Source organism: Micromonospora sp. NPDC007220, assembly GCF_040634035.1.
Taxonomy (GTDB): Bacteria; Actinomycetota; Actinomycetes; order Mycobacteriales; family Micromonosporaceae; genus Micromonospora; species Micromonospora reichwaldensis.
In genome coordinates this window covers 1-56,263 of sequence record NZ_JBEYEU010000017.1, presented here as the reverse complement: position 1 = coordinate 56,263, position 56,263 = coordinate 1, and the positions used below count along the sequence as shown (strand labels likewise).

The following is a 56,263-nucleotide window of genomic DNA, read 5'->3' as shown; positions in this document are numbered from 1 at the left end:
CCGGCTACGTGGACTGCCCGGCCGACGGTGCCGCGCCGGCCGCGACCCGTGCGGTCGTGGAACTCCTGCTCGGGGCCACGGGCTGAGCGAGCACAGGCCCGTCGGTCGGGGTCAGAACCGGTAGTCCTCCGGCAGGCCGGTGGCGCGCAGCTCCGGCGGCAGATGGGCGGTGTCGTTGACCGCGAGCAGCGTCGGCGGACCGCCCGGGCCGTAGCGGATCACCGTCAGCCCGCAGTGGTGCGCGTTGAACCCCAACCAGCGCCGCTCCGGCGCGTCGAGCGCGTGCCGGACGAACCAGGCGATCAGGAACGTGTGCGTGACGACCAGATCCCGCCGCTCGCCGTCGTCCGGGGCGGTGGCGAACCGCCGCACGGCCGCCGCCGTCAGTCGCGGCCCGTCGGCCCGCTCCGCCGGGGAGAAACCCGCCAGCAGCCGGGCGTACGCGGGCGGCAGGCCGGTCGGATCGGTGTCGTGCGGCAGGTGGTCGCCGACCTCCTCGGCGGCGTACACGCCGATCCCGGGCAGCGACGCCGCGACCAGCTCGGCGGTCTCGACGGCGCGCCGCAGCGGGCCGTGGTGGACGGCGTCGACGGGCACGCCGCGCAGCCGCTCGCCGAGCAGGGTCGCCTGCCGGCGGCCCCGGTCGGACAGGCCGGTCTCCGGCGGGTCGAGGCCCGGCGGGGTGCCCGGCGGACGGCCCTGCTCGCCGTGCCGGGCCAGGTAGAGCAGGCGGGTCCCCACGTCGTCCCCCTGGTACGCGATCGGAGGCGTGCCACCGGCGGCACGCCTCCCGATCATGGCTCCCTGCCGCCAGGTCAGCCCCTGGGGAACATCTGGCCGATGCGGATCTTGTTGCCGAACGGGTCGCGGATGCCGAAGTCGATCCCGTACGGGCGCTCCATCGGCTCGTCGGTGATCTCGACGCCCTTGGCGACGAGGTCCTCGTACGTCTTCTGCGCGTCGTCGGTGGTCATGAAGAGGTACCCGCCCAGCGCCCCCTTGGTGAGCAGCTCACGGACCTGCTCGGCGGTGGCCGGGTCCAGCGCCGGCGGGCCCGGCTTCTCCAGCAGGATCTCGCGCTCCGGGTCGCCGGGCAGGTTCACCGTCAACCAGCGCATGAAGCCGAGGTCCTGGTCGGTGTTGACCTCCAGGCCGAGCTTGCCCACATAGAAGTCGAGGGCCTCGTCCTGGTCGAGCACGTAGATCTGGGAGCGGCTGATCGCGTTCATCGTCATGCCCGGAACGCTACGGGGCTCCCCTGACCTGCTGCTTATCCAAAACTGACCTCTGCTGTCCGAAGCTGCTGGGCCGGGTCCAGGCCTTCGTGAAGCACACCGGCACGGCGGCGGTCGGTGCCTTGCGCCGGCGGTACTCCGACGGCGACTCCCCGACGATCTGTCGGAACGTGCGGCTGAACGTGCCCAGGCTGGCGAAGCCGACCGCGTAGCAGACGTCGGTGACGTCCCGGCCGGTGTGCAGCAGCAGGTACATCGCCCGCTCCACCCGGCGCCGCTGGAGGTAGCGGTGCGGGGTCTCGCCGAAGGTCGCCCGGAAGGTGCGGATGAAGTGCGCCTCGGAGACGTACGCGATCCGGGCCAGGGCGGGGATGTCGAGCGGCTGGTCGTACGCGCGGTCCATCGCGTCCCGGGCGCGCAGCATGGCCCGGTTCGACTCCTCCGTCGCCCTGCTCACACCGCCCAGCATAGGGTGCCGTCACGCCGGACCCCGCTACCTCGGTGCGGTCGCCAGGATCGCGTCGAGGCCCTGGTCGAACAGCTCGTCGTCGCTCCATCGGGCGTCGTCGAGGTGACCGGAGTCGATGAGGGTCGGATAGGCGGCGGGATTCGCCGTGATGTGCCGCCGGGCCTCGCCGCGCGCGTGCGGATCAGCGGTCCGCCGCCAGGTCGCCTCGGTGAGCGCGGCGCCGATGACGTAGTTGGCGAGCAGGCGGGTCGCCACCGCCAGTCGACGGCCCGAGAAGCCGCCGCGCACCAGTGCCGACTGGAGGAACTCGGTGCGCGCGAGCACGTTGGGGCCGAGCATGGGTCGCCCGATCAGGCTCGCCGCCCAGGGGTGCCGGAGGATGGCCGTCCGCCAGTCCCGGACCAGCGCGCGTACGTCGTCCCGCCAGTCGCCCACCTCGTGCGGGAGCCGGACGTCGCCGAAGATCTGGTCGACGGCCAGGTCGAGCACGTCGTCCTTCGTCTTCACGTGCCAGTACAGCGCGGTGGACGTGACGTCGAGTTGCTGGGCGAGGCGACGCATCGTCAGGCCGTCCATGCCGTGCCCGTCGAGCAGGGCCACTGCGGCGTCGACGATGCGTTGCCGGCTCAGCGGCGGCGTACGGCGCGGACGGGCGGACTCCGCACGGAGCCACACCGAGCTGACGGCATCGGGCCGGCCGGCCGGCTCCTCGCGCGGCGTCCGGCCGGATCGGTTGGTGGTCACCCGACCACTCTATTACGGTGCTCGGGCGACTTAACGGTGGTAAGTTGCTCGACACGCGTTAGGTGACGGCGCCACAGAGGAGGCCTGGGCATGCCCCTGATGCGGATCCATCTAGACACCGACCCGACGACCGCCCGCCGGGTCCTGGCCCTGCACCGGGCAGGGAAGAACCACCACGAGTCCCGGGACGCCGCCCGCAGCGAGGTCTGGCGGCACGGCCGCACGCCAGCCGCCGAGCCGGTCTTCGTCGGCGTCACCAACGGCAAGCCTCTCCGCCTGATCTACGACGTGGAGGTCCACTTCGACACGACGCCCTGATGCGAGATCCGCGCAGACCGACGGCACGCCGACGGCGACGGTCAACCGGCCGGCTCGCGACGGTGCCCGGCAAGAGATGCCTGATGAAATTTGGAGCCCCCGGCCGGGATCGAACCGGCGACATCTCGCTTACAAGGCGAGTGCTCTGGCCAGCTGAGCTACAGGGGCGTGTGGTGCCGACGCCAGCATAGCGACTGACGTCCGGATTTCCGCCGCGGCAGGCCCCCCGACCACCGGAAACGTCTCCGCCCTCCTGCGGCGGACCGACATTGACGGTCGATTGATGTCCGCCCGTGCCCGAGTGACCGGAATGTCTATGCGGTCCGTCCCATCCCGTGCGCCCCGCCTTGGCAGGTGGCGGAAAGCCGTTTACCGTGCAGTGACACGGACGACATCTCGATCACCGAGAGGCTGCCCGTGGGCCGGCGCGTCCCGTGCCGGCCGCTCCTTCACTCGGATCGTCCGGCACGTTCCTGCCGGTGAAAGGAAGCACCCCACCATGGCTACGGTCACCTACTCCAAGGCGTCCCGGATCTACCCGGGCACGGAGCGTCCCGCCGTCAACCAGCTCGACCTGGAGATCGGCGACGGCGAGTTCCTCGTCCTGGTCGGCCCCTCCGGTTGCGGTAAGTCCACCAGCCTGCGCATGCTCGCCGGCCTGGAGGACGTCGACCAGGGCTCGATCCACATCGACGACCGGGATGTCACCCACCTGCCGCCGAAGGCCCGCGACATCGCGATGGTCTTCCAGAACTACGCCCTCTACCCGCACATGACGGTGTACGAGAACATGGCGTTCGCGCTCAAGCTGCGCAAGACCTCGAAGGCCGAGATCGACCGGCGGGTCAAGGAGGCGGCGGCGCTGCTCCAGCTGGAGGAGTACCTGGGCCGCAAGCCGAAGGCCCTCTCCGGCGGTCAGCGCCAGCGGGTGGCCATGGGCCGGGCGATCGTCCGCGAGCCGCAGGTCTTCCTCATGGACGAGCCGCTGTCGAACCTCGACGCGAAGCTGCGTGTGCAGACCCGTACCCAGATCGCGTCGCTCCAGGCGAAGCTGGGCGTCACCACCGTCTACGTCACCCACGACCAGGTCGAGGCCATGACCATGGGCCACCGGGTAGCGGTCATGCTCGACGGCGAGCTCCAGCAGGTGGACACCCCGCGGGCGCTCTACGACACCCCGGCCAACGTCTTCGTCGCCGGCTTCATGGGCTCCCCCGCCATGAACATCAAGACCGTGCCGCTGAACGAGCGGGGCGCCGCCTTCGCCGACCTCCACATCCCGCTCACCCGTGAGCAGGTCGAGGCCGCCCGCGCCGACGGCGGCGACAACAAGGTGACCGTCGGCTTCCGCCCCGAGGACTGCGACCTGGTCAGCCCGACCGAGGGCGGCATGCCCGTCGTCGTCGAGCTGGTCGAGGACCTCGGCTCGGACGCCAACATCTACGGCCACGCCGCGCTCGAGGGCAGCAACGAGCGCTTCGTGGTCCGTACCGACCGGCGCACCATGCCGAACATGGGCGACACCGTGTTCGTCAAGCCGCGCGAGGGCCGCAGCCACGTCTTCAACGCGAGCACCGGCCACCGCATCTGACGTACGACGAGATGGGGGTGCCCGCCGATCGGCGGGCGCCCCCATCGTCGTCTCCGGCTGAAGGCCCCCGGACAGGCGAAGGGGCGGCCCGCCATCGGCGGACCGCCCCTTCTTCGTGTCTGTGGATCAGCCCTCGGCGGCCCGGCGGCGCGCCACCTCGGCGAGGGTGACGGCCGCGGCGACGCTGGCGTTGAGCGACTCGACGTCGGAGACCATCGGGATGCTGACCGTCAGGTCGCAGGTCTCGCCGACCAGCCGGGAGAGCCCCCGACCCTCGGAGCCGACCACCACGACCAGCGGGCCGACGGCGGCCTCCAGGTCGTAGAGGTCGGTCTCGCCGTCGGCGTCCAGGCCCACCACGAGGAAGCCGGCGTCCTGACAGGCCTTCAGCGACCGGGTCAGGTTGGTCACCTGGGCGACCGGTACCCGCGCCGCCGCACCGGCGCTGGTCCGCCAGGCGGTCGCGGTGATCCCGGCCGCCCGCCGCTCCGGTACGAAGACACCCTGCGCGCCGAAGGCGGCGGCGGACCGGATCACCGCGCCGAGGTTGCGCGGGTCGGTCACCCCGTCCAGCGCCACCAGCAGCGGGGCGGTCTGCTCCAGCGCCGCCGCGACGAGGTCCTCGAAGGGCTCGTACGCGAACGCCGGCACCTGGAGTCCGATGCCCTGGTGCAGCACGCCGCCGGTCATCCGGTCCAGCTCGGCCCGGCTGACCTCCAGGATCGCGATGCCCCGGTCGGCGGCCGTCCGGACGATCTCGTTGATCCGGTCGTCGGCGTCGATGCCCTGGGCGGTGTAGAGCGCGGTCGCCGGCACCTGGGCGCGCAGCGACTCCAGCACCGGGTTGCGCCCGACCAGCAGCTCCGGCGTGTCCTTGGACGGGTTGGACTTGCGGCCCGGCGCGACCCGGGGGCCACCGCGACCGGTGGGCCTGGCGCCCCGGCCGCCCGTACCGCGCCCGCCGCCGGTCGGCACGCCCCGGCCACCGCCCTTGCCCCAGGTGGTGTCCTTGCTGCCCGGCTGGCCGATCTTGGGGGCGCGCCCCTCCTCGGCCGCCGCCCGGCGCTCCTTGTCCTGCTTCCAGGCGGTGCGCTGGGGCAGCTTCTCGGTGCCCGAGTAGGCCTTGTGCCAGGGCCGCTCGTCGGCGGGCAGGGTCTTGCCCCGCCCGGCGAGGGAGTCCTTGTTCTTGCCACCGGAGCCCTTCGGGGCTCCCGCCTTCGGCGTCAGACGCCGGCCACGGCGCTGCGAGTTGCCGGCCATCAGTCCTGCTCTCCAATAGTCCAACGGGGGCCCTGGGGGGTGTCCTCGACCACCACGCCGGCTTGCTTGAGCTGGTCGCGTACGGCGTCGGCGGCGGCCCAGTCCTTGCGACCGCGGGCCTGTGCGCGCTGCTCCAGGGCCAGCGCGACCAGCGAGTCCACCACGCCGCGCAGGTCGTCCGTGCGGCCGCCACCGGTCCACGCCGGGTCGAGGGGGTCGACCCCGAGGATATCCAGCATGGCGCGCGCGGAGGCCAGCGTCGTGCGGACGGTCACATCGTCGCCGCCGGTCAGCGCGGTGTTGCCGTCGCGAACCACCTCATGCAGGACGGCGAACGCGGCGGAGGTGTTCAGGTCGTCGTCCATGGCCGCCGCGAACGCGCCCGGCAGCTCGCCGAGCTGGCCGGCGCCGACGCGCTCGACGGCCCGCTGCACGAAGCCCTCGATCCGGCGGTACGCGACGGCGGCCTCGCGCAGCGCGTCCTCCGAGTAGTCGATCCGGGACCGGTAGTGCGCGGCGGCGTAGTAGTAACGCAGCTCCACCGGGCGCACCCCGAGCGAGTCGACGTACGTCAGGTCGAGGGCGTTGCCGAGCGACTTGCCCATCTTGGCGCCGCCGATGCTGAGCAGCCCGTGGTGCACCCAGTAGCGGGCGAACGGCAGCCCGGCGGCCTGCGACTGGGCGATCTCGTTCTCGTGGTGGGGGAAGGTGAGGTCCAGTCCGCCACCGTGGATGTCGAACTCGGCGCCGAGGTACCGCCGGCACATCGCCGAGCACTCGATGTGCCAGCCCGGCCGGCCACGCCCCCACGGCGACGGCCAGTAGGCGTCCGCCGGCTCGTCGGGCTTGGCGCCCTTCCAGAGCGCGAAGTCGCGCGGGTCGCGCTTGCCCCGGTCGGGCGCGTCCCCGGCCGACTGCATCGCGTCCGGCGACTGCCCCGACAGGGATCCGTAGGCCGGCCAGGAGCAGACGTCGAAGTAGACGTCGCCGGAGTCGTCGGTGGCCGGGTAGGCGTGCCCGTCGGCGATGAGCTTGGCGATCAGCTCGTGCATCTCCGGGATGTGCCCGGTGGCCCGCGGCTCGTACGTCGGGGGCAGCACGTTGAGCGCCCGGTAGGACTCGGCCAGGATCAGCTCGTTGGCGTACGCGATCGACCAGAAGGGCTGGCCCCGCTCCATCGCCTTGACCAGGATCTTGTCGTCGATGTCGGTCACGTTGCGGATGAAGGTGACCTCGTAGCCGGCGGCGAGCAGCCAGCGGCGCAGCACGTCGTAGTTGACGCCGGAGCGAAGGTGACCGATGTGCGGCGGGGCCTGGAGGGTGAGACCACACAGGTAGACCCCCACCTTGCCGGCTTCCCGCGGGACGAAGTCCCGCACCGATCGGGTGGCGGTGTCATACAGGCGTAGCGTCACCGTACAAGGGTAGCCGTCCCCGCATTCCTGAGTTGTCCGGAGCCGGGTCGTACGCTGCTGGGCGTGGAGACGACGGCGCGGGGCGGGGAGACGGCGCAGACCCTGGACCGGGGGCTGCGACTGCTGCACCTGGTCGCCGACGCGCCGGGCGGGCTGACCGTCACCGAGGCGGCGAACCGGTTGGGCGTCGGCCGGGCGGCGGTGTACCGGCTGGTCGGCGCGCTCGCCGCGCACGGCATGCTGCGCCGCGACGGCGAGGGCCGCCTGCGCCTCGGCGCCGGGGTGCTGCACCTGGCCCGGCGGGCCCAGCCGCTGCTCGCCGAGGGGGCGCTGCCCGCGCTGCGCCGCCTCGCGGAGCAGGCCGGCGCGACCGCCCACCTGACGGTGGTCGAGGGCGGCGAGGGGGTCGCGCTCGTCGTGGTCGAGCCGAGCTGGACGTCGTTCCACGTCGCGTACCGGACGGGGGCGCGGCACCCGCTGGAGCGCGGGGCGGCCGGGCGGGCCATCCTCGCCGGCCGGGCGGGCGCCTCCGGCCCGGTGAGCACCGCCGGGGAACTGCAATCCGGGGCGTACGGCGTGGCCGCCCCGGTGCTCGGCGTGCCGGGCCTGGAGGCGAGCGTCGGGGTGGTGGCGCTGGCCCCGCTGGACGCCGAGGTGGTCGGCGCGCAGGTCCTCACCGCCGCCACCGCCATCGCCACCGCCCTCTCCTGAGCCGTCACTCTGCCCTGAGCCACCGCCCTGTTCGGAGCCCCCGGCCCTTTCCGAGCCACCGCCCGCCCTCGGGCGCGGACGGGTGCCCTACCACATCCGCGCCCCGCCGTGCCGGTTGTCCACAGTCGGCATTCCTCGGGGCGGCCCCGGTTGTCCACAGGGCTGTCGGGCGGGACCGGACGGCGGGCACGCTGCCCACATGCCACCTCCACCGCACCGGCCCGGCGTTCTGGCCTGGCAGGTCTTCCGCGGCTCAGACGCGATCCGACAGGGACTGGTCACCGAGCACCAGCTGCGCAGCTCGGCCTGGCTGCGCCTGCGCCACGACGTCTACGCCGACGCCCGGCTGGACCGGGACCACGCCCTGGCCTGCCGGGCCGCCGCCCTGCGGCTGCCGCCCGAGGCGGTCGTCGCCGGCCCTTCGGCGGCCTACCTGCACGGCGTCGAGCACGCCGCCTCCTTCGCCGACGACGTGCACGTCCTCGTTCCCAGGACGATGCGCCTCGGCCCGCAGCGGGGCCTGCGCGTGCACTCCACGGGCCCGGCCACCTCGCCGTCGTATGCATCCGCCCGGTCCCGAAAGGCGGGCGGCGGTCCGGGCCCGGCGGTCGGCCAGCCCGCTGGAAGCCTGGGCACGGCGTTCGGCCGGCCCTCGGACGGCCTGGGCGTCGCGGTCCGCCAGCCCGCCGTCCACCGGGACGTCCCGGTCCGCCCGGCCGCTGGAAGCCTGAGCACGGCAGCCCGCCCGCCCGACGGCCGCCCGAGCACGGCGATCCGTCAGCCTGAAGGCGGCCCGGCGGTCCGTCAGCCCTCGGGCGGCCGGCGCACCGCGGTCCGCCCGCCCCCGGGCGGCCTGCGGGTGGCGGACCTGCGGACCGCCGGCGTGCCGGTCGCCACGGATCCGACCTCGGCGGCGTGGGAGACGGCGGTCTGGTTGGAACCGCTCCGTGCGGTCGGCATCGTCGACTCGCTGCTCCGGCAGGGGTCGACCAGCCGCGAGGCCCTCGCCGACGTCGCCGACCGCAACGCCGACCGGCCCGGCGGCCGCCGGGCGCGCTGGGTGTTCGGGTTGGCGGATCCGGGCGCCCGGTCGCCGGCCGAGTCCGAGTTGCGGGTGCGGCTGGTGCTGGCCGGGCTGCCGCGCCCCGCCGCCCGGCACCCCGTCCGGGTCGCCTCCGGGCTGGTGCTGCACGCCGACCTGGCGTGGCCGGCGTACCGCGTCGCCGTCGCCCAGGACGGGCAGCACGCCGAGGCCGGCGGCGGGCACCTCGACCGGATCGCCACACTGGTCGGTGCCGGCTGGCTCGTGCTGCCCGTGACCGGCAGGCGACTGCGTCAGGACTTCCCCGGTGTCCTGCGCGAGGTTCGCGCCGCGCTCGGGGCCCGGGGCTGGCGCCAGTGACCGGGGCGCTCCCGCCACCCTCCGGCGGGTCGGCCGCCCACCGCCGGACATGCGAGGGGCCCGGCCGAACGAGTCGGCCGGGCCCCTGCCGTCCTGCCCTACGGGCGGGCGTTGGGCTTGAGCGGGGTCTTCACCGCCGCGTACGCGTCGACGATGCCGTAACCGTAGAAGCCGTTGAAGTTCAGCCCTCCGGCGCAGTAGGCGTCGAACTCGGCGTCCCGGCCCTCGTTGGCGTACGACTGCAGGCGCGGCTCCGGGCAGGCGTGCTCGGCCGCCGTCCGGTAGAGGTGCTGCTCCACCAGCTTCGGCGCCATGCCGAAGCCGCCGTGCCGCTCCTTCTTGCCGTGCTTGCTGACGATCAGCGCGGCGACGCCGGAGGCGTGCGGGGCCGCCATGGAGGTGCCCTGCAGGTAGGTGTAGTACCCGCACTCACCGTTGGCCTTGCACTGCTTGAAGACCGTCTCCTCGAACCCGGCGACGATGTTGCCGTTCGCGTCGACCGAGCCCTCCTCCTGGAGCACCTTCTTCGGGTACGTCGAGAGGATCATGTTGGCGTCGGTGCGGAAGGTGTCCGTGCCGAAGCCGTCACGGAACCAGCCGCCGGGTGCCGCCACGGCGGTCTGCTCGGTGCCGTAGTTCGAGAAGTCCGACTTCTTGCCCGACGGCCCGACCGCCGACACGCTGATCACGTTGGGGCCCTCGGTGGGCAGGTCCCAGCAGCTGTCGTTGTCGATCTCGCGCGGGTAGGGCGCGGTGTCGCCGTAGTCCGGGCTCGACACGTCGGTGCGCGGGGCGCCCAGGTCCTCGTGGTTGTTGCCCAGCGCGCCGACCAGCGTGACGCCCCGGTCGTGGGCGAAGTTCAGCGCCCGCTTCATGGCCTTGATGGTGGCCCGCTGCTCGGCCTGGTCCTCGGGGGAGTCGGCCGGGTTGGCGGTGCAGTTGTAGAGCCAGGGGTCGACGTAGAAGGACATGTTGACCACGTCCAGGCCGACCTTGCCGGCGTGCAGCAGGCTGTTGACCACCGGCTCCAGGAAGAAGTAGCCGGAGTCCTGGCCGCCCTTGAGCTCGACCAGGGAGATGTTCGGGGCGACGCCGGAGAGGCCGAAGCCGTTTGCGGCGGCGCCGATCGTGCCGGCCACGTGGGTGCCGTGCCCGCCGTCGTCGGTGCCGACCGGGTCGAGGCAGCTCGCCACCTCGCACGGGCCGTCGACATCCACCATGTCCGGGGCGAAGTTGCGGGACAGCGCCCAGTTGAAGTTCGGCGCGATGTCGGGGTTGCTGGCGTCGACGCCGGTGTCCAGCACGCCGACGGTGACCCGGCGGTCGCCCGGCTCGACCTTGCGGGCCTGGTCCGCCCGGATCATCTCCAGGCCCCAGAGCTTGTCGTCCAGCGGATCCATCTTCTTGCCACGCTTGGCGCCCGCGCCCTTGGCCGCAGCGGCGGCCAGCAGGTGCTCCTGCTCGACCCGGTCCAGCTTGGGCTTGCGGCCGATGGCCCTCTGCTCGGTGGCGCCGATCAGCGCGGTCGCGGCGGTGGCCTTCGTCGCGAAGTCGGCCCGGTCGCTGGTCACCCGGAACATGCCGACGTCGTCGGAGCGGGAGACCACCGTGCCGCCGGCCGACCGGATGGCGGCGATCGCGGCGTCCGCCGAGACGCCGTCCTCGGCGACGACGGTGAAGGTACGGGCACTGCTCGGCTCGGCGCTGGCCGGCACGCTCATGCCTGTCACCGCAAGTGCCAGCGCCGTCGCGGACGCGACGGCACCGGCGGTGAAGCGCTTGCTCACCACATCGGATCCTCTCGTTGAGGGACGTGGCAGCCATCAGACAACACCGCGGCACTTTCCGCCATAGCAACGTCGGCTGTGGCGTGAATCTGTCTTTCATCCGTGGTGGGCGCCGTCGGACGGCCCGTTCGAGTCACGGCAGGGCGGGCTCGGCGACCTCCGGCCGCGGGTCGTCAGCACGGGGAGCGCGCAGCTCGTCGACGCGCACCAGGGCGACACCGGCGACGATCAGAGCGCCGCCGAGCAGTTGCACCACGGTGGGCAGTTCGCCCAGCACCAGCCAGGCGATCAGCACGGCGAACATCACCTCGGTCAGCCCGACGAACGACGACAGCCGGGCGCCGAGGATCCGGGTGCCGGCGATCCCGGCGAGGTACGCGACCACGGCGGCGACCAGCGACAGCCCGATCACCGGCACCAGCCAACTGGTGCGCTGCCCGGCGAAGGTGACCTCGCCGAGGGACACCCGCAGCGGCAGCGCGCCGACCGCGCCGAGCAGCAGCAGGATGGCGGCTCCGACGGCCATGCCGCCGCTGGCCATGGCCACCGAGGGCAACTCCTCGTCGACCCGCCCCGCGAGCACGAAGTAGCCGGCGAGGCCGACCGCCGCCCCGAGCCCCCAGAGCACGCCCACCGGGTCGAGCCCGCCGGCGCCGGTCAGGTCCAGGACGAAGAACAGGCCGGCGAGGGCCGCCACCGAGCCGACGACGGTCAGCCGGCGGGGACGCTGCCGGTGGACCAGCCACATCCAGCCCACCACCAGGACGATCCCGAGGTACTCCAGCAGCAGCGCGACGCCGACCGGCAGGTAGCGGACCGCGTTGAAGAAGCAGACCTGGGCCGTGGCGACCCCGAGCAGCCCGAACACGCCGATCGCGGCGAGGTTGCGGCGCAGCACACCCCACCTGCCGCGCAGGGACAGCACGGCCGGGACCGCCACGACCAACGCGGCGACGCCGACCCGGGCGGCCACGGCGGCTTCGGCCGACCAGCCGGCGTCGATGAGGGACCGGGCGAACGTGCCGGACGTGGCGAAGGTGACTGCGGAGAGCAGGGCGAGGCCGAGACCGAGCCCGGCGGCGGGTGGTTGACGCATCGATCCACTCCCACTGTCATTGGTAAACTGCCACTATGCTCATGACGCTAGGCGGGCGCCACGACAGGAGTCAAGTTGCTCTTCACCCATGACACGGAATGTTCCCTGACTGCCGTGGCCGCGCTGGTCAACACCGACGGCCGCGCCGGTGAGGGCCTGCCCGACGTCGCCGCCCTGGACGCGTTCTTCGTCGCCCACACCTACAGCGGGCGGCACGAGCACAGCGAGGACGAACTGCGGGCGGTACGCGACCTCCGACCCCGGCTGCGCCGCCTCTGGTACGCCGACACCGAGGGGATCGTCGCCATCGTCAACGGGCTGCTGCGCGAAAACGACGCGCTGCCCCAGCTCATCACGCACGACGACGAGCCGTACCACATCCACGCCGTGCCGCGGGACGCGCCGCTGGCGACCCGGATGGCCGTCGAGGCGGCGATGGCGCTGGCGGATCTCGTACGCACCGGCGAGCTGCGCCGGCTGCGGATCTGCGACCACCCGGACTGCGAGAACGTGCTGGTCGACCTGTCCAAGAACCGGTCCCGACGGTTCTGCGACGCGGGCTGCGGCAACCGCGCCGCCGTCACCGCCTACCGCGCCCGCAAGGCCGCGGACGGGCGCTGAACCGAAAGCGGGGACTCGTCAGCGACATCGACGACATGGTCGCCGCCGCGCTCAAGTGGGAGGGCGGCTACGGCACGGCCCGGGACCGGCTGCCCCGACCTGTGGAACTGATGTCGCAGACGACTCACGCTGGATCGACAACAGGCGCCGAGGGCGAGAGCACACCGGACGGCACCACACGTCGGCGACGCGAGGGCCGTGATGTCGTAGACGATTCAGCTCCAAAGGCTCGCGGCAGCATGCCCCGCTGGGCATCAAGGTCGCCGCCAGCTCGCCTCGGCCCGGCCCCGCCGGCATCGCCTTCCGCAGCGCCGCCGACGTGCCGAACCCCACCGGGCCGGACCAGCCGGCGGCACCGGGCGCGCGGTCAGGGGTGGGTCATCCGGAGCAGGTCGAGTGCCTCGTCGAGCTGGGTCTCGCTCAGCCTGCCCGAGTCGACGTGCCCCCGGGAGACGACCACCTCGCGGATCGATACCTGCTTCGCCAGTGCCTCCTTGGCGATGGAGGCGGCCTCGTCGTACCCGAGGTAGCGGTTGAGCGGGGTGACGATCGACGGCGAGCCCTCCGCGTACGCCAGGCAGACCTCGGCGTCCGCGACCAGGCCGACCACCAGTCGGTCGGCGAAGAGCCGGCTCGACGCGGCGAGCAGGCGGACCGACTCCAGCAGGTTGCGGCCCATCACGGGGAGCATGACGTTCAGCTCGAAGTCGCCCTGGGAGCCGGCGAACCCGACGGCGGCGTCGTTGCCGATGACCTGGGCGCAGACCTGCCGCACCGCCTCGGCGACCACCGGGTTGACCTTGCCCGGCATGATCGACGAGCCGGGCTGGAGGTCGGGGATGCGCAGCTCGCGCAGGCCGGCGCGGGGGCCGGAGCCCATCCAGCGGATGTCGTTGGCGATCTTGTAGAGACCGACGGCGACCGTACGCAGCTGCCCGGAGGTCTCCACCAGCGCGTCCCGGGCGCCCTGCGCCTCGAAGTGGTTGCGCGCCTCGGTCAGCGGCAGCCCGGTCGAGCCACGCAGCTTCTCGATGACCTTCGCGGCGAAGCCGAGCGGGGTGTTGATGCCGGTGCCCACCGCCGTGCCGCCCAGCGGCAGCTCGGCCAGCCGGGGCAGTGCCCCCTCCAACCGCTCGATGCCGTAGCGGACCTGGGCGGCGTACCCGCCGAACTCCTGCCCGAGGGTGACCGGGGTGGCGTCCATCAGGTGCGTACGCCCGGCCTTCACCACGGTCTCGAACTCCGCCGCCTTGCCCTCCAGCGCCTCCGCCAGGTGGGCCAGCGCGGGCAGCAGGTCCCGCGCGACGGCCTCGGTGGCGGCCAGGTGGATCGAGGACGGGAAGACGTCGTTGCTGGACTGCGAGGCGTTCACATCGTCGTTCGGGTGCACGTCCCGGCCCAGCTCCCGGCTGGCCAGCGTGGCGATGACCTCGTTGGTGTTCATGTTCGACGACGTGCCGGAACCGGTCTGGAACACGTCGATCGGGAACTGGTCGTCGTAGCCGCCGTCGGCCACGTGCGCGGCGGCGGCGGCGATGGCCGCGGCCACGTTCGCGTCGATCACGCCCAACTCGCCGTTGACCTCGGCCGCCGCCCCCTTGATCTGGGCCAGCGCCCGGATCTGGGCCGGCTCGATGCCCCGGCCGGAGATCGGGAAGTTCTGCACCGCGCGCTGGGTCTGCGCCCGCCACAGCGCCTCGGCGGGCACCTCCACCTCGCCCATCGAGTCGCGTTCGATCCGGTAACCCGTCGCCTCTGGAGTCGTCACGCGTACCATCCTGCCGCGCCGCGCGCCGACGTGCAGATGATCGCGGCGAGCCGGGTCAGCGCAGCTCGGCCAGCATCCGGGAAACCTCGTGCCGCTCCGGCGCCTCCATCTGCCGGAACAGCGCGAGCGCCCGGGTCCAGTGGGACCGGGCCGCAGCCGGGTCGTCCGCCCGCAGGCAGCGGGCGATCCCGTCCAACGCCCGGGCCTGCTCGTACCGGGCGCTTGAAAGTGGAGCGTGTTCCGCGTGGTCACACACCTAGGATCGTGGGATCGACTCCACTCCCATCGGAGGGCCTTTCACCTTGCACGAAGAACGGGGTTCCACCGGCGTGCCCGCCGTACGCCGCAAGCGCGCTCCGCGCCGGCTCCTGGCCACCGGCCTCGCCGCCCTGCTCACCGCCACCAGCGTCCTGGTCGTGACGGCCGCGCCGGCAACCGCCGGGCCGAGCCGGTTCATCCTGCCGACCAGCGGCAGTTGGACCGACGCCCACCAGCCGTCGACCGCCACTGTGGAGACCGACGGCACCGTGCCGGTCGGCACCTGGAAGTCCGGCGACGACAAACACACCTCGCGGGCCTACTTCACCTACAACCTTGCTCCGTTCCAGGGCAAGCACATCATCCGTGCCCTCGGTGTCACCGAGGAGACGGCGGTCAACGACTGCTCGAAGCCACGCGAGATCGAGCTGTGGCGGACCGACGTACCGACCAGCGCACCGACCTGGGAGACGTCACCGGCCGTTCGAGAGAAGGTCGCTGACATCGCGCCGAGCGCTCCTTGTCAGGGCCAGCTGGAAGTGCTGCTCACCGAGGCGGTACGGCAGGCGGTCGAGGCCGGACAGACCTCGATCACCTTCATGACACGGATCGCCGGCCACCACGAGAGCAAGCTGCCCTACGGCCGCTGGATCAGGGAACTCGGCATCTCCATCGAGGCGAACACGCCGCCGGACGTACCGACCGAGCTGGGAATCAACGGGTACCCGTACGCCTGCGAGTTACAGATCGGCACGACCACGCCGTACCTGGCGGCGAAGGTCACCGACCCGGACGCGGCACCGTCGAACACCGAGCCGGTGACCGCCACCTTTGCCTGGTGGCCGGTGGACGACCCCACCATGCGGACCGAGTGGACATCCCCGGCCAAGGCCGCCGGGTCGATCTTCCGGTACGACGTTCCGGCCGGTCAGATGGCCGACGGGAGGTACGCCTTCGCCGTCCGCGCCACGGACGGGGTCGGCAACGCCTCCGCCTGGTCGGCGGAGTGCCGGTTCACCGTCGACACCACCAGCCCCACCCCGCCGACGGTCAGCTCCACGGACTACCCGGCCGACGACGGCTGGTACGGCGGTCCCGGCATCCCGGGCCAGTTCACCTTCTCGGCCGGCGGCGACACCGACACGGTGAAGTTCCGCTACAGCCTGTCCGGGCAGCCGACGACCGAGGTGGCGGCCGACGCGCCGGGCGGCTCGGCGGCCGTCACCATCGCCCCGGACCGGGACGGACCCAGGACGCTCACCGTCGAGGCGATGGACCTCGCGGGCAACCGCTCCCCCGCCACGAGCTACGTGTTCCGGGTGCGCACCACCAGCCCGACGATCACCGACGCCAACCCGACGGCCGGGTACGGCCAGCCGCGCACCCTGACGTTCGCGCCCCGCATGGAGGACGTCGTCGAGTACACGTACCGGCTCGACGACGGGCCGGAGCAGACCGTGCCGGCGGCCGCCGACGGCACGGCCACGGTCACGATCACGCCGGCGAAGCCGGGCTACACCACCGTGTACGTGCGCAGCCGGACGGCCGGTGACCTGCCGTCCGGCGAGGGCAGCTACCGGTTCCACCTGGCGACCAAGCCCACGGTCAGCTCGGTCGAGTACCCGATCAACAAGTTCCAGGGGGCGGTCGCCGGCACGCCGGGAACGTTCGTCTTCGAGGCCGGCATGCCCGGGGTGACGGAGTTCGTCTACTCCCTCGACGGCCGCCCGGCCGAGACGGTCGCGGCGGGCGCCGACGGGTCGGCGTCGGTGGCTTACACCCCCATGACCGCCGGAATCCGCCGGGTCACCGTCTACACGCGGACCGGCGACGGGACCGTGTCGGAGACCTTCAGCGGCACGTTCTACGTCAGCCGGGCGAGCTGACGTAGGAAGACGACGAGGGGCGCCGGGCCACTGCCCGGCGCCCCTTCGCGTACGCGTGGATCAGCGGCGACCGACGGTCAGCACCGGCTTGGTGACCTCGGCGAAGAAGTCGTTGCCCTTGTCGTCGACCACGATGAAGGCCGGGAAGTCCTCGACCTCGATCTTCCAGACCGCCTCCATGCCCAGCTCCGCGTATTCCAGGACCTCGACGTGCTTGATGCAGTCCTGCGCGAGCCGGGCGGCCGGGCCGCCGATCGAGCCGAGGTAGAAGCCGCCGTGCTGCTGGCAGGAGCGGGTGACCTGGGCGGAACGGTTGCCCTTGGCGAGCATGACCTGCGAGCCGCCCGCGGCCTGGAACTTCTCCACGTACGCGTCCATCCGGCCGGCGGTGGTCGGACCGAACGAGCCGGACGCGTAGCCCTCCGGGGTCTTGGCGGGGCCGGCGTAGTAGACCGCGTGGTCGCGCAGGTACTGCGGCATCGGCTCACCGGCGTCCAGCCGCTCCGCGATCTTGGCGTGCGCGATGTCGCGGGCCACCACGAGCGGGCCGGTCAGCGACAGCCGGGTCTTCACCGGGTACTTCGACAGCTCGGCGCGGATCTCGTCCATCGGCCGGTTGAGGTCGACGCGGACCACCTCGGACGCGTCGAGCGTCTCGTCGGTGACGTCGGGCAGGAAGCGCGCCGGGTCGGTCTCGAGCCGCTCCAGCCACACGCCCGACGGGGTGATCTTGGCGACCGCCTGCCGGTCGGCCGAGCAGGAGACGGCGATCGCCACCGGGCAGGAGGCGCCGTGCCGGGGCAGCCGGACCACCCGCACGTCGTGGCAGAAGTAGCGCCCGCCGAACTGCGCGCCGATGCCGAAGTTGCGGGTCAGCTCCAGCACCTCCGCCTCCAGCTCCAGGTCGCGGAAGCCGTGCGCGGTCATCGAGCCGGAGGTGGGCAGCGCGTCGAGGTACTTGGCGCTGGCGTACTTGGCGGTCTTCAGGGCGTACTCGGCGGAGGTGCCGCCGATGACGATGGCGAGGTGGTAGGGCGGGCAGGCGGCGGTGCCGATCAGCCGCAGCTTCTCCTCCAGGAACTGCATCATCCGCGTGGGGTTCAGCAGCGCCTTGGTCTCCTGGTAGAGGTACGACTTGTTCGCCGAGCCGCCGCCCTTGGCCATGAAGAGGAACTTGTACGCGTCGGGCTGCCCGTCCGGGTCCTCCGCGTAGAGCTCGACCTGGGCCGGCAGGTTGCTGCCGGTGTTGCGCTCCTCCCACATGGTCAGCGGGGCGAGCTGCGAGTAGCGCAGGTTGAGCCGGGTGTAGGCCTGGTAGACGCCGCGCGAGACGGCCTCGGCGTCGCTGCCGTCGGTGAGCACGTGCCGGCCGCGCTTGCCCATCACGATGGCGGTGCCGGTGTCCTGGCACATCGGCAGCACGCCGCCAGCCGCGATGTTGGCGTTGCGCAGCAGGTCGAGCGCGACGAACCGGTCGTTCGGCGAGGCCGCCGGATCGTCGATGATCGCCCGCAGCTGGGCCAGGTGCGCGGGGCGCAGGTAGTGCGCGATGTCGTGCATCGCCTCGGCGGTCAGCGCGGTGAGCGCGGTCGGCTCCACGGTGAGGAACCGGCGACCCCCCGGCCCGTTGACGACGTCGACGCCCTCGTCGGTGACCAGGCGGTATTCCGTCTGGTCCGGGCCGGTCGGCAGCAAGGGAGCGTACGAGAACGCGGCGGCACTGCTCATGAGCGGAAAGCCTAGGGCAGAAGGGTCGATCAGTCCCACCCGCCGGGTGGGTCCTGGGACGTCGCTCTCACCCGGGGCACAGCTCCCGCTTCGGGCCGCAGCTGTCCTCCGGCCCGGGTACGCCCGCCGTGCCGCCGGGACCGGGTACGCCGCCGTCGCGCGGCGGGACGGGGGCGCCCCGCGCGCCGCCGAAGCGGACGTAGCCGATCTCCCGCCCCTCGCCGATGATCATGCCGCTCGGGCCGACCGCGAGGGCGTTCGCGGAGGTGCGCAGGCTCGCCAGTTCCCGCCCGGTACGCGGGTCCAGCGCCATCAGCCGGGACGGCTTCTCGTCGGCGATCACGGCCGCGTACGGGGTGAGCGCCGCGCCGGCCTTCGGCCCGGTCGGGCGGGTCCACCGGACGCGCCCGGCGCCCAGCTCCCGGCCGACCACCGCGCGCTTGTCGGCCGGCCGGACCAGGGCGTACCGGTCGTCGACCGCGAGCAGCTTCTCCCCGGCGGAGGTGACCAGCAGCAGCCGCCCGTCGTAGCCGTCGAGGACCGCCTCGCGGGCGTCCGGGGCCACCCCGATCAGCACGTTGCGCGCGCCGTGCGGGTCCTCCCGCTGCACGCAGCCGGCGTTGTCGGCGGTTCGCAGGTTGATCCCGGCCCGCTGCCACGTCTCCTGGCCGGTCGCCGCGTCCCGCCCCGAGATGGCGAAGTAGCAGGTGCCGTCCTGGGAGCGGGCGGTGATCCGCAACAGCCGGCCGCCGACCACGGACAGCCGTTCGTCGCGGCCGGGCTCGACGTCCTGGAGCACCCGCCCGGTGGCGGTGTCGAGGACGTGCACCCGGCCGTCGATGGGGAAGCCGAGCAGCGGCGGTACGGGCTCCGGGCCGGCCACCTCGTCGTCGATGCGGACGGCGTCGAGCCGGCGGGTGTCGAGCAGCCCCGGGTTGTCGCCGAGCAGCCCGCTGCGCACCCCGGGCACGAAGGCAGTCCAGAGCGGGGCGGTGCCGCGCGCGTCCCAGGCGCTCACCGTGCAGTCGGTGGCCTCGACGCAGCGGGCGTCGAGCAGCATGTTGCGGTACGTCCAGACGGCCACCGCGTCGCCGTTGCGCCGCCGGGTGGCGCCGGTCGTCGGGTCCAGCACCTCGTAGCCCTTGACCAGCAGCTTGCCCACGACGACGACGGAGTCCCGGTCGCCGCCGGCCACCGCGGCCCAGTCGGCCTTGCGCTCCCACAACTGGGCGCCGGTGGCCAGGCTGCGCGCCTCCACGCGGGTACGCTGCTCGACCACGACTGTCTCGCCGGCGATGGTCACGCTGCGCGGGGTGCCGCCGACGCGCTGCTGCCAGACCACGTCCGGCTCGGAGATGGGCTGGCTCCGGTTCACCCAGTCCCACATCCCGGGGAACGGGTTCCACACTCCGGTCGCGGCGAGCGCGACGACGAGGACGAGCGCGAGCAGCAGCCCGCCACGCCACCCCCCGAGGCCGCCCGCCTTCGCCACACGGACACGGTAGCGACGACCGCCGCGCCGCCGCCGTCCCGCGCCGCCGTGTCGCCGCCCTTTCTCGCGCGCCCCGGGTGCAAGGAAGGGCCCCTTCCTATCGCCTTCTGTAGACGAAGGGGCCCTTCATTGCACCCTCACCTGCTCAGCGCTGGGCGGCGGAGCGGACCAGGGGGAGGGTGCGGTAGGTGATCTGCTCGGCCAGGGCGATGATCGTCGAGGCGCGGCGGATGCCCTCGTACGAGACGATCTGGTCGATCACCCGCTGGAGGTCCGTGTTCGAGCGGGCCACGATCCGGCAGAGCAGGTCGCTGGAGCCGGTGATGGTGTGCGCCTCCAGCACCTCCGGGATCGCGGCCAGGTGCGCGGCGACCAGGTCGTGCCCGTCCCGCTGGCTGATCTCCAGGGTGACGAAGCTGGTCACCCCGAACCCGATCGCCGCCGGGGAGATCTCCGGCCCGAAGCCCGAGATGACGCCCCGCTCGACGAGCTTGTCCAGCCGGGCCTGCACGGTGCCCCGGGCGACCCCGAGGCGCCGTGAGCACTCCAGCACCCCGATCCGCGGTTCCTCGGCGAGCAGTTCGATCAACCGCGCGTCGAGGGCGTCGAGCTGTACACCCTGACCAGCACTCATGGCATATCACCCTACTGAATGCGCAACCTGACCAGGCATAGGCGCGACAGTTGCCCAGTGCGGCCCTTCCCCGCGATCCTCGCCACAGCACCACCGCACCACGCACATGACCGACGGCGGCGGCCACGGGGCCGACCGGAACTTGAGGGAGACCGCGATGACCCAGGCGATCGACCGACCCCAGGCGTCCGACGACGTCGACGTCGACGTGCTCGTCGGCGCCGTCGACCACGACATCAGCCGCGACCCGTTCCCGGTCAAGGGCCTCGACCACGTGCACTTCCTGGTGGGCAACGCCAAGCAGGCCGCGCACTACTACTCCACCGCGTTCGGCATGACCTGCGTGGCGTACCGGGGCCCCGAGCAGGGCTACCGGGACCACGCCCAGTACGTGCTGACCAGCGGCTCGGCGCGGTTCGTGCTGACCGGCGCGGTCCGCCCGGACGCCGAGGGCGCCGAGCACGTGACCAGGCACAGCGACGGCGTCTCCGACATCGCACTGGAGGTGCCGGACGTCGACGCCGCGTACGCGCACGCCACCGCGCAGGGCGCCACCGGCCTGACCGAGCCGCACGACGTCAGCGACGAGCACGGCACCGTCCGGATGGCCTCCATCGCCGCGTACGGCGACACCCGGCACACGCTCGTCGACCGCTCCCGCTACACCGGCCCGTTCCTGCCCGGCTTCGTGGCCCGCAAGCCGATCGTGGACCGGCAGCCGATGATCGACGCCGGCCTCCAGCCGAAGCGCTTCTTCCAGGCCGTCGACCACGTGGTCGGCAACGTCGAGCTCGGCCGGATGGACGAGTGGGTCGAGTTCTACAAGCGCGTCATGGGCTTCTCGAACATGGCCGAGTTCATCGGCGACGACATCGCCACCGACTACTCGGCGCTGATGAGCAAGGTCGTCGCGAACGGCACCCGCAAGGTGAAGTTCCCGCTCAACGAGCCGGCGATCGCCCGCAAGAAGTCGCAGATCGACGAGTACCTGGAGTTCTACCAGGGCCCGGGCGCCCAGCACATCGCCGTGGCCACCAACGACATCCTGGCCAGCGTCGACGCCATGCGCGCCGCCGGCGTCGAGTTCCTCGACACCCCGGACTCGTACTACGACGACCCGGAGCTGCGCGCCCGGATCGGCCAGGTGCGGGTGCCGATCGAGGAGCTGAAGGCCCGCAAGATCCTGGTGGACCGGGACGAGGACGGCTACCTGCTCCAGATCTTCACCAAGCCGGTGCAGGACCGCCCGACGGTCTTCTTCGAGCTGATCGAGCGGCACGGCTCGCTCGGCTTCGGCAAGGGCAACTTCAAGGCGCTCTTCGAGGCCATCGAGCGGGAGCAGGAAGCGCGCGGCAACCTGTAACACTGACGAGCGTGACGCAGCCTCCGACGTACCCGACGCCGCCGGCCGGTGGGCCTCCGCCCGCCGCCGGCGGCTTCGCGCCGCCTTCCGGTCCCTCCAGTCAGGGGTACGCGGTGCCACCGCAACACGCCCCGCCGCCCGGTCAGGTCCCGCCCCCGGGCTGGAGGCCGCCGCCCCCGGGCTGGGCTGGGCCGCCCCGTCCGGCCCCGGCGCTCGGGCCGGGCGGCCAGCCGCTCGCCAGCTTCGGAGACCGGCTGCTCGCCGCGCTGATCGACGTCGCGCTGAGCACGGCGGTGGCGATGGTCCTCTTCCTGCCGCCGTTCCTGATCCTGATCTGGAACATGATGGACGACCTGACCCGGACCAACCCGGACGGCACCCTCGCCGATCCCGACCCCGCGTCGTTCCTGACCGACTTCATGTTGCCGATCCTGCTGCTCGAACTGGGCCTGATGGTGGTCATGCTCGGGCTCTACTGGCTCTACCACGTGGAGTACATGAAGCGCACCGGGCAGACGTACGGCAAGCGGGTGATGAAGCTGCGGGTCGTGCCGCTCGACCCGGCCGCCACGCTGGACCGGCGGATCGCCGGCAAGCGGTACGCCGTGCAGTACGTCGCCGCCATGTTCCTGCCCGGCCTCAGCTACCTCGACGGGCTCTGGCAGTTGTGGGACAAGCCCTGGCAGCAGTGCCTTCACGACAAGTTCGCCGGCACCGTCGTCGTTAAGGTGTCTGCGTGAGCGAGCGCAGCGAGGCCAGGCCATGAGTGTCGGACCGGGATGGTACGTCGACCCGGCTGATCCGGAGACCCGACGTTACTGGGACGGCGAGGGCTGGATCGGCGCACCGATCCCCGTCGACGCCACCCCGCCCGAGGGGCCGCCGCCGGCCGAGCCGCCACCCGCACCCGAGCCGACGTCACCCGCGGCCCCGGTGCCCGCGTCGGGCGCCCCCGCCGGCGGGCAACCCCTCCCGGGTCAGCCACACCCCGGGCAGCCACACCCCGGGCAGCCGCAGCCTGGGCAGCCTTACCCCTGGCAGCCGCCGCAGGGGCCGGGCCACCCGCAGGGCCCTCCGCCCGGCTGGCCGCCCGGTGGCGGTCCGCCGCCCGGCTGGCCGCCCGGTGGCTGGCCCGGACGGCCGCCGGAGCCGCGCCCGCACGGGCTCCCGCTGGCCGGGTTCGGCGCCCGGCTGGTCGCCCGGCTGATCGACTTCACGGTCGTCTTCGCGCTGAACGCCGTGGTGAACGGCTGGTTCGTCTGGCGGCTGGTCGAGGAGGTCACGCCGTACTGGCGGGAGGTGTTCCGGCGGGCCATGGCGGGCGACAGCTCCACCGACAACCTGCCGCAGCCCAGCGAGCAGGCCGGCGGCCTCCAGGTCGTCATCCTGCTGATCGCCACCGCCCTCTGGCTCGCGTACGAGGTGCCGACGACGGCCTCGGGCGGGCAGACCTTCGGCAAGCGGCTGGTGGGCGTCAAGGTGCTGCCGGTGAGCGCGGACGAGCCGCTCGGCTTCGGCCGGGCGCTGCGCCGGTGGAACACCCTCGGCCTGCCCACCCTGCTCTGGTACTGCTGCGGCCTGGGCCTGCTGCTCCAACTCGTCGACGCGCTCTCCCCGCTCTTCGACCACCCGCTGCGCCAGGCGCTGCACGACAAGCGGGCGCAGACCGTGGTGGTCCAGCTCCCCCGCGGCAACCGCGGCACCACGGGCGAGCGCGGCACGCCGGACGACCGCACCAGCACGCGCGAGCCCACCACCACGGACGACCGCACCCCCGACGACCGCACCGACCCCTCGGGAGACACCCCATGACCGACCCCGGACGTCACCAGCCGGAGCTGCGGCTGACCCGCCCCGACCTGGACGCGCTGCCCAACTACGTGCCCGGCCGCAGCCCGGCCGACCTGGCCCGCGAGCTCGGCCTCCCCGAGGCGATCAAGCTGGCCAGCAACGAGGTGCCGTACGGGCCGCTGCCCGGCGTGGTGGAGGCCGTCGCCGGTGCCGCCGCCGGGGTGCACCGCTACCCGGACATGGGCGCGCTCGCGCTGCGCGAGGCGCTGTCCGAGCGGTACGGCGTGCACGTCGACCAGATCGCCACCGGCTGCGGGTCGGTGGCGCTGGCCGAGCACCTCGTCCGGGCCACCTGCCTGCCCGGCGACGAGTTCCTCTACGCGTGGCGCTCCTTCGAGGCGTACCCCATCATCGCGGCGACCAGCGGCGCGACCAGCGTGCGGGTGCCCAACGACGCCGCACACGGGCACGACCTGGCGGCGATGGCGGCGGCGGTGACCGACCGGACCCGGCTGATCGTGGTCTGCAACCCGAACAACCCCACCGGGACGTCGGTGCGCCGGGCGGAGCTGGACCGGTTCCTGGACACGGTCGGCGAGGACGTGCTGGTCGTGATCGACGAGGCGTACCGCGAGTTCGTCACCGACCCGGACGTGCCGGACGGCCTCACCTACCTCGACCGGCCGAACGTGGTCGTGCTGCGCACGCTCTCCAAGGCCTGGGGCCTGGCCGGCCTGCGGATCGGCTTCCTGGTCGCCCAGCCGGCGGTGGCGGCGTCGATCCGCAAGGTCGTGACGCCGTTCTCCAGCAACATGGCCGCGCAGGCGGGCGCGCTCGCCGCGCTGGCCCAGGAGGACGAGGTACGGCGGCGGTGCGCCCTCGTGGTGACCGAGCGCGACCGCGTGACGGAGGCGCTGCGCAAGCTCGTCCCGGACGTGCCGGACAGCCAGGCGAACTTCGTCTGGCTGCCGCTGGGCGACCGGGCGGTGGACTTCGGCAAGGCGTGCGAGGCGCGCGGCGTGATCGTCCGGCCGTTCGCGGGCGACGGGGTCCGGGTCACCATCGGCACCCCGGCCGAGAACGACGCCTTCCTGGCGGCAGCGGAGACCGCGCTGGCCTGAGGCGGGTGCCGGTCCGGTCCGCCATCCCCTTGCGGACCGGACCGGACTCTCAGGCGACCGCCACCGGCCCGGAGCCGCACCCGTCAGGCGGCGGGACGGGTGTCGGCATCTTGGTGGACGATGCCGACCGGGCCGGTCGGCGCGGCGTCGGCCGGCGAAGCGGTGACGAGGATGAGGATCGCGCCCAACAGGGCGGCCAAGAAACGCACAAATGAACTCTAAGTAACTTATGTCCGTTTTGTCGAGCAGCCGGGCCGGCGTTTCACGTCGCCGCGAAGACCATCGGCTCCGAGGTCAGGTAGTAACGCTGGTCGTCCGCCGCCGGGTCGACCGGCTTGCGGAGCCGCTCCACGGCCACGAACCCGCCGGCCGCGTACACCGCGCCGGGCACCCAGCCGACCCCGTCCGAGCCCACGTTGAGCGCGAAGAAGGACCGCTGCGCCCCCGTCGCCGGGTCCAGCGTCAGCAGGTCGTTCGTCTCCGTCAGCAGGTGCACCCGGTCGGGCTGGACGGCGAGCAGCCGCGCCTGCGACAGGCCGGGACGGCGCCACAGCTCCGCGCCCGTACGCGCCGAGCGGCCGACCGCCACCCCGTCCACGACCGCCACGGCCGTCCCGCCGACGAGTTCGGCGTCCGGCCGGTCCAGGGCCGGGGCGGCGACCGGTTCCCCGGCGCCGAGCAGCCAGCCCCGGCCCGCGTCGTCGCCCGGCCTCGCCGTCCGCAACCCGGTGCACCCCGTCCGGCCGGTGCCGCAGCCCACCAGGGTCGCCACCAGCTCGTCGCCGGCATCCGGCGGCCGCCAGCGCAGGCCCACCGCCCCGGTCGCAGCGTCGCGGAACTCCACCGTCGCCGGCCCCGCGCAGGAGTCGACGGTGATCAGGTGTCCCGACGCGGTCGTGCCGAGCGCGTCCCGGCACCCGGCGACCGTGTCGCCCGGCGGCAGCGTGACGGTGACGTGCGACCGCCACAGTTCGCGGCCGTCGGCCAGGTCCACGGCACGCGCCCACTCCGCCCCGGCCGCCACCACCACCTGCCGCCCGTCGGGCGCGGGGGCCACGAAGATCCCCTGCGGATCCCAGACCGTCGCCGCGCCGGTGCGCCGGACCGCCCGCTCCCCGACCGGCGCCGGCCCGTCCGCCCGCCAGGCGACCCGGCCCGTCCGCGCGTCCAGCGCCACGAGCCGCCCGTCGGACCAGCGGGTGACCACCGTCGTCCCGCTCGCCACGACCCCGTCGAGCGCCGCCGGCCAGCGGCGGTACGACCAGTACGGGGTCGTCCGGTGCCGGCCGTCGACCGGGCGGTCGGCGTAGACCTGACGGTGGGCCGCATAGACCCGCAGCCGGCCGTCGACGACGAGCGGGGCGACGGGCAGCCGGCCGATCACGCCGGCTGAGGGGGACGCGGCAGCCGGGTACCCGGCCCGCGCGGGCGTGCTGACCTCGGCGGGGGCGAGCACCCGGTAGACCGTCGCCGCAACGGCGACGGTGCCGAGCAGCGCCGCGACCGCCACCGCGATCCGCCGCCGGCCGTTCGGGAACCCCATGCCGCACCTCCGCCCGGCACCCTACCCAGCGGAGCCGGTCAGGGCCCTGTCAGGTCACCGGCGCCCGGGCGCTCCGGCAGCGCCCGCCACGTAAGCACCCCGGCGTGCGCCTCGGGCCGTCCGGCGTGCGCCTCCATGCCGTCCAACGTGTGCCTCGGACCGCCCCGGCGTGCGCCTCAGGCCGTCGGGCGTGCGCCTCTCGGACCGCCCCGGCGTGCGCCTCAGGCCGCCTCAGGCCGCCTCGGTCGCGTTGGTGGCCGCCGCGGCGGCCAGGTCGGCGAGGTCCTGCCGAAGCGCGCGCTCGACCGCCCGGGCCGCCAGCCCGCCGAGCAGCAGCGCGACCACCCGGCTGTACGGGGCGGTCGGCACCGCCTCCTGCTCGACCGTGACCGCGGTGCAGCCCCGGCGACGCCGCTCGACCGGGCGCAGCGCCCAGGTGATCCGGTAGTCCACGCCGGCGCCCCGGGAGCCGAGCACCAACCGTCGGGGCGGCTCGGCCTCGATGACGAGGAACTCCTCGACCAGCGCGGTGCCGTCCGGCTGGGAACGGGTCTCCCGCCACACGGTGCCGGGGCCGAACGGGCCGGGGGTGAGCACCTCCACCGGCCCGGTGAAGCGCCGGGTGCGGGTGGTCAGGTCGGTCAGCAGCCGCCAGAGGTCGACGTCGTGCGCCTCCACGAACTCCGTGACCGCCACCGTCGACATGCCACCTCCCGTGGCCTCGACGGTACGCCGGGTGAGCGCGGATCGGGGCCCCCGGAGCGGATTTTCCACCGCCGGGAGCCCCGATCCGGAGCGGTCGACCCGTCAGCGACCGAACTGGCCGGCCCGGATCGCGCCGACGAAGGCCGCCCACCCCGGCGGGCTGACCGCCAGCGTGGGGCCCGCCTGGTCCTTCGAGTCGCGTACGCCCACCACGCCGAGGGCGTCGACCAGGTTGTCCGCCACCTCCACGCAGAGCCCCTGGTCGTTGGAGCGGCTGCTGGTACGCCAGACCGCGCCCGGGAGATCGTTCATCGTCGTCACCTTCCTGTCGTCGGTACGCCAACCGGCGGCCGGGCCGGAACCGGAAGGGGGCGTCCGGCCCGGCCCCGGCGCGGCATGGCGACGGAATCCGCGACGATCAACGCGCAAGCAACGGTCCCCGGTCGCACCAACTGTGCGACCGGGGACCGTCGATGATCGGAAGGTGGGTCAGCGGGCGGCGAGGACCTTCCCGGTCACCTCGCCCAGGGCGATGGTGGTGCCGTCCGGGCCGGGCGCGGTGGCGGTGATCGTCACCGTGTCGCCGTCCTCCAGGAAGGTGCGGGTCCCGCCGTCGGCGAACTTCACCGGCTCGCTGCCGCCCCAGGTGAGTTCCAGGAACGAGCCGACCTGTCCCCGTTCCGGCCCGGAGACGGTGCCCGAGGCGTAGAGGTCGCCGGTGCGCAGCGAGGCGCCGTTGACCGTGAGGTGGGCCAACTGCTGGGCCGGCGTCCAGTACATGGTCGCGAACGGCGGCTCGCTGACCCGCTCGCCGTTCCACTCCACCGACAGGCGCAGGTCCAGCCCGAGGTGCGGCACGTCGCGCAGGTAGGCGGCGACCGGCGGGTCCTGGTCGGGGGCGGGGACGAAGGCGTCGCCCAGCGCGTCCAGCGGGGTCACCCAGGCCGCGACCGAGGTGGCGAAGGACTTGCCCAGGAACGGGCCGAGAGGCTGGTACTCCCAGGCCTGGATGTCGCGGGCCGACCAGTCGTTGACCAGCACGACACCGAAGACGTGGTCGGCGAAGTCGTCGACGGAGACCCGATCGCCCAGCGGGCTGGGCACGCCGACCACGAAGCCGACCTCGGCCTCGATGTCGAGGCGTACGGACGGGCCGGTGACCGGGCCCTGCGGGGTGGCCCGCTGCCCGCTCGGCCGCACCACCGGCGTGCCGGAGACGACCACCGTGCCGGCCCGACCGTGGTAGCCGATCGGCAGGTGCTTCCAGTTGGGCAGCAGCGGCGGCTGACCGGGGCGGAAGATCTGGCCGACGTTGGACGCGTGGTGGTCGGAGGAGTAGAAGTCGACGTAGTCGGCGACCTCGAACGGCAGCTGCATCCGCACCTCGGCCAGGGGCACCAGCAGCGGCTCCACCGCCGGCCGGTGGGCGGCGTCGGTGAGCAGCTCGGTCACCCGCTGCCGGACGGCCGTCCACTGTGGGCGACCGAGGGCCATGAAGTCGTTGAGGGTGGGCCGACCCAGCGTCCCGGCGGCCAGCACCAGGCCGGCCTCCTCCGCGCCGGCCAGGTCGAGCACGAAGTCACCGATGCGTACGCCGACGCGCGGCGCGCCCTCCGCGTGGCGGAACACCCCGTACGGGAGGTTGGCGACCCCGTACGACGAACCGTCGGCACCCGTCACCCAGGTCATGCTTGAAAGCCCCCGTTCACCAGCCCCAGCCGGATCAGATCGGTCAGTGGTTCCAGGATGCTGCACGAGCCGAAGCCGATCCACAGCGGGCGCGGGCCGTCCAGCCCGGCCTCGGCGTACTGCACCAGCGGGCGCGGGTCGGTCGCGGTGAGCAGCTCGGCGACCGACTCCACGGTGGCGCCCCCGGCGGCCGCCAGCGTCGCCGCCAGCACGTTGACGAAGCCGTGGTGGGTGAAGCCGGTCTCCGGGTCGAGGTGCCGGACCGCCTGGTGTAGCCCGGCGGTCAGCTTGAACGGCAGGTCCCGGTCCCGGCAGGCGCAGATCACGGCGGCCAGCTCCGCCGGGGTGGGGAACAGCTCGGCGGCCAGCCCGCCGGTGCGGAACTTCGCCGCGATCGGCACGCCGTCGGCGCGGGCGGCGGCGAGCGCGTCCAGCGCCCCCATCAGCCCGAACGTGAGCGGCAGCTCGGCGTAGACGGCGTCGAGGGTGGCCGGGCCGGCACCGGCGCGGCGGGCCAGCGTCACCAGCTCGGTCAGGCCGGGCAGCGGGTCCTCGCCGCGTTTGGCGACCGCTGCCTCCACCTGGCGCACGCGGATGCGCGGGTCGGCCGTGGCCCGCACCTCGTCGAGCCGGTCGAGGGGCACGTCGCCGATCACCCCGACCGCGATCCGCTCGTCGGCGCCGAGCAGGCCCGCCACCTCGGGCAGCCTCGTGGCCGGGACCAGGAGCGGGCCGACGAGGCCGGCGTACCAGGAGGTGCGGTGCCGCCGGTGCGCGGCGACGGCGTCGGGCAGCGGCGCGCTGCCGGGCGGGAAGACGGCGGCGTCGTCGACGAGGCCGTCGACGAGCGCGGGCACCTGCGTTGACACGAGACAAGAATGTACGGGACGCTACAAGGAACGGACAACAGCGTCCGATTATCGGACGCTGTTGGATCGGTGAACGGGACGAACCGGGAGGCGAGATGCCGTACTACCGCAGCGTCGGCGAGGTGCCGCGCAAGCGCCACACCCAGTTCCGCCAGCCCGACGGCAGCCTCTACGCCGAGGAGCTGATGGGCCAGGAGGGCTTCTCCTCCGACTCGTCCCTGCTCTACCACCGGCACGCGCCGACCGCGATCGTGGCGGCCGAGGAGTTCACCCCGCCGGCGTTCACCCGGGTGCCGAACCTTCCGCTCAAGCCCCGCCACCTGCGCACCCACAAGCTCGACGGCACCGGCGCCGACCCGGTGCTCGGCCGGCAGTACCTGCTCGCCAACGACGACGTGCGCATCGCGTACGTGCTGGCGGACCGGCCGTCCCCGCTGTTCCGCGACGCCACCGGCGACCACTGCCTCTACGTGGAGTCGGGCACCCTGCGGGTCGAGTCCACGTTCGGCGTGCTCGACGCGGTGCCCGGCGACTACGTCGTCATCCCCACCTCGACCATCCACCGGCTGGTGCCCACCGGCGACGCGCCGACCAGGCTGCTCGCCGTCGAGGCGGCGGGGCACATCGGCCCGCCCAAGCGCTACCTCTCCGTGCGGGGCCAGTTCCTGGAGCACTCGCCCTACTGCGAGCGCGACGTCCGGGGGCCGGACGCGCCGCTGCTGGTCGACGGCGAGGACGTGGAGGTGCTGGTCCGGCACCGCCGCGGCTGGACCCGCTACGTCTACGCCCACCACCCGTTCGACGTGGTCGGCTGGGACGGGCACATGTACCCGTGGGCGTTCTCCATCCACGACTTCGAGCCGATCACCGGCCGGATCCACCAGCCGCCGCCCGTGCACCAGACCTTCCAGGGCCCCAACTTCGTGATCTGCTCGTTCGTGCCCCGCAAGGTCGACTACCACCCGGACGCGATCCCGGTGCCGTACAACCACCACAACGTCGACTCCGACGAGATGCTCTTCTACACCGGCGGCAACTACGAGGCACGGCGCGGCTCCGGCATCGAACAGGGCTCGATCTCGCTGCACCCGTCCGGCTTCACCCACGGCCCGCAGCCGGGCGCCGCCGAGCGTTCCATCGGCGCCGACTTCTTCGACGAACTTGCCGTCATGGTCGACACCTTCCGGCCGCTGGACCTCTGCGACGCCGCGACCGCGTGCGAGGACGACGGCTACGCCTGGACCTGGGCCCGCCGCCCCTAGGCGGACGGTTCCGGGTGAGCGGTGCCGCGGTCCGGCAGGGGCGGACTGCGGCACCTTCGTGCGCGCGGGGGCGGGCGGGCGTCGACCGCGCTCCGGCAGCCGCGTCCGCAGCGCCTCCGGCCTCCCGCGCATCAGCCGCGGGAGCGCACTTCCTTCTCATCGTCCGTCCACAGCCGTCGTACGGCCATCGGCGACTGGACGCTCGGACGAATAGTTCGTGGACGGAGCTGACTAACATCTTGCGCACTGTCCATCTTGTCATCGACAAGTGCGCTTGTTCGTCGACGACATCCCCCTGGAACCGGAGTACACGATGCGCGACATGACGGCCACGCTGGCCGACCTCGAAGACCTCAACCTGGCCGACCTGGAGGTGTCCGACCTGCTGGAGGTGCACGCAGTGCGCGACGCGGTGGCCCTGCCGGAGACCGGTGCCTCGGCGAGCACCTCCGCCGTCTGGCAGTGGCTGGGCTACTCGTCCTGCGCCGCCCAGCTTCCCCAGTAGTCGTACCGGACCGGGGCTGACCGGTGGGGCCGGGGACGCCGACACCGGCGTTTCGCGGCCTCACCGGCTCGGCCGGGGTCGGTGCCGACGACCGCGTACGGAGGACACCGTGACAACCACCCGCCAATCCCCTGCCCCGCCGGTGTCGCCGGCACCGGGCGGCCGAGTCGCGCCGGAGGTCCAGGTCGCCCCGTACGTGCTGATCCGCAGGACGGCGGTCGACCTGCCGGCTGCCGGTCCGGCCGGACGGCACCTGCGTCGCCTCCAGGACCAACTCGTCGATCGACTGGTCGAGTGCCGGGCCCTCGGCCCCGAACTCACCGAGGAGCTGTACCGGCTCGGCGGTCAGGCCCCGACGGCGTACCGCCGCTCGGTCCTGCTACCGCTGCGGCGGGACGTACACAACGACCGGTCGCCGGCCAGCGACCTGCGCGCCCGGCTCGGCGACCTGCCCGACCGACTGCCGGCGCTGGGGCGCTGGTTGCGGGCCCGGGCCGAGATCGACCGGCTCACCGGCGCCGTCGACGCCGGGTCGGCTGCGGCGCTGGCCGAGGAGCGCGTCGCACTCGCCGCCCTGTGCGGCAGCGAGCCGTTCGGCCGGGCGGTCGCGTTGACCAGCCCTGAGCTGTTGGCAGCGGTGCAGCGGACGGCGGCGCGCGGCGGCGAGCCGGACGCCCGGGGTCGCAAGTCCGAACCCACCGTGCTCCGTTACGCGTTGCGGGCCACCACCCGGACCAGCCCGCTCTCCTGGTTCACCATCGTCGGCTGGGCCCCCTGGCCGGATGCGGAAGCCGTCCCCGCCCCGCTGGCGTCCCCGCCCGACGGGGCGCTGCCGACCCACCTGGACCTCGCGGCGGGTCTGGACGTGACGGCGGCGGGGGAACCGCTGGCGGTGACCCGTCCTCCCGCCAGCCTGGTCGCCAGCCTCTTCCTGGCCGGGACCAGCCGCCCGGACCAGATGCTGCGCACCCCGCACCGGCTCGCGCCCGGCACCCGCGTGCAGGACGGGCACGTGGTCTTCTACCGCGAGCACCCGACGACCGGCGCCGACGGCATGCCGGTGATCCGGGAGGAACGGGTCCGGATGCCGCTGCGGCCCGCACTGGCCGCGATCATCCGGGTGCTCCGCGCCGCACCCGACGGACACCCGCCGGCGGCGCTCGTGGCGGCCCTCGGCCGAGGCGCCGCGCGCCCCGCCACGGACGCCGCCGAGGCCGAGCGGCTCGCGCGACGTCTCGTCACCCAGCTCTGCGACGAACGCCTGCTGATCCCGGTACCGCCGACCACCGAGCACGACCCGGCGGCGCTGGCGGCGATCGCCGACTGGCTCGGCGACACCGGTGCCCCCGCCCTCGCCGACCAGGTACGGCACCTCGACAGGGACATCCGGTCGCTGGCGGACGTCGACGCGGCGCGGCGCGGCCAGCTCGTACGTCGGATCGACGCCGGCTGGCACGAGGCCCTGCGGCAGCTCGGGGCCGCCGCACCGGCCCAGGCGCCCGTCACCGAGGATGTCGTGCTACCCGGGCCGGTACGCCTGACCCGCCGGCCCGCGGACACCGCCGACCTGACCGCGCTGACCAGCCTCGCGCTGCTGTTCGACGAGGACCAGGTGCTGCGCCGGCTCCTGCGACACCGGTTCGTCGAGCGCTACGGTCCCGGGGCCCGCTGTGCCGACCTCGGCCAGTTCTTCGCCGAGATCGGCGCCGGCTTCGACGACCTGCCGACGGTGACCCCGGAGGGGGCCCTGGCGGGCGGTCCGATCGCCCGGGTGCCCGAGCTGGCCCAGCTGGCCACGCTGCGGCAGGAGGTGGTCCGGGCGGTACGCGCCGACGGCGGGAACGACGGCGTGGAGACCGTCATCGGTGCCGACCTGGTGGCCGAGGTGGCCGCGGCACTGCCCCGCTGGCTGCGGGCCCGGCCGGTGTCGTACGCCTTCTTCGGTCAGCACGGCCCGGACGGGTCGCTGCACCTCAACCACGTCTACGGCGGCTGGGGCCGGTTCACCAGTCGCTTCCTGGACCTCTTCGGCGACAGCGGCATGCGCGCCGCGGTGGCCGCCCAGCTCCGCCGGGTGCTGCCCGGCCGGGTGGCCCAGTTCCGGCCGGTGCACGGTTTCAACGCCAACCTGCACCCGCTGCTGCTCGGCGAGGACATCGGCGACGACCAGCGGCTGGGCGGGCTCGACCTCGCCTCGGTCGAACTGGTGCACGACCTGGCCGGCGACCAGATCCGGCTGCGCGATCCGGCCACCGGTGACCTGCTCGACGTGCTGTACCTCGGGTTCCTATCGCCGCCGGCGCTGCCGGCCCGGGTGGCCGCGCTACTCGGCGACCTGGGCAGCGGCGAGGTGGGGCTCCGCCACCTGGCCGCGACCCGGACGGTGGCCGGTCCGGGCGGGCAGGCCGTCGTCTCCGACCGGCTCCGCTGTGGCCGCGTCGTCCTCGCCCGCCGGAGCTGGCGCTTCGACGACGGGGCCGAAGAGCACCTTCGCAAGCTCGGCTCGCCGTCGGTCGCCGCCGCCGCGGCGCTGCGGGCGGGCTGGGACCTGCCCGACCAGGTCTTCCTCAACCAGGGCAGCCGGCGCGACGGGCAGCCGCCCGCACCGGGCCACGCCGCGCAGCACCCCGGCGCCCAGGCCCGGCAGCCGTCGGAACGTCCGTCCGCCCCGCCGCCTCCCCCGGCGATCGCCGGGCTCTGGGAGGCGGTCGCCCGGCCCAAGCCGCAGTTCGTCGACCTGGCCAGCCCGCTGCACCTGCGCTGCGTGCCCCGATGGCTCGGGCGGATCACCGGCCGGCTGGTCGTCGAGGAGGCGCTGCCCCGCCCCGCCGGCCACGACCGGCCGCACCGGGTCACCGAGCTGGTCGTCGAGACCTACCTGCCGGCGGCCCCCCGGTGACCGGCCGGGCGCCGGCGTGCGACCGCACCACCGAGCCGAGTGGAGTCCAGCCATGACCGAGCCGAGGACGACCGGACTGACTCCGACCACCGACGTCGTGTGCCACTACCACGAGGAGGCCAAGGCATCGCTGCTGCGCGACGCCGTCCTGCCCGTCGCGGAGCGGTTGCGCGGTGCCGGGCTGGCCGTCCACCTGGAACGGCACTGGTTGCACGGCCCGCACGTGCGCCTGCGGCTACGCGGCCCCGAGGCGCAACGGGCCACGGCCGCCGCCGAGGCCGCCGAACGGTTGCGTGGTCACCTGGCGGTGGCGCCGTCCCGGGCCGGGCTCGACGAGGTGCTGCTGCTGCGCCGGTCCGAGGCGGCCGGCCGGGCGGAACTCGTACCGCCCCCGTACGACCCGATCCACCCGGACAACACGGTGCTGGTGACCGCCGGCGACCAGAGTGCGCTGGCCGCGCTGCTGGGCACGCCGGGCGCGGTCGAGTGCCGTGCCGACGTCCTCGCCGCCGGGCTGGCTCCGGTGCGGGTGTCGCTCGACCAGCTCGCCCTCGTCGGGGACGCCCAGGCCGCCCGGGTGGGCGTCGTGGTCACCGCCATGGCCGCGCACGCCGACACCTGGCCGGGACGGCTGCTGTCCGGCTACCACACCTTCCTGTCGCACCTGGAGGACTTCCTCTTCGGCGAGCGCAACGACCTCCTGCGCCCACGCTTCGCCGCCTTCGCCGACCGGGCCGGCGGGAGGTACCACGACCTGGTCCGCCAGGCGTCCACGCCGGACACCACCGAGCCGGTGGCGGCGGCGTGGCGGGCGTGGAGCGCGGCGGCGTGGCGGATCGCCGAGCGGGCGTACGACGCGGGCGCGCTCGACGGGGCGTTCTCCGCCGAGTTCCGGCGGCGCACCACCTCGTTCGACGACGCCACCGCGATCCGGTGGGACCTGAGCCGTCGCGGGGCGAGCGCCTACCACCAGGCGCTGGAGGCGTCGGGCTTCCAACGGATCGCCGCGAGCCGCGAGTTCCAGGTCTACCGGTTCTGCACGAACATGCTCTACCAACTGCTGACGCTCTGCGACGTCGCGCCGCTGGAGCGGTACCTCGGTGCCCACCTGCTCGCCGAGGCCACCCAGGAGATCCACGGCGTGACATGGCAGGACGCCCTCACCGCCCGCACCGGGTGACCCGGGTGGAGGCGACGTGGGTGAGGTGACCCTGCGACCGGGCACCCTGGTCCGGGCGGTCGAGGGCGGGCTCCTCGTGAGCGGCTGGCGGGCCAGCTCGGTGGTGACCTGCCCGCCGGTCGCCGGCGAGCTGTGGCAACGGCTGGAGCCCTCCCTCCGCCGGGGGCTCGACCCGGCGACCGCCACCCTGGGACTGCCCGACCGGACCGCCAGGGCGGTGGGCTGGCTGCTCGGTCTCCTCGCCGAGCACGACCTCCTGGTCGACGTCCGGGTGCCGCTGGACGGCCATCCGTTGGCGGCCTGGCTGGCGGGGCTCGCGCAGGATCCGACCGCCGCGTTGGACGCGGTGTCGTGGTGCACGGTCGCGGTCACCGGCGAGGGCGACCTTCCACCGGCCGTACGGGCGGCACTGACCGCCTCCGGGCTCTCCACCGCGCCTGGAGAGGCTCTCCGTGCCCTGCGGGAGGTGCCCGGGGACGGCGGCGGCGCGGACCTGGTCGTGTGGGTCCGGACGGAGGACCCCGGCGAGCGTCGGGAGCCGCCCGTTCCCCCGTGGCCGGGGGCGGCACCGCGACCGCCCGGCTCCCTGCGGCCCGCGGTGCTGCCGGTGACGATCCGTCCGGACGGCACGCTGATCGGCCCGCTGGACCCGGCCGGTCACCCCGCCGCCGCAGGCCAGGCCGTCGCAGGCCAGACCGCCCCAGGCCAGACCGCCGCAGCCACGGACGCCGGTCCGGCGGGGTCGGCGACCGACCACCGGCTGCTGCCGTTCCTCGTGGCACACGAGGTGGTACGCGTGCTGGCCGGGCTCGCCGACGGCACGGCGCTGTCACTGCGCGGCGGGGTCGTCCAGCGCGTCGGCGAGCCGACCGACCCACAGCCCTGGCCGCCGGCCGCGCTGACCGGGGCACCCGCCACGCGGACCGGGGCGCCCGCCACGCGGACCGGGGCACCCGCCACGCGGACCGGGGCGCTCGCCGGTGACGGGGCACCGGGCACCGGACCGACGGCGGGAGCGGTGCCGGCCCGCCCACCGGTCGGCCTCGACACCGCGTCCCTCGGTTCGGGCGCAGCGGAGGACGTTCCGGTGCGGGTCGTCGGGGACGACGACCGCCTGGTCCGGGCGATCGCCGTCAGCGCCTCGACCGTACGGCGGACGGATCGGCCCGTGGTGGTGGGCGTCGCGGCGGACTGGCCGGTGGCCCGGCACCTGGCCGAGCAGCGGGCCGCCCACGCGGCCGGCAGGGCGTACCTGCCGGTGCGGGCGCGCGGGACGGCGATCGAGGTCGGCCCGTTGAGCCGCCCCGGTGTCGGCGGCTGCCTGCGGTGCGCCAACACCCGGCAGGAGGCCGTCCTCGGCGCCGGCAGCACCGCCACACTGCTCGCCGGCGGCCGGTCGCTGCCGCTGCCGCCGTACTGGCACGGGCTGGTCGGCGAGCTGGTCGCCGGCCAACTCGCCGACCACGCCGACCCGCGCCTGGCCAGCGTGCTGGCGGTCCGCGACGGCGCGATCAGTCGGCACCTGATCCGAGCGGTGCCGGACTGTCCGGACTGCGGTGCCCTGCCACCCGACTCGGCCGGGGCCGCCACGATCGCCCTGCGCCCCCGCCGGCAGGCCGCACCCGACCGCCTGCGGGTCCGTCCCGGCCCGCCGGACCTGGCGGTGCTCCGCGCCGAACTGGTCGATCCCCGCTACGGGCCGGTGACGCACGTCCACACCGACCGGCAGGGCCCGCTCGCGCTGGCGGCGGCCGAGATGCCCGTCCCCGGCCGCTCCGGTCGGGTCGGTGGATACGGGCGCGCGGCGGACCAACCGACCGCGCAGGTGCTGGCCCTTCTGGAGGCGGTCGAACGGGAGGCCGGCCGCTGCCCGCAGGCCCGCCGGACGACCACGCTGGGCAGTTACCGGGAACTCGCCGCCGACGCCGTCGATCCCGCCCGGCTGGGCCTGCCGGAGCCCGAGGCGGTCCGCCACCCCGGGTACCGGCTGGCCCCCTTCACCCCGGACACGGTGACGTCCTGGGTGTGGGCGTACGACCTGGCGGGTGATCGGCCCGTCCTCGTGCCGGAGCACGCCGCCTACTACGGGGTGGACCGTGCCGGGGCCGCCCGGTTCCTCTACGAGTCCTCCAGCGGCTGCGCCGTCGGTGGTTGCCTGGAGGAGGCGATCCTGCACGCCTGCCTGGAGACGATCGAGCGGGACGCCTTCCTGCTCACCTGGTACGCCGGCCGTACGCCGCCGGCTCTGGCGCTGCCGCCCGACGTCGATCCGCTGACCCGGCACCTCGCGGACCGGATCGCGGCGGAGGGCTACCGGTTGCACCTGCTCGACATCACCAGCGACGTCGGGATACCGGCCGTCTGGGCCCTCGCCGTCAACGACCGACCCGACCGGGGCGCGACCTTCTCCGCCGCCGGGGCGCATCCCGATCCCCTCCGGGCCGCCGCGGCGGCGGTCCTGGAGGTCGGCGTGAACGTGACCGTCGCGCCGAAGGTGGCCCGCCCGCCGCGGGACCGACTGCTCGCCATGCTCGCCGATGCCGACCTGGTGGAAGGACTGGGGGACCACGCCGCGCTGCACCTGCTGCCGCAGGCCCTGCCCCGGTTCGACTTCGCGCTGCGGGAGGCCGCCGCCGGCCCGGCGCAACCGTTCGACGAGCACTTCGCCGGCTGGCGCGAGCGGTGGCTGCACCCCGACCTGACCGAGGTGCTGCGCAGGGTCGTCGACGCGATGGCCGCCGCCGGGACGCCGCCGCTGGTGGTGGACCAGACCGGGGCGGCCGAACGCCGCCTCGGCCTGGCCGCCGTGAAGATCCTCGCGCCCGGGGCCGTGCCGATGACCTTCGGGCACCTCAACCGGCGGGTCGACCTGCCCCGCCTGCGGCAGGCCCGGCTCGCCGCCCCCGACCACCTGATCCTGCCCCACCCGTTCCCCTGAAGGAGAGCCGAGCATGGCTCGCTGGTCCGCCCTGCACGTCCACCTGCACGCCGGCTCCGAGTGCACCGAGACGGTGCTGCGGGAGCACATCGTGCCGACCACGACGGACCTGCTCGCCCGGGGCGAGATCTCCTCCTGGTTCTTCGTCCGGTACTGGGAGGGCGGCCCGCACCTGCGCTGGCGGGTCGCCGACGCGACGCCGGAGACGGTACGGCGGATGCGCGCCGGGCTGGTCGAAGCGGTGGCCGCGCTGCCGCCACCGGCCCGGGAACTGCGCCCGGCGGACTGGTACGCCCAGTTCGGAGTGCACACCTCCGACCGGTCCGACGGGACCGACCGGCCCGGCGAGACCGACCAGTCCGACGACACCGACCAACCCGACGGGACCGACCGGCCCGACCGGCCGGGCGTGGGGCAAGAGACCGGCGTGGGACACGGGGCCGGCGTGGGACACGGGGCCGGCAGTGGGCCGGAGCTGGGCTGGCAGCCGCACGGCACCGTGGTCGAACAGCCGTACCGGCCGGAGGTCGACCGGTACGGCGGCCCGGACGCGATCGACGCGGCCGAGGAACTCTTCGCCGCGTCCAGCCGGGTCGCCGCGGCTGTGCTCGGCGCGCCACCCGCCCGCCGCCGGTCGACGGCCGTGGACCTGCTGTTCGGGTTCCTCACCGCCAGCGGCCTCACCGGGCACGAGGCGGTCCGGTTCCTGCGCGGCTACGCCAACGGGTGGACGCTGGTGCCCGAGGCGAACGGTCAGGACCTCGGCCTGGCCCTGATCGCGGCGGAACGCGACTTCCACGCCGACGCGTCCGTCTACCCGGCCCGGCAGCGGCTCATCGCCGACATCGTCACGCACGGCAGGGGCGCCGCCACCTCCGTGAACTACTGGGCGGACGAGGTCGCCGCCTACGTCGAGCGGCTACGGGCGCTCGACGGGCAGGGCCGGCTGCGCGGCACGGTGCCCGGCATCCTCGCGTCGCAGCTGCACATGCTGCACAACCGCCTCGGGCTGAGCATCCCGGCCGAGTGCCACCTCGCCTGGCTCGCGTCGCTGGCGTACGGCGCACCGGCCGCAACGCCGGACTTCCACGCCGACGGGATCGACGCCCCGGACCGCGCGTACCACCAGGGGTCGAAGTTCGTCCGTACGCGGTGGCCGAGCCAGCGTCCCCGTACCGTCGAGCCCGCACCGGGTCGCCCCCTCCCGTCCGACGCCGTGACCCTGGCACTGCCCGAGCCGACGCCGGGCGCGCTCGCCGACACCACGCTCGCCACGGTGTTGCTGGAGCGCCGCACCCGGTACGACTTCGGCCGAGCGGAGACCGGCGTGGCGGATCTGGGCCGGCTGCTGCGCTACGCGGCGGGCGACACCGCGCCGGCGGCCGACGGCCAGCGACGACTGGCGTACCCGACGCCGGGCGCCCTGGCGACCACCCGGCTGCTGGTGCTTCCCCGCCGGATCGCCTCGGTGCGGGCGGCACTCTACGAGTACCTGCCGGAGCGGCACGCCCTCCGGCGGGTGGCAGCCGATCCGGGCACCGACCGGCTGTCCCGGGTCGCCCCGCAGTTCGCGCCCACCGGTCCCGACGTCGTCCCCGGCGCCGACGGGCTCGACGTCGAGACGGTGCCGCTCTGGCTGTTCGTGGTCGCGGACCTGCGCCGGGCCCGGGCCCGGTACGGGCTGCGCGGCTACCGGTTCTCCGCCATGGAGACCGGCCACCTCGCCCAGAACCTGCTGCTCGCCGCGACGGCCCTCGGGCTCTCCGCCGCCCCGCTCGGCGGATTCTTCGACGACGAGCTCAACCACCTGCTGCTGCTCGACGGGCTGGACGCCAGCGCCCTCTACGCCCTCGCCCTCGGCTGAGGGCGGGTCCTGCGGGCCAGCCGACGGACCGGGCGGTCCCCGTCGGACCAGCCGGCGGATCGGGTGGTGCAGACGGGTCAGCCGACGGATCAGGTGGCCCCGACCGGCCAGCCGACGGATCGGGTGGTGCCGACCGGCCGGTGCCGGCTCACGCCGTGGTGCGGGACAGCACGGCGAGTTCGGCGGCGACCGCGGCGAGGATGGCGAGCACCAGCGGCCACGGGGTGCCGACCAGGGCGTAGAGCAGGATCAGGGCCGGGGCGGCGGCTGCCGCGTAGACGGCCAGGGCCAGCGTGCGGTCGGAGCGGAGCAGGCTCGGCAGGATGGTCCGGGACAGGCCGGGCAGCCGGGCGGCGAAGCGCCAGACCACCAGCGCCCCGCCGAGCGCCGCGAACGCCGCCGCGACGCGGGACAGCCCGGCGCTGCCCGGCGCCATACAGGCGATCAGCACGGCGGTGATCATCGTCCAGCCCGCGCCGTAGACCACGAGCTGGCGCAGGCCGAGCGAGATGGTCCGGCCGGAGTCGACCCGCCCGGGGCTCATCGACGCGGCCTCGGCGAGGTGTTCCAGCGCCTCGCTCCAGCGCCGCTGCTCCAGCCGGAGCACGCCGATGTCGTGGCGGGCCTCGGCGAGCTGCGGGTCCAGCCGCAACGCCTCCCGGTAGGCGCGCTCGGCCAGGTCGAACATCTGCATGTTCGCCGCCACCAGCCCGAGCACCAGGTGCGCCTGGGGATTCTCGGGTGCCAGCTCGATCCCGCGCCAGGCCGCGTTCAGCGCCGGCTGCCCGTTGCGCGAGCCGGCCAGGATCGCGGCGGCGCTGCTCTGCGCGTACGCGTCGTCGGGGCCCAGCGCCAGGATCCGGTCGGCGGTCCGGGCCGCCTCGGCGTACTCCTCCAGATCGCCGAGGGCGAGGGCGCGGGCGACCAGCGCCGGAACGCTGTCGGGGGCGGCGGCGACCGCGGCGTCGGCGGCGGTGCGCGCCTCCGTCGGCCGCCCGGCCGCGAGGTGGACCCGGGACAGCATGGTCAGCGCCCCGGCGTCGGCCGGGTCCAGGGCGACGGCGTAAGAGACCTCAGCCGCGGCCTCGTCGTAGCGACCGAGTTCGGCGAGGAGCTGGGCGCGTTGGAGGTAGCCGTCGGCGGCGGAGCGGTCTGAGGTGGCGTCGCTGGACATCGCGGCGAGCCTAGGCGGCCGGAGCCTCGTACACCAGGGCCACCGCGATGCCGGTGAGCCCCTCGCCGCGCCCGGGGAAGCCGAGGCCGTCGGTGGTGGCCGCGGAGACGGTCACCGGCGCGCCGACCGCCTCGGAGAGCACCCGCTGGGCCTCCTCACGGCGCGGGCCGATCTTGGGCCGGTTGCCGACCACCTGCACGGACACGTTGCCGATCGCGAAGCCGGCGGCCCGCACCCGGCGGGCGCTCTCGGTGAGCAGGGCGACGCCCGACGCGCCCGCCCACTCGGGCTGGCCCACGCCGAAGTTGGCGCCCAGGTCCCCGAGGCCGGCCGCCGAGAGCAGCGCGTTGCAGGCGGCGTGCGCGGCCACGTCGGCGTCCGAGTGCCCGGCCAGGCCGTCCTGGTCGGGCCAGTGCAGGCCGGCCACCCAGCACGGCCGGCCCGCCTCGAAGGCGTGCACGTCGGTGCCGATGGCCACCCGGGGAACGATCATGAGAAGAGGGTACGCGTCAGGCGCCCGTGGCGAGCAGATGCTCGGCCAGCGCCAGGTCGAACGGGCGGGTGACCTTCAGCGCGTACTCGGAGCCGGGGACGCAGGACACCGGGACGCCCTGCTTCTCGACCAGGCCGGCGTCGTCGGTGAGCGGGTCACCGGCGGCGGCGTGCGCGGCCGTCAGCACCGCCCGGCGGAAGCCCTGCGGGGTCTGCACCGCGCGCAGGGCGGAGCGGTCGACGGTGCCGAGGACGACCTCGTCGGCGCCGACCTCCTTGATCGTGTCGACGACGGGCAGCACCGGGATCACCGCGTCGTGTCCGGCGCGGACGGCCGCCGCGACGGATTCCACCAGGTCGGGCGGGGTCAGCGCCCGGGCGGCGTCGTGCACGAGGACGATCTCCGGGCCGGCGGGCACCGCCGCGAGGGCGGCGGCCACCGACGCCTGCCGCTCGGCGCCACCGGGCACCACGGTCACCGGGGCGACCGGGGCGAGCAGCTCACGTACCGCCGCCACCTCGGCGGCCGGGGCGGCCACGACGATGGTGTGCACCGACGGCGCGGCGGCGAGCCGGCGGACCGCGTGCACCAGCAGGGGTTCCCCACCGAGCAGGCGCAACGCCTTGGGGCGGCCGGGGCCGAGCCGTACGCCGGCACCGGCCGCAGGCACGAGGACCGCGACGTCACCGCACGGATTAAGCTGCGCGGTCACGTCGCGGTCCTCGGTGGTTTGTTCGCTACGCATCGGGTACGACGATGCTGCGGGGACTAGGCCTCGGTCAGGACCTTGTCGAGCAGCGTCTCCGCCTCGTCCTTGGTGCTCTTCTCGGCCAGCGCGACCTCGCCGACGAGAATGTCACGGGCCTTAGCGAGCATGCGCTTCTCACCCGCGGAGAGACCCCGCTCCCGCTCCCGACGCCACAGGTCGCGGACGACCTCGGCGACCTTCAGCGGGTTACCGGAGGCCAGCTTCTCCAGATTCGCCTTGTAACGCCGCGACCAGTTGGTCGGCTCCTCGGTGTGCGGTGCACGGAGCACGTCGAAGACCTTGCCGAGGCCCTCTTCGCCGACCACCTCGCGCACACCCACGATCTCGGCGTTCTCGGCGGGCACCCGGACCGTCAGGTCACCCTGCGCGACCTTCAAGACGAGGTATTGCTTAGGCTCGCCCTTGATCACCCGAGTCTCGATTGCCTCGATGAGTGCGGCCCCGTGGTGGGGGTAAACAACGGTCTCGCCGACACTGAAAACCATAGGTTCGAAACCCCTTTCGCTGTGTCTAGGGTAACACGCTCAGGCACCGATGTCTCACCGCTGTCCTGACCGTTGGCGCAGCTCAGGGGCCCTGTGAGAGGTCTTTCTTCAGCTTGACAGACCGCCAAACCAGTGGTTTGACCACGCTCCGTAACGCTCGGATGACGTCCCGGTACGAGTGACGCGAACGTCGAGATCAAGGGCTATGCGCTCCTCCCATGGTAGCCCGCCGGCCGGGTACGCGCCCAGGTGTAGCGGCAGCCCGCCCCGTGCGGGACGCTGGAGACCGAGCCGCTGTCCGCTCGCCGAGACGTCCTGGGGGTCCGATGGGCAAGCCCGACGCAGACGGCCCCGGACTGCCCGACCTGCCACCCGAGTGGGGCCGGGTGGTCGTGCCGGACGACGCCTCCGCGCTCGCCGCCGAGGCCGAACAGCTCCGCCGCGAGCTGGGTGGCACGCCCCGGCACGCCGTCCCGCCTCCGCCGGCCCGGTCCCCGTTCGCCCTCGCCCTGCTGGTGCTGCTGGTGGCGGTGCTGACCACCCTCGCCGGCCTCGCGGCGGTCACCTGGCCCCGGCCCGGCCGGTCCACCCCGGAGCCCACTCCCACCCCGTACGCGCCGCCGGCCGGGGCGGCCGGTCGACCGCTGCCCGCGCTGGACCTGGCCGACGCCGGCCAGTCACCGGTGCCCCTGCGCGGACTGGTGCCAGCGATGATCATCCTCGTGGACGGCTGTCCCTGCCCGGCCGACGTGGCCACCGCCGCCACCCTGGCACCGGCCGGCGTCACGGTGGTCACCGTCGCCGGCACCCGGCCCGTACGCGCCACGCCGCCCGCCGGGGCCACGGTGCGACCGCTCGCCGACCCGGCCGGCGGGCTGCGCTCGTTCCTGCACCTGCCGGCCCGCCCCGGCGCCGTCACCGCGCTGCTGGTGGACCGGACCGGCGTCCTCGTCAAGGTGGTCCCCGAGATCCATTCCGCCGAGGACTACCGCGCCGACCTGACCCGCCTCGCCGCCTGAGCCGCCCCGCCGGGGTGGTCAGGGCAGGGCGACCAGCTGCGCATCGACCCGCAGCGGCTCCGCGTTGGCGCTCGACAGCGAGACCTGGAACGGCCCGCCCCTGCCGGTGACCTCCGTCGACGTGACCGAGCCGTCGCAGGCGCTGGTGATCGGGTCGGCCGCCCAGGCCCCCTCGACCACGATCAGCAGCTCTCCCGGGCCGACACAGCGGTACTGGAGCAGGTGACGCGCCCCGCCCTCGGCGGAGGCCCTCTTGACGAGACCCTCCGCCGGACTGAGCACGGCCCGGGCGGTCCAGACCGTGTCGGGGAAGCTGGCCAGCCTGCCCCGACGCCCATCGCCCGCCTGGAGCGGGTCGTCCCCGGCGCGGCGCTGCTCCGGGTCCTCGACGTCCACCCGCACCGTCGTGCCCTCACGCGTCTCCGTCCGGACCGTCGCGCCGCCACGCGGATCCGTCCGCACCGTCGCGCCGCTGCGCGGGTCGACGAGCCAGAAGCTGGCGGGCCGTCCGGATCCCTCAGCGGGCACGACGAACCGGACGTGGGCGTCCGGCGGGGCGGCGAACCGGACCCGGTCCGCCGGTGCGACGTTCGACAGGTCCGGCACGGGGCCGGTGCGGGGCGCCTCGGCCTGCCACCACCAGCCGCCGCCGACCAGCGCGGCCAGCCCCGCCACGGCCAGTACGGCGCCGCGCAGCCGATCGTCGGCCCCGACGCCAGCCGTGTGCCCACCCGCGTCCGGCCCGGTCTCCGGCCGGTCTGCCGCATCGGCGTCCATCATCAGAGGGTAACCGTGCCGGGCGAACCGCTCACTCCTGTCCGTTCCAGCAACGCGGCGAAGAGGGTCAGGCCGGGGCCGAACGCCAGCATCACCACCCGCCGCGGCGGCGACGCGGCCCGGCGCAGCCGGTCCAGGATCAGCAACACCGTCGGCGACGAGCAGTTGCCGTGCTCGTCCAGGGTCGCCCGGGACGCCGCCAGGCCCTCCGGCGGCAGGGCCAGCTCCCGCTCGACCACGTTCAGGATGCGCGGGCCGCCCGGGTGCACCGCCCAGCCGTCCACCTCGGACAGCGTCGTGCCGTGCCGGGCCAGCAGCCCCTCGACCAGGCCCCGGACGTGCGTGGAGAGCACCTGCGGCACCTTCGGCGACAGCCCCATCCGGAAACCCGTGTCGGTGACGTCCCAGGTCATGTGGTCGGCCGTCGAGGTGTCCGTGACGGAGGTGACCTCGCGCAGCGCGTACCCCCGGCCGTCGGGAACGACCACGGCGGCGACCGCGGCGTCCGAGAAGAGCGCGTGGGAGACGATCTGCTGGGTGTCCACCCGGGCGCTGGAGGGCTGGATGTGCAGGCTGGTCAGCTCCGCGCAGAGCAGCAGCGCGGGCCGGCCCCGGGCGGTGACGAAGTCGCTCGCCGCGCCCAGGCCCGGCAGCGCGGCGTAGCAGCCCATGTGCCCGACGAACAGGCGCTGCGTGTCCGGGGCCATGCCCAGGTCCCGGGCGAGCAGGATGTCCAGCCCCGGGGTGGCGTACCCGGTGCACGAACAGACGACGAAGAGCCCGACGTCGCCGGCGGAGAGGCCGGCGGCCGTCAGCGCCCGGCCCACCGCCTCCTTGCCCAGCGGCAGCGCCTCGACCAGGTAGCGGCGCATCCGCCGCTCCGTGGGCCAGTCGGATACGTCCTCCAGCAACGGGTTCACGGCAGCCTGCCGGTGGGTGACCCCCGAGTGCGCGAAGATCCGCTGCGCCAGCGCCCGCGTGCTGCCGGAGAAGTGCTTCGAGAAGAAGCCCTCCCACAGGTCGTCCTGCGCGGCCGACGGCGGGTGTGCCGTCCCCAGCCCCGCGATCACCGGTACGGCCACCATGCCCACCTCTCGTCCGGCCTTGCGCACCGGGCGGTCGAACCCGCCCCTGGACGGGCCGTGCGCCCGCGCGTCCGCCGACCCGGCGGACCCCCCACGCTCACCAACGAGGCACCGTTCCGTCGCGGTCCGGGTCACCGCCCAGCGCGGCGACGCCCAGCCAGTCCGCGCAGACGTCCGACGTCGCCGGGTGCAGCGAGCCGCAGCGGGCGTCCCGGTAGAGCCGCTCCAGCGGATGTCCCCGCCGGGTCGCGGACGTGCCGGCCGCCTCCAGCACGGACGCGGCCACGTCGGCGGCGGTGGTGCCGGCGAGCAGCTTCGCCCGCCAGACCCAGCGGTTGGTCTCCGCGTCGCCCGGCGCCTCGTCCACCCGGCGGGCCGCCTCCGCGACCACCAACTGGGCCGCCGCCACCGCCGCGTCGGCCCGGCCCAGGCGGGACCGGACCGCCGGCAGGCCGGCGAGGTTGCGGGCGTTCAGGTGCTCGGCCGCCGCGTCGAGGGCCGCCCGGGCCACCCCCACGTAGACGGCGGCGTAGCTGGCCACCAGCCAGTGCGGCATGAGCTGGGCGACCACCAGGGCCAGCCCCTCCACGCCGCCGAGCAGCCGGTCGGCCGGCACGGTCACGTCCAGGTGCAGGTCGTGCGAGGAGGTCGCGCGCATGCCGAGCGAGTCCCACGTGGGCTCGACGGTCAGCCCGTCGCCGGCCGGCACCAGGAACTGGGAGACCACCGACTGGTCGACGGCGCTGCGGGCGGCCACCAGGTAACCGTCCGCGTGCCCGGCCCCGGAACAGAACGTCTTGCTGCCCTTGAGGTGCCAACCGCCGTCGGCCGGCTCGTAGACGGTGCTGAGCTGGGAGAGCCGGGCACCGGCGCCGCGCTCGCTCATCGCCACGGCGTACCAGGAGCCCTGGGCGGCGGCGGTGAGCAGCCGGTCCCGGGCGGCCAGCGCCTCGGCCGGGACGCCGAGCGCCTCGGCCAGTTCCTCGGTCACCGCGCCGAGCGCGCCGGTGACCGAGGCGTGCATGTTGAAGACCAGGGCCGTCGCGCCGTTGCCCCGGGCCAGCTCGGTGGCGACCGCCGCGTACTCGGCGAAGGTGGCGCCCATCCCGCCGAGTGCGGTGGGAACCATCAGGCCGAAGAGCCCGGCCTCGCGCAGGTCACGGAAGTCCTCGACCGGGAACGAGCCGTCCCGGTCGTGCTCGGCCGCCCGGGCGGCCAGCCTCGGTGCCAGGCGGCGAGCCGCCTCCAACGCGTGCTGCGTCATACAGCCCCCTTCTCGGCCCTCTCCCTACCCAGGGACGGGCACCGCTATCCGCTCCGCGTACCACGCCCCTGGTAGAGCACGGCCGTCGACCAGGTCGGCACGATCCGCGGCGGCGGGCCGGCGACCGTCGCGTGCGGACGGTCGGTCGGGACCGCATACGGGCGGCCGGTGGCGCGCATCCGGCGGACCAGCCAGCCGAGCAGGCCGGGCATCCCCGGCCGGATGCCCCGCAGGCGCAGGTCGACCCCGTGCCGGGCGCACTCCGCCACCAGCGCCCGGGAGTCCACGAACAACCGTGGATCGTGGATGCCCTTCGGCACCGTGGGCAGCCGCTCGGCGATCCGCACGGCCAGCAGGCGGCTCAGCGCCGTGTCGTTCAGCGTGTCCAGGACGAGCAGGCCGCCGGGCCGCAGCAGGCGGCACGCCTCGGCCACCGCGCGCCGCCAGTCCGGCACGTGCTCCAGCAACTCGCCCGCCGCGACCACGTCGGCGCAGCCGTCGACCAGCGGTACGGCGGTCACGTCGCCGTTGACGACGGTCGCCCCGTGCGCGGCGGCCTGCGCCAGGGCCGACCGGGTGAGGTCGACGCCCACGTGCCGGTAGCCCTTGCCGGCCAGGTGCGGGGCGAGCAGCCCGGCGCCGCAGCCGAGGTCGACGAGGAGGGCGCCGGGGCGGGACGCCGGCGGCACGAGCGCCGCGCGGGCCTCGGCCAGCCAGTGCAGCATCGCGAACGCGCCGTCCGGCCGCCACCACTCGCCGGCCAGGTCGTCGTACTGGCGCGGATCGTTGCGTGGCAGGGTGCGGCCCGCGTCTGGCATGGACCGAGCGTGGCACGACTGCCCGGTAACGACCAGACTTTCCTCATGTCGCCAACGGTGCTAGGGCTGGTCAGGGCGAGTCACCCGGAGCCGGCCGCCGCGGTCACCACGGTGGCCGGGCTGCTCGCGTGGGGCGTCGGGCACCGGCCGGGCGGGATCCTCGCCGTGGTGCTCACCGTGGCGGCCAGCCAGCTCGCCGTCGGCTGGGCCAACGACGCGCTCGACGCCGACCGGGACGCCACGGTGGGGCGTACCGACAAGCCGGTCGCCGCCGGCGCGGTCGGTCGGCGCGCCACGGCCGTGGCCGCGGCGGTGTCCGCGCTCGCCACCCCGGCGCTGGCGCTGGCCACCGGCCCGGCCGCCGCGCTCTGCGCCACCCTCGGGCTGGTCTCCGCGCTGCTCTACGACTGGCCGCTGAAGTCGACCCCGGTCTCGGTGCTGCCCTACGCGGTCTCCTTCGGCTCGCTGCCCGCCTTCGTCGTGCTGGCGCTGCCCGGAGCGGTGGTGCCGCCGGTCTGGCTGGTCGCCGCCGCGGCCTGCCTGGGCGCCGGGGCGCACTTCGCCAACGTCCTGCCCGACCTGGCCGACGACGCCCGGACGGGGGTGCGTGGGCTGCCGCACCGGCTCGGTCCGGCCGGCAGCCGGGCCGCCGCCGCGCTGCTGCTGCTCGCGGCGACCGCCACGCTGGTCCTCGGGCCGCCCGGGCCGCCGTCGGGGGTCGGCCTCGCCGCGGTCGTGGCCGCCGTCGTGGTGCCGCCGCTGAGCTGGTACGCGGGACGCGCCACCACCCGGGCCGGCGGCCGGCAGGTGGCCGCCTTCCGGGCCGTGATGCTGGTCGCCCTCATCGACGTCGTCCTGCTCGTCACGAGCGGCCGACTGGTGTGACGCGCGTCCCCCCGGGTGCCATCTCCGGGTCGGCGTGCGGGCGTGGATCAGGCCCAACTACCCTGGAGCGCGGTCTGCGCGGGCATGGCCACCATGCCCGGCGTGAGCACCGGGTGGGATCGTGACGAGGAGGACCGACGTGACGCGCTCGATCAGGGGTTCCCGGCGGGCGGCCCTGCTGCTGTCCGGGATGGCCGCGGCGACCGGGCTGCTGCTGTCCGGCTGCGGCGCCGGCCAGGTCTCCGAGACCGCCAACAAGGCGCCGTCGGTCCAGGGCGTCAACCTGTCGGCCGGCAACGGCGCCTACGCGGTCCGCGGCCTGCTGGTCGAGTTCCCCGGCACCGAGGGCTACAAGGCGGGTGCCAACGCCGTCCTGAGCGCCGTGATCTACAACGACTCGCCGAACCCGGTGACCGTGACCGTGACCACCGACAGCGCGCGCGAGGTGGTGATCACCGGCACCGGCGCCTCGGCCAGCCCGTCTGCGTCCCCGAGCGAGTCGGAGTCGCCCGCCCCCTCCGGGTCGCCCTCGCCGGCGGAGTCGGCCAGCCCGGGCGCCCCCGAGAGCCCGTCGGGATCGGCCAGCCCGGGCGCCTCCGAGAGCCCGTCGGAGTCGGTCAGCCCCGGTGCCCCGGAGAGCCCGGCCCCCGAGAGCCCGGCCGCGCCGGCCGGCGAGCCGGCCCGGATCGAGATTCCGCCGCTCAGCTACGTGCAGCTCAGCGCCCAGTCGAACCGGGTCTTCCAGCTCATCGGCCTGAACGAGGCGCTGCGCTCCGGCCAGAACGTCACCCTGACCTTCGATTTCGGCAACGGTGCCACGGTCACCGGCCCGGCCCCGGTCGCCGTGCCGCTCACCCCGGCCGCGCCCCCGTCGAAGATCGTCGAGCGCCTGGGCGGCTACGAGGAGAACGAGGGCGGCGGTCACTGACCCTCCGCCCCGCTGTTTCCGACGACACCGTCGGCGTGGTGACCGCCACGCCGGCGGTGTCTTCGTCATACCGGGGGACTAACGTCCCGGTGTGACCACCTCCCGATCGAGCTCCCCCCGCGCTGGCGGGGCCGGCGGGCGCGGCCGGGCCGCCGCTCGCGAGCCCCGGCCGGCCTACGAGTGCGACGCCTGCGGGCACCAGCCGCCGAAGTGGGTCGGGCGCTGCCCGGAGTGCGGCGAGTGGGGCTCGGTGGTCGAGTGCACGGTCACCGGCCCGACGGTCTCCGGAAAGGTGGTCAGCTCCCGGATGCCGGCCGAGCCGGCCCGGCCGATCGCCACCATCAGCGCCGCACCGGCAAGGGCCCGCCCCACCGGGGTCAGCGAGCTCGACCGCGTCCTCGGCGGCGGCCTGGTCCCCGGCGCGGTGGTGCTGCTCGCCGGGGAGCCGGGGGTCGGCAAGTCCACCCTGCTGCTCGACGTGGCCCAGCAGTGGGCCGCCGGCGCCGGCAGCCCCTCGCTGGTGGTCAGCGGCGAGGAGTCGGTCAGCCAGGTCCGGCTGCGCGCGGAGCGGATGGGCGCCCTGCACGACCAGCTCTACCTCGCGGCCGAGAGCGACCTCGCCGCGGTGCTCGGTCACCTCGACGCGGTCAAGCCGGGCCTGCTGGTGCTCGACTCGGTGCAGACCATCTCCACCAACAACGCCGAGGGCGTGTCGGGCGGGGTGACCCAGGTGCGGGCGGTCACCGCCGCCCTGGTCGCGGTGGCCAAGGAGCGGGGCATCGCCACCGTGCTGGTCGGCCACGTCACCAAGGACGGCCAGGTGGCCGGGCCCCGGGTGCTGGAGCACCTGGTCGACGTGGTGCTGCACTTCGAGGGCGACAAGCACTCCTCGTTGCGCATGGTGCGCGGCGTGAAGAACCGGTTCGGCGCCGCCGACGAGGTGGGTTGCTTCGAGATGCACGAGGGCGGCATCAGCAGCCTGGCCGACCCGTCCGGGCTCTTCCTGACCCGCTATTCGGAGCCGGTGCCCGGCACCTGCGTCACGGTGGCGATGGAGGGGCGCCGGGCACTCGTCACCGAGGTGCAGGCGCTGATCGGCGCGACCGTGGCCGGTTCGCCCCGGCGGACGGTCTCGGGGCTCGACTCGGCCCGGCTCGCGATGGTGCTGGCCGTGCTCCAGCGACGCACCGAACGCCTGACCCTGCACGACCGGGAGGTCTTCGCGGCCACCGTCGGCGGCATCCGGGTGGTGGAGCCGGCGGCCGACCTCGCCGTGGCCCTCGCCGTCGCCTCGGGCGGGCTCAACCTGGCCATCGCGCCGCACCTGGTGGCGATCGGCGAGGTCGGCCTGACGGGGGAGGTGCGCCGTGTCGGCGCCGTGCCGCGCCGGCTGGCCGAGGCGGCCCGGCTCGGCTTCCGGCTCGCGCTGGTGCCGACCGGCTGCGGCCCCGAGAGCACCGGCGTCACGCCGGAGCACATGCGGGTGATCGAGGTGACCGACGTACGCTCGGCGCTCCAGGCCGTCGCCCGGGCCTCCGCCGAGTGACCGCCGAGAATGGTCGGCGGAACGTCCGGTCCGATACCGGACAGCCCGGACGCCAGCCCACGGTCCGGGCGAGGTGGGGCATCGTGACACATCACAGTAACCACGACAGCACCCACCGCAGGGCAGTCCGTAGACTGTGTCCGTGCCGATCGACCGCGACACCGCCAAGCCTGCTGGCGCGACACCCCACGCCCGCACCGGCGCCGTGGGCTCCCCCGCCCGCGCGATCAGCGTGACCGTGACCGGCGGCGCCGGGGGCGTCGGTGACCCGTTGCGGGCGAACCTGGCCCTGATGGCCCCGGGCACCGCCCTGCGCGACGGCCTCGAGCGCATCCTGCGCGGCCGGACGGGCGCGTTGATCGTCCTCGGCTACGACAAGGTGGTCGAGGGTCTCTGCACCGGTGGGTTCCCGCTCGACGTCGAGTTCTCCGCCACCCGGGTGCGGGAGCTGTGCAAGATGGACGGCGCGGTCGTGCTCTCCAGCGACGGCACCCGCATCGTGCGGGCCGCCGTGCACCTGATGCCCGACCCCACCATCCCGACCGAGGAGTCCGGCACCCGGCACCGCACGGCGGAGCGGGTGGCCCGGCAGACGGGCTACCCGGTCATCTCGGTCAGCCAGTCGATGCGGATCATCAGCCTCTACGTCAACGGCCAGCGGCACGTGCTGGACGACTCGGCGGCGATCCTGTCCCGTGCCAACCAGGCGCTCGCCACGCTGGAGCGCTACAAGCTCCGGCTCGACGAGGTCTCCGGCACCCTCTCCGCCCTGGAGATCGAGGACCTGGTCACCGTACGGGACGCGGTCGCGGTGGTGCAGCGGCTGGAGATGGTCCGCCGGATCGCCGACGAGATCGCCGGCTACGTGGTGGAGTTGGGCACCGACGGTCGCCTGCTCGCCCTCCAGCTCGACGAGCTGATGGCCGGCGTCGACGCCGACCGCACCCTGGTGATCCGGGACTACCTGCCGGCCGGCCGGAAGTCCCGCACCCTCGACGAGGCCCTGGTGGAGCTGGATCTGCTCGGCGCCACCGAGCTGATCGACCTGGTCGCGGTCGCCAAGGCCATCGGCTACCCGGCCGCGTCCGACGCGCTCGACGCGGCGGTCAGCCCGCGCGGGTTCCGGCTGCTGGCCAAGGTGCCCCGGCTGCCGGTCGCCGTGGTCGACCGCCTCGTCGTGCACTTCGGCAGTCTCCAGCGGCTGCTGGGCGCCACGGTCGAGGATCTCCAGGCCGTCGAGGGGGTCGGCGACGCGCGCGCCCGGGGCGTCCGCGAGGGGCTGTCCCGCCTCGCCGAGGCGTCGATCCTCGAACGCTACGTCTGACCCGGCCGTACGCCGGCCCGGCCCACACGGTCACAGCTTCCGGGGCCACACCGCCACCGCCATCCGTCGGGCGGGCCCGGCCCGGCCGACCGACCGCGCGGCGGCCCGGTCTGTCCGGCAGCCCAGTGTCCGGCTGGCCGCCCGGCCCACGGGTGGTCAGTCGGTGACGGTGAGCTTGACCGGCTCGCTGAGCTTGGTGCCGACCCGGGCGTAGACCTGGTAGGTGCCGGCCGGCGGGTTGGGGCCCGCCGCCACCCCGTTGGCGCACTTGGTGGTGTCGCGGCCGTTCCAGCCCACCTGGTAGGCGCGCTCGAAGCCCGGGGTGAAGGACTGCACGTCGGAACCCTGGGCGGTGCCGCACGTGTCGGACGACCAGACCTTCTCGGCCCCCGACTTGATGAACAGCTCCTGCACGGAGGCGCCGACATCGCGGCTGCACGTCCGCTCGGAGCGATTCTTGATCTTGAGCCGGAGGTCCACCACGGCCCCCCGGACCACCGAGGCGGGCTGGGCCACCGGGGTCACCGTGATCTCGGCGTCCGTGCAGGCGCCGTCACCGGCGGCCGGCACGACGGGTGCCACCGGCGGCGAGTCGGTGGTGACCGGCTCGCCCGACGGATCTTCGGCGTCAGGGCCGTCCGCCGCACCCGGCGAGGGCCCCCCGGTCTGCGGGGCGAGCACCGAACCGGTGGGTTCCGGCGAGGCACCGGACGACGTCGCGCCCGGAGTGGGCTGCGCGTCACCGCCCTTCTTCGCGTTCCGGTCCGATCCGGTGCACGAATAGAGCAGGACAATCAGGAAGAGAAGCCCGGCTCCGAGTACGACGGCGCGACGCCGCCAGTACACGGCGGGGGACAGGGGGCCGACCGTCAGACGCATGATGTCCCCACCGTAGCGGCGCGGGGCACGCCAGCCCCGCACGACGCGCCGAGTCGCCCACCGCTCACCGCACCGACCCTCCACATGCGACGGCTCCGGCTGCCGACCGTGTCCCGCCGGCGACGCTGGGTCGCCGCGCCGCCGGCACTCAGAGGTACACCTTGCGCTGGTAGATGGCGTGGGCACCCGCGACCCGGTCCAGGAAGAGCAGGCCGGCGCAGTGGTCGATCTCGTGCTGGAGGGCCCGCGCCTCGAACCCGTCCGTCACCAGCCGTACGGGCCGGCCGGTGCCGGGCAGGACGCCCTCCACCACCAGCCGGCTTGCCCGCTTGACGTCCCCGGTCAGGTCGGGCACCGACATGCACCCCTCGCGCGCCACCTTCCACCGGCTCGCCTCGACGACCCGGGCGTTGCACAGCACGAAGGTGCCGTGCACGGTGAGCGCCTTCGGGTGGCCCGTCACGTCCACCGCGAAGACCTGCGCACCCACACCGACCTGCGGGGCGGCCAGCCCCACGCAGCCCGGGGACACCCGCATGGTGGCGATCAGGTCGGCGGCCAGCCGTACCGTCTCCGCCGCCGTCGGATCCACCTCGCTGCCGGAGCGGCTGAGCACCTGCTCCGGCGCGCACACCACCGGCCGCACCTCCCCCGGAACGGCCAGGGACTCCGGGGTCCAGTCGCCGAGGCCGACGTACGCCTCGATCTCCGGTCCGCGCCCCGCGCCGGTCACAGCAGGTCCGGATCGGCCGGCCGGAGGGTCACCCCGACGCCCAACTCCTCGGCCGTCGCCGCCAGCCGCCCGGCCAGCCCGTCGGCCGTGCCGGGCGGCAACTCCACCTCGGCGACCACCACGTACAGCGAGCCGGTGAGGCGGGTGCTCAGGTCGGTGACGTTGCCGCCGGCGTCGGCGAGCACCCGGGTCATGGCCGCCACGATGCCCATCCGGTCCGCGCCGTGCACCGCCAGCACGTACGGCTCGCCGGCGGGAGCCGTCTCGCCGTCGGGGGTGACCGCGCGTACGGTGGCCAGCAGTTGACCGTCGGCGGAGAGCGGCACCAGCGCGGCCTCGACGTCGGCGGCGGCCGGGCCGACGCAGATCAGGGTCATCGCGAAGTGCCCCCGCAGCCGGGTCATGGTGCTGTCGGTGAGGTTCGCGCCGAGCCGGGCGAGCAGCTCGGCGACGTCGGCCACGATGCCTGGCCGGTCCCGGCCGATGACGGTGATCGCGAGCTCGTTCATCCGGGCATTCTGCCCGATCCGTCCGCCGCCGCGGCAGCGCCCCGCCCGGACCGCCCAGCCAGCGGGACGGTAGTGGCGCCCCGTCGTGGCACCGTCGCCCGCACCGCCCCGGCGACGGGACGCGTGACATCATCGGCGACGCGATGTCTGAGCCCACTTTCGCCACCCTGGTCAGCCGGTGGTACGAGGAGAACGCCCGCGACCTGCCATGGCGCGGACCCGACGTGACCCCGTGGGCCATCCTGGTCAGCGAGGTCATGCTCCAGCAGACGCCTGTCGTACGCGTGCTCCCCGCCTGGGAGGCCTGGCTGGCGCGCTGGCCCGAACCGGCCGCGCTGGCGGCGGACAGCCCCGCCGAGGCGATCCGGATGTGGGGGCGGCTCGGCTATCCCCGTCGGGCGGTGCGGCTGCGCGACTGCGCGCTGGCGATCGTCGAGAGGCACGGCGGGCAGGTCCCCGACCGGCTGGACCAGTTGCTGGCGCTGCCGGGCGTCGGCACGTACACGGCCCGGGCGGTGGCCGCGTTCGCGTACGGTCAGCGGCACCCGGTGGTCGACACCAACGTGCGGCGGGTGGTCTGCCGGGCGATCGCCGGCGAACCGGACGCCGGCCCGGCGACCCGCCCGGCCGACCTGGTCGCCACCGAGGAACTGCTCCCCGTCGAACCGGCCGCCGCCGCCCTGGCCAGCGCGGCCTTCATGGAGCTGGGCGCGGTGGTCTGCGTCGCCAGGTCGCCCCGCTGCGGCGTCTGCCCCGTCGAATCGGTCTGCGCCTGGCGCGCGTCCGGCCGCGAGGCGCCCGCGGGTCCGACCCGCCGCCCCCAGCGGTACGCCGGCACCGACCGCCAGGTACGCGGGCTGCTGCTCGGCGTACTACGGGAGACGGCCGGGCCGGTGCCGCACCAGCGGCTCGACCAGGTGTGGGCCGACGACGTCCAGCGGTCCCGGGCGCTCGCCGGACTGGTGCGGGACGGTCTCGTGGAACCGGTCGGCGAATCCTCGTTCCGCCTCGTCGGCGACGGGCCACCCGTCCCGGTGGGCTGACCCGGCGCGGACGCTGGGCGGCGCCGGGTCGGCGTGGGCCAGCCCCTGGCGTGACGAAAGGGCCGGCCCCGTTGTGGGGGCCGGCCCTTGTCGTTGGGGTGTGGTGTGTCAGGCGGTGTAGCCGCGGGTGGCGATCCAGTCGGCGAGGTTGTCGACGCTCATGCGGTAGGAGGCCTGGTTGGGGTTGGCGGAGTCGGCGATGGTGACGGTGTTGCCGTTGTCGCGGTAGCCGACGACGCTGATGTAGTGCCCGCCTTCGAAGGAGTGGGTGGTGCCGTCGGTGTCGGTGGCGGTGCCGGCGATGTTGGCGACGATGGCGTGGCCTTCGTCGATGGCGGTGACGATGTCGCCGCGTAGCTTGTCGGTCTGCTTGTCGTCGGCCTTGGCG

54 protein-coding genes and 1 tRNA gene (1 of these 55 cut by a window edge) are annotated in these 56,263 nt (G+C 74.3%); 23 read left to right on the top strand and 32 right to left on the bottom strand.

The window, feature by feature from the left end; all coding sequences use genetic code 11:
• Positions 1-86, top strand: the 3' end of a protein-coding gene (locus ABZ573_RS24255) for a hypothetical protein (RefSeq protein ID WP_358121207.1). It extends 445 nt beyond the left edge of the window; the window shows 86 of its 531 coding nt (coding positions 446-531); its start codon lies off the left edge, out of view; its stop codon occupies positions 84-86.
• Between the two features lie 25 nt (positions 87-111).
• Here ABZ573_RS24255 and ABZ573_RS24250 read toward each other — a convergent pair whose 3' ends face one another.
• The 4 genes from ABZ573_RS24250 to ABZ573_RS24235 are packed head-to-tail and all read right to left on the bottom strand — an operon-like array spanning position 112 to position 2,448.
• Positions 112-798 carry a histidine phosphatase family protein gene (locus ABZ573_RS24250; RefSeq protein WP_358121204.1) on the bottom strand — a complete coding sequence of 229 codons (687 nt, stop codon included), beginning with the start codon at positions 796-798 and terminating at the stop codon, positions 112-114.
• Between the two features lie 17 nt (positions 799-815).
• Positions 816-1,235 carry a VOC family protein gene (locus ABZ573_RS24245; protein WP_151455308.1) on the bottom strand — a complete coding sequence of 140 codons (420 nt, stop codon included), beginning with the start codon at positions 1,233-1,235 and terminating at the stop codon, positions 816-818.
• A gap of 10 nt (positions 1,236-1,245) precedes the next feature.
• Complete coding sequence (locus ABZ573_RS24240; RefSeq protein ID WP_327029806.1) at positions 1,246-1,692, bottom strand: AraC family transcriptional regulator; 447 nt, start codon at positions 1,690-1,692, stop codon at positions 1,246-1,248.
• Between the two features lie 36 nt (positions 1,693-1,728).
• The gene (locus tag ABZ573_RS24235; RefSeq protein WP_225852270.1) at positions 1,729-2,448 is read right to left on the bottom strand and encodes a TetR/AcrR family transcriptional regulator C-terminal domain-containing protein; all 720 of its coding nucleotides are present in this window, start codon (positions 2,446-2,448) and stop codon (positions 1,729-1,731) included.
• Between the two features lie 90 nt (positions 2,449-2,538).
• Here ABZ573_RS24235 and ABZ573_RS24230 point away from each other — a divergent pair, with 90 nt between their 5' ends.
• Entirely contained in the window at positions 2,539-2,766 is a 228-nt protein-coding gene (locus ABZ573_RS24230) for a hypothetical protein (protein WP_151455307.1), read from the top strand.
• Between the two features lie 91 nt (positions 2,767-2,857).
• Here the strand turns inward: ABZ573_RS24230 and ABZ573_RS24225 are convergent.
• Positions 2,858-2,934: transfer RNA gene (locus tag ABZ573_RS24225), tRNA-Thr, on the bottom strand.
• Between the two features lie 331 nt (positions 2,935-3,265).
• On the opposite strand from ABZ573_RS24225, the gene ugpC reads away from it, so the two are divergent.
• Entirely contained in the window at positions 3,266-4,357 is a 1,092-nt protein-coding gene (gene ugpC / locus ABZ573_RS24220; RefSeq protein ID WP_151455306.1) for a sn-glycerol-3-phosphate ABC transporter ATP-binding protein UgpC, read from the top strand.
• Between the two features lie 126 nt (positions 4,358-4,483).
• On the opposite strand, the gene rlmB is transcribed toward ugpC, so the two are convergent.
• Both rlmB and cysS read right to left on the bottom strand, forming a co-directional pair.
• The gene (gene rlmB / locus ABZ573_RS24215) at positions 4,484-5,617 is read right to left on the bottom strand and encodes a 23S rRNA (guanosine(2251)-2'-O)-methyltransferase RlmB (RefSeq protein ID WP_151455305.1); all 1,134 of its coding nucleotides are present in this window, start codon (positions 5,615-5,617) and stop codon (positions 4,484-4,486) included.
• The gene (cysS, locus tag ABZ573_RS24210) at positions 5,617-7,032 is read right to left on the bottom strand and encodes a cysteine--tRNA ligase (protein ID WP_358121198.1); all 1,416 of its coding nucleotides are present in this window, start codon (positions 7,030-7,032) and stop codon (positions 5,617-5,619) included. The genes rlmB and cysS overlap by 1 nt, the downstream gene beginning before the upstream one ends.
• Positions 7,033-7,095: 63 nt before the next feature.
• Here cysS and ABZ573_RS24205 point away from each other — a divergent pair, with 63 nt between their 5' ends.
• Positions 7,096-7,743 carry a helix-turn-helix domain-containing protein gene (locus tag ABZ573_RS24205; RefSeq protein ID WP_358121195.1) on the top strand — a complete coding sequence of 216 codons (648 nt, stop codon included), beginning with the start codon at positions 7,096-7,098 and terminating at the stop codon, positions 7,741-7,743.
• A 199-nt stretch (positions 7,744-7,942) separates the two neighbouring features.
• Complete coding sequence (locus ABZ573_RS24200; RefSeq protein ID WP_358121192.1) at positions 7,943-9,145, top strand: hypothetical protein; 1,203 nt, start codon at positions 7,943-7,945, stop codon at positions 9,143-9,145.
• A 98-nt stretch (positions 9,146-9,243) separates the two neighbouring features.
• Here the strand turns inward: ABZ573_RS24200 and ABZ573_RS24195 are convergent, their stop codons facing one another.
• Positions 9,244-10,932, bottom strand: coding sequence for a S8 family serine peptidase (locus ABZ573_RS24195; RefSeq protein ID WP_327029808.1), 1,689 nt, complete (start codon positions 10,930-10,932; stop codon positions 9,244-9,246).
• Between the two features lie 133 nt (positions 10,933-11,065).
• The gene (locus ABZ573_RS24190; RefSeq protein ID WP_151455301.1) at positions 11,066-12,028 is read right to left on the bottom strand and encodes an EamA family transporter; all 963 of its coding nucleotides are present in this window, start codon (positions 12,026-12,028) and stop codon (positions 11,066-11,068) included.
• Between the two features lie 75 nt (positions 12,029-12,103).
• On the opposite strand from ABZ573_RS24190, the gene ABZ573_RS24185 reads away from it, so the two are divergent.
• Positions 12,104-12,649, top strand: coding sequence for a CGNR zinc finger domain-containing protein (locus tag ABZ573_RS24185; protein ID WP_151455300.1), 546 nt, complete (start codon positions 12,104-12,106; stop codon positions 12,647-12,649).
• A gap of 367 nt (positions 12,650-13,016) precedes the next feature.
• Here ABZ573_RS24185 and ABZ573_RS24180 read toward each other — a convergent pair whose 3' ends face one another.
• Positions 13,017-14,426: a class II fumarate hydratase gene (locus ABZ573_RS24180; RefSeq protein ID WP_192581441.1), complete on the bottom strand. Its 1,410-nt coding sequence runs from the start codon at positions 14,424-14,426 to the stop codon at positions 13,017-13,019.
• A 46-nt stretch (positions 14,427-14,472) separates the two neighbouring features.
• Positions 14,473-14,613, bottom strand: a complete 141-nt coding sequence (locus ABZ573_RS24175; RefSeq protein ID WP_327029809.1) for a hypothetical protein — start codon at positions 14,611-14,613, stop codon at positions 14,473-14,475.
• A gap of 106 nt (positions 14,614-14,719) precedes the next feature.
• Between ABZ573_RS24175 and ABZ573_RS24170 the strand changes: the two genes are divergently transcribed.
• Positions 14,720-16,561 carry a hypothetical protein gene (locus ABZ573_RS24170; protein WP_358121187.1) on the top strand — a complete coding sequence of 614 codons (1,842 nt, stop codon included), beginning with the start codon at positions 14,720-14,722 and terminating at the stop codon, positions 16,559-16,561.
• Between the two features lie 60 nt (positions 16,562-16,621).
• Here the strand turns inward: ABZ573_RS24170 and ABZ573_RS24165 are convergent, their stop codons facing one another.
• From ABZ573_RS24165 to ABZ573_RS24155, 3 genes are all read right to left on the bottom strand, one after another.
• Positions 16,622-18,289 (bottom strand): fumarate hydratase, encoded by a 1,668-nt coding sequence (locus ABZ573_RS24165; RefSeq protein WP_151455297.1) that lies wholly within the window; start codon positions 18,287-18,289, stop codon positions 16,622-16,624.
• A 67-nt stretch (positions 18,290-18,356) separates the two neighbouring features.
• Positions 18,357-19,781: a PQQ-binding-like beta-propeller repeat protein gene (locus ABZ573_RS24160; protein ID WP_327029811.1), complete on the bottom strand. Its 1,425-nt coding sequence runs from the start codon at positions 19,779-19,781 to the stop codon at positions 18,357-18,359.
• 145 nt (positions 19,782-19,926) lie between these two features.
• The gene (locus ABZ573_RS24155; protein WP_151457783.1) at positions 19,927-20,415 is read right to left on the bottom strand and encodes an Lrp/AsnC family transcriptional regulator; all 489 of its coding nucleotides are present in this window, start codon (positions 20,413-20,415) and stop codon (positions 19,927-19,929) included.
• Positions 20,416-20,572: 157 nt separating this feature from the next.
• Here ABZ573_RS24155 and hppD point away from each other — a divergent pair, with 157 nt between their 5' ends.
• From hppD to hisC, 4 genes are all read left to right on the top strand, one after another.
• A complete protein-coding gene (gene hppD, locus ABZ573_RS24150) occupies positions 20,573-21,778 on the top strand; it encodes a 4-hydroxyphenylpyruvate dioxygenase (RefSeq protein WP_151457782.1) in 1,206 nt (401 codons plus the stop codon).
• A 113-nt stretch (positions 21,779-21,891) separates the two neighbouring features.
• Positions 21,892-22,518 (top strand): RDD family protein, encoded by a 627-nt coding sequence (locus ABZ573_RS24145; RefSeq protein WP_327029812.1) that lies wholly within the window; start codon positions 21,892-21,894, stop codon positions 22,516-22,518.
• Between the two features lie 22 nt (positions 22,519-22,540).
• Positions 22,541-23,590 carry an RDD family protein gene (locus tag ABZ573_RS24140; RefSeq protein WP_358121181.1) on the top strand — a complete coding sequence of 350 codons (1,050 nt, stop codon included), beginning with the start codon at positions 22,541-22,543 and terminating at the stop codon, positions 23,588-23,590.
• Positions 23,587-24,690 carry a histidinol-phosphate transaminase gene (hisC, locus tag ABZ573_RS24135; RefSeq protein ID WP_358121179.1) on the top strand — a complete coding sequence of 368 codons (1,104 nt, stop codon included), beginning with the start codon at positions 23,587-23,589 and terminating at the stop codon, positions 24,688-24,690. Before ABZ573_RS24140 ends, hisC begins: the two co-directional genes overlap by 4 nt.
• Positions 24,691-24,773: 83 nt before the next feature.
• Here the strand turns inward: hisC and ABZ573_RS24130 are convergent, their stop codons facing one another.
• The 6 genes from ABZ573_RS24130 to ABZ573_RS24105 form a co-directional block, all read right to left on the bottom strand.
• Positions 24,774-24,899, bottom strand: coding sequence for a hypothetical protein (locus tag ABZ573_RS24130; protein ID WP_358121177.1), 126 nt, complete (start codon positions 24,897-24,899; stop codon positions 24,774-24,776).
• A 53-nt stretch (positions 24,900-24,952) separates the two neighbouring features.
• Positions 24,953-26,233 (bottom strand): PQQ-binding-like beta-propeller repeat protein, encoded by a 1,281-nt coding sequence (locus ABZ573_RS24125; RefSeq protein WP_358121174.1) that lies wholly within the window; start codon positions 26,231-26,233, stop codon positions 24,953-24,955.
• 231 nt (positions 26,234-26,464) lie between these two features.
• Positions 26,465-26,938: an SRPBCC family protein gene (locus ABZ573_RS24120; RefSeq protein WP_151454121.1), complete on the bottom strand. Its 474-nt coding sequence runs from the start codon at positions 26,936-26,938 to the stop codon at positions 26,465-26,467.
• Positions 26,939-27,040: 102 nt separating this feature from the next.
• Positions 27,041-27,250, bottom strand: coding sequence for a DUF397 domain-containing protein (locus ABZ573_RS24115; RefSeq protein ID WP_132239904.1), 210 nt, complete (start codon positions 27,248-27,250; stop codon positions 27,041-27,043).
• Positions 27,251-27,427: 177 nt separating this feature from the next.
• Positions 27,428-28,627 (bottom strand): fumarylacetoacetase, encoded by a 1,200-nt coding sequence (fahA, locus tag ABZ573_RS24110; RefSeq protein ID WP_151454120.1) that lies wholly within the window; start codon positions 28,625-28,627, stop codon positions 27,428-27,430.
• Positions 28,624-29,496 carry a hypothetical protein gene (locus tag ABZ573_RS24105; protein WP_151454119.1) on the bottom strand — a complete coding sequence of 291 codons (873 nt, stop codon included), beginning with the start codon at positions 29,494-29,496 and terminating at the stop codon, positions 28,624-28,626. The genes fahA and ABZ573_RS24105 overlap by 4 nt, the downstream gene beginning before the upstream one ends.
• Positions 29,497-29,591: 95 nt before the next feature.
• Here ABZ573_RS24105 and ABZ573_RS24100 point away from each other — a divergent pair, with 95 nt between their 5' ends.
• From ABZ573_RS24100 to ABZ573_RS24075, 6 genes are all read left to right on the top strand, one after another.
• Positions 29,592-30,758, top strand: a complete 1,167-nt coding sequence (locus tag ABZ573_RS24100) for a homogentisate 1,2-dioxygenase (protein WP_151454118.1) — start codon at positions 29,592-29,594, stop codon at positions 30,756-30,758.
• 268 nt (positions 30,759-31,026) lie between these two features.
• Entirely contained in the window at positions 31,027-31,263 is a 237-nt protein-coding gene (locus tag ABZ573_RS24095) for a thiopeptide-type bacteriocin (protein WP_225852132.1), read from the top strand.
• 109 nt (positions 31,264-31,372) lie between these two features.
• Positions 31,373-34,162 (top strand): lantibiotic dehydratase, encoded by a 2,790-nt coding sequence (locus ABZ573_RS24090; RefSeq protein WP_358121168.1) that lies wholly within the window; start codon positions 31,373-31,375, stop codon positions 34,160-34,162.
• Positions 34,163-34,214: 52 nt separating this feature from the next.
• Entirely contained in the window at positions 34,215-35,342 is a 1,128-nt protein-coding gene (locus ABZ573_RS24085) for a lantibiotic dehydratase C-terminal domain-containing protein (protein ID WP_358121165.1), read from the top strand.
• Between the two features lie 16 nt (positions 35,343-35,358).
• Positions 35,359-38,280, top strand: a complete 2,922-nt coding sequence (locus tag ABZ573_RS24080; RefSeq protein ID WP_358121162.1) for a TOMM precursor leader peptide-binding protein — start codon at positions 35,359-35,361, stop codon at positions 38,278-38,280.
• A 13-nt stretch (positions 38,281-38,293) separates the two neighbouring features.
• Complete coding sequence (locus tag ABZ573_RS24075) at positions 38,294-40,144, top strand: thiopeptide-type bacteriocin biosynthesis protein (RefSeq protein ID WP_358121159.1); 1,851 nt, start codon at positions 38,294-38,296, stop codon at positions 40,142-40,144.
• Positions 40,145-40,292: 148 nt separating this feature from the next.
• Here the strand turns inward: ABZ573_RS24075 and ABZ573_RS24070 are convergent, their stop codons facing one another.
• From ABZ573_RS24070 to ABZ573_RS24055, 4 genes are read right to left on the bottom strand one after another with little or no spacing between them, the layout of a single operon-like run.
• Positions 40,293-41,318 (bottom strand): tetratricopeptide repeat protein, encoded by a 1,026-nt coding sequence (locus tag ABZ573_RS24070; protein WP_151454113.1) that lies wholly within the window; start codon positions 41,316-41,318, stop codon positions 40,293-40,295.
• 10 nt (positions 41,319-41,328) lie between these two features.
• Positions 41,329-41,811 (bottom strand): 2-C-methyl-D-erythritol 2,4-cyclodiphosphate synthase, encoded by a 483-nt coding sequence (gene ispF, locus ABZ573_RS24065; RefSeq protein WP_089003124.1) that lies wholly within the window; start codon positions 41,809-41,811, stop codon positions 41,329-41,331.
• Positions 41,812-41,827: 16 nt separating this feature from the next.
• Positions 41,828-42,523 carry a 2-C-methyl-D-erythritol 4-phosphate cytidylyltransferase gene (gene ispD, locus ABZ573_RS24060; protein WP_132239894.1) on the bottom strand — a complete coding sequence of 232 codons (696 nt, stop codon included), beginning with the start codon at positions 42,521-42,523 and terminating at the stop codon, positions 41,828-41,830.
• 56 nt (positions 42,524-42,579) lie between these two features.
• On the bottom strand, positions 42,580-43,065 hold the full coding sequence (locus ABZ573_RS24055; protein ID WP_091626665.1) for a CarD family transcriptional regulator: 486 nt from the start codon (positions 43,063-43,065) through the stop codon (positions 42,580-42,582).
• 326 nt (positions 43,066-43,391) lie between these two features.
• Between ABZ573_RS24055 and ABZ573_RS24050 the strand changes: the two genes are divergently transcribed.
• Positions 43,392-44,084 (top strand): hypothetical protein, encoded by a 693-nt coding sequence (locus ABZ573_RS24050; RefSeq protein WP_358121156.1) that lies wholly within the window; start codon positions 43,392-43,394, stop codon positions 44,082-44,084.
• Positions 44,085-44,102: 18 nt separating this feature from the next.
• Here ABZ573_RS24050 and ABZ573_RS24045 read toward each other — a convergent pair whose 3' ends face one another.
• From ABZ573_RS24045 to ABZ573_RS24030, 4 genes are all read right to left on the bottom strand, one after another.
• Positions 44,103-44,861, bottom strand: coding sequence for a hypothetical protein (locus tag ABZ573_RS24045; protein ID WP_358121153.1), 759 nt, complete (start codon positions 44,859-44,861; stop codon positions 44,103-44,105).
• Positions 44,862-44,863: 2 nt separating this feature from the next.
• Positions 44,864-45,952 carry a type III polyketide synthase gene (locus ABZ573_RS24040; RefSeq protein WP_358121280.1) on the bottom strand — a complete coding sequence of 363 codons (1,089 nt, stop codon included), beginning with the start codon at positions 45,950-45,952 and terminating at the stop codon, positions 44,864-44,866.
• A 91-nt stretch (positions 45,953-46,043) separates the two neighbouring features.
• On the bottom strand, positions 46,044-47,210 hold the full coding sequence (locus ABZ573_RS24035; protein WP_358121150.1) for an acyl-CoA dehydrogenase family protein: 1,167 nt from the start codon (positions 47,208-47,210) through the stop codon (positions 46,044-46,046).
• A gap of 44 nt (positions 47,211-47,254) precedes the next feature.
• Positions 47,255-48,028: a methyltransferase domain-containing protein gene (locus ABZ573_RS24030; RefSeq protein WP_358121147.1), complete on the bottom strand. Its 774-nt coding sequence runs from the start codon at positions 48,026-48,028 to the stop codon at positions 47,255-47,257.
• Between the two features lie 45 nt (positions 48,029-48,073).
• Between ABZ573_RS24030 and ABZ573_RS24025 the strand changes: the two genes are divergently transcribed.
• The 4 genes from ABZ573_RS24025 (at position 48,074) to disA (ending at position 52,711) form a co-directional block, all read left to right on the top strand.
• Positions 48,074-48,913, top strand: coding sequence for a UbiA family prenyltransferase (locus tag ABZ573_RS24025; RefSeq protein WP_358121144.1), 840 nt, complete (start codon positions 48,074-48,076; stop codon positions 48,911-48,913).
• Between the two features lie 139 nt (positions 48,914-49,052).
• On the top strand, positions 49,053-49,841 hold the full coding sequence (locus tag ABZ573_RS24020; protein WP_151454107.1) for a hypothetical protein: 789 nt from the start codon (positions 49,053-49,055) through the stop codon (positions 49,839-49,841).
• A 91-nt stretch (positions 49,842-49,932) separates the two neighbouring features.
• The gene (gene radA / locus ABZ573_RS24015; RefSeq protein WP_151454106.1) at positions 49,933-51,387 is read left to right on the top strand and encodes a DNA repair protein RadA; all 1,455 of its coding nucleotides are present in this window, start codon (positions 49,933-49,935) and stop codon (positions 51,385-51,387) included.
• 142 nt (positions 51,388-51,529) lie between these two features.
• A complete protein-coding gene (gene disA / locus ABZ573_RS24010) occupies positions 51,530-52,711 on the top strand; it encodes a DNA integrity scanning diadenylate cyclase DisA (RefSeq protein ID WP_358121141.1) in 1,182 nt (393 codons plus the stop codon).
• A 156-nt stretch (positions 52,712-52,867) separates the two neighbouring features.
• Here the strand turns inward: disA and ABZ573_RS24005 are convergent, their stop codons facing one another.
• The 3 genes from ABZ573_RS24005 to ABZ573_RS23995 form a co-directional block, all read right to left on the bottom strand.
• Complete coding sequence (locus ABZ573_RS24005; RefSeq protein ID WP_327029825.1) at positions 52,868-53,590, bottom strand: hypothetical protein; 723 nt, start codon at positions 53,588-53,590, stop codon at positions 52,868-52,870.
• Between the two features lie 148 nt (positions 53,591-53,738).
• Complete coding sequence (locus ABZ573_RS24000; RefSeq protein ID WP_327031110.1) at positions 53,739-54,296, bottom strand: peptide deformylase; 558 nt, start codon at positions 54,294-54,296, stop codon at positions 53,739-53,741.
• A 23-nt stretch (positions 54,297-54,319) separates the two neighbouring features.
• Entirely contained in the window at positions 54,320-54,832 is a 513-nt protein-coding gene (locus ABZ573_RS23995) for an ACT domain-containing protein (RefSeq protein WP_358121137.1), read from the bottom strand.
• A 143-nt stretch (positions 54,833-54,975) separates the two neighbouring features.
• On the opposite strand from ABZ573_RS23995, the gene ABZ573_RS23990 reads away from it, so the two are divergent.
• A complete protein-coding gene (locus ABZ573_RS23990; RefSeq protein ID WP_151454101.1) occupies positions 54,976-55,875 on the top strand; it encodes an A/G-specific adenine glycosylase in 900 nt (299 codons plus the stop codon).
• A gap of 108 nt (positions 55,876-55,983) precedes the next feature.
• Here the strand turns inward: ABZ573_RS23990 and ABZ573_RS23985 are convergent.
• On the bottom strand, positions 55,984-56,263 hold a 280-nt coding region (locus ABZ573_RS23985), incomplete at its 5' end, for a C39 family peptidase (RefSeq protein WP_358121133.1).

Coding starts and splice junctions, on each gene's coding strand:
- ABZ573_RS24250 (WP_358121204.1), bottom strand. CDS start 798: ATGATCGGGAGGCGTGCCGCCGGTGGCACGCCTCCGATCGCGTACCAG.
- ABZ573_RS24245 (WP_151455308.1), bottom strand. CDS start 1,235: ATGACGATGAACGCGATCAGCCGCTCCCAGATCTACGTGCTCGACCAG.
- ABZ573_RS24230 (WP_151455307.1), top strand. CDS start 2,539: ATGCCCCTGATGCGGATCCATCTAGACACCGACCCGACGACCGCCCGC.
- ugpC (WP_151455306.1), top strand. CDS start 3,266: ATGGCTACGGTCACCTACTCCAAGGCGTCCCGGATCTACCCGGGCACG.
- rlmB (WP_151455305.1), bottom strand. CDS start 5,617: ATGGCCGGCAACTCGCAGCGCCGTGGCCGGCGTCTGACGCCGAAGGCG.
- ABZ573_RS24200 (WP_358121192.1), top strand. CDS start 7,943: ATGCCACCTCCACCGCACCGGCCCGGCGTTCTGGCCTGGCAGGTCTTC.
- ABZ573_RS24190 (WP_151455301.1), bottom strand. CDS start 12,028: ATGCGTCAACCACCCGCCGCCGGGCTCGGTCTCGGCCTCGCCCTGCTC.
- ABZ573_RS24180 (WP_192581441.1), bottom strand. CDS start 14,426: ATGGTACGCGTGACGACTCCAGAGGCGACGGGTTACCGGATCGAACGC.
- ABZ573_RS24165 (WP_151455297.1), bottom strand. CDS start 18,289: ATGAGCAGTGCCGCCGCGTTCTCGTACGCTCCCTTGCTGCCGACCGGC.
- ABZ573_RS24155 (WP_151457783.1), bottom strand. CDS start 20,415: ATGAGTGCTGGTCAGGGTGTACAGCTCGACGCCCTCGACGCGCGGTTG.
- hppD (WP_151457782.1), top strand. CDS start 20,573: ATGACCCAGGCGATCGACCGACCCCAGGCGTCCGACGACGTCGACGTC.
- ABZ573_RS24140 (WP_358121181.1), top strand. CDS start 22,541: ATGAGTGTCGGACCGGGATGGTACGTCGACCCGGCTGATCCGGAGACC.
- hisC (WP_358121179.1), top strand. CDS start 23,587: ATGACCGACCCCGGACGTCACCAGCCGGAGCTGCGGCTGACCCGCCCC.
- ABZ573_RS24125 (WP_358121174.1), bottom strand. CDS start 26,233: ATGGGGTTCCCGAACGGCCGGCGGCGGATCGCGGTGGCGGTCGCGGCG.
- ABZ573_RS24120 (WP_151454121.1), bottom strand. CDS start 26,938: ATGTCGACGGTGGCGGTCACGGAGTTCGTGGAGGCGCACGACGTCGAC.
- ABZ573_RS24115 (WP_132239904.1), bottom strand. CDS start 27,250: ATGAACGATCTCCCGGGCGCGGTCTGGCGTACCAGCAGCCGCTCCAAC.
- fahA (WP_151454120.1), bottom strand. CDS start 28,627: ATGACCTGGGTGACGGGTGCCGACGGTTCGTCGTACGGGGTCGCCAAC.
- ABZ573_RS24100 (WP_151454118.1), top strand. CDS start 29,592: ATGCCGTACTACCGCAGCGTCGGCGAGGTGCCGCGCAAGCGCCACACC.
- ABZ573_RS24085 (WP_358121165.1), top strand. CDS start 34,215: ATGACCGAGCCGAGGACGACCGGACTGACTCCGACCACCGACGTCGTG.
- ABZ573_RS24075 (WP_358121159.1), top strand. CDS start 38,294: ATGGCTCGCTGGTCCGCCCTGCACGTCCACCTGCACGCCGGCTCCGAG.
- ABZ573_RS24070 (WP_151454113.1), bottom strand. CDS start 41,318: ATGTCCAGCGACGCCACCTCAGACCGCTCCGCCGCCGACGGCTACCTC.
- ispF (WP_089003124.1), bottom strand. CDS start 41,811: ATGATCGTTCCCCGGGTGGCCATCGGCACCGACGTGCACGCCTTCGAG.
- ABZ573_RS24055 (WP_091626665.1), bottom strand. CDS start 43,065: ATGGTTTTCAGTGTCGGCGAGACCGTTGTTTACCCCCACCACGGGGCC.
- ABZ573_RS24050 (WP_358121156.1), top strand. CDS start 43,392: ATGGGCAAGCCCGACGCAGACGGCCCCGGACTGCCCGACCTGCCACCC.
- ABZ573_RS24045 (WP_358121153.1), bottom strand. CDS start 44,861: ATGGACGCCGATGCGGCAGACCGGCCGGAGACCGGGCCGGACGCGGGT.
- ABZ573_RS24035 (WP_358121150.1), bottom strand. CDS start 47,210: ATGACGCAGCACGCGTTGGAGGCGGCTCGCCGCCTGGCACCGAGGCTG.
- ABZ573_RS24030 (WP_358121147.1), bottom strand. CDS start 48,028: ATGCCAGACGCGGGCCGCACCCTGCCACGCAACGATCCGCGCCAGTAC.
- ABZ573_RS24025 (WP_358121144.1), top strand. CDS start 48,074: ATGTCGCCAACGGTGCTAGGGCTGGTCAGGGCGAGTCACCCGGAGCCG.
- ABZ573_RS24005 (WP_327029825.1), bottom strand. CDS start 53,590: ATGCGTCTGACGGTCGGCCCCCTGTCCCCCGCCGTGTACTGGCGGCGT.
- ABZ573_RS23995 (WP_358121137.1), bottom strand. CDS start 54,832: ATGAACGAGCTCGCGATCACCGTCATCGGCCGGGACCGGCCAGGCATC.
- ABZ573_RS23990 (WP_151454101.1), top strand. CDS start 54,976: ATGTCTGAGCCCACTTTCGCCACCCTGGTCAGCCGGTGGTACGAGGAG.